This window comes from Ensifer sp. SSB1 (genome assembly GCF_016652895.1).
GTDB lineage: Bacteria > Pseudomonadota > Alphaproteobacteria > Rhizobiales > Rhizobiaceae > Ensifer.
The window spans coordinates 57,672-99,926 of sequence record NZ_JAEPRP010000002.1 but is presented as its reverse complement, the minus strand read 5'-3'; the positions used below and the strand labels follow the sequence as shown (position 1 = coordinate 99,926).

Genomic DNA, 42,255 nt, shown 5'->3' with positions numbered 1-42,255 from the left:
AATTGCGTTTTACTCCGCTTGCCGGCGGGTTCCTGACGAGCCTGCTCGTCGCCGTCGCTCTCTATCTCTTCGCCGAGCCGGTCTTCGAAACGCAGCGCGAGTTGTTCTTCGACAATCTGACACAATGGATCCCCGCGCCGCAGTCGCCTGATATCATTGTCGTCGACATCGACCGCCATGCCCACCAATCGCGCCCGTCCGGCGAATGGGACAGGACGGCAACCGCCGAGCTCCTGTCCCGGCTTGCGACGGCCGGTGCCAGGGCTGTGGCCGTCGACTTCGTCTTCAGCGCCGATTGCAATGCGACCAACGACGGCAATGCTGCCCTCGCCTCGGCACTCGGAAGCGTCCCCGTCATCCTCGGCTTTCTGATTGCCGATACGGTGCAGGAGCGGCCACGTCCGGTACCGCCACTGGCCCTGAGCCGCCCCTTCTCTCCGCCCGAACTCTGGTTCCTCGACGGCGCTGAAACGTCCTGCGCCGCTTTCATGGAGCAGGCAAAGGCGGCTGCCGCTTCGTTTCTCGTGGGCGACGAGGACGCGCGGATCCGGCGGGTGCAAGCCTATGCCATCCTCGGCAACGACGCCTATCCGTCGCTGGCGATCGAGGCGGCGCGGTGGATGCGCGGGGCTGGTACGCCCATTCTCGGCGGCGCGCCCGCGTGGGTGCGCATCGACGGACAGGTGATCGCGCTCGACGAAACCGGCAGCCTGCGCTTCGTCGCGAGCGCTGCGGACCGGCTCGCAGCCCGCACGGTTTCGGCCGCTGACGTGCTCTCCGGCAAGGCGACGGCAGACCGGTTTGCAGGCAAACTCGTGCTGATCGGCAGCAGCCTGCCGAGCCTTGGGGGCCTGCGGCCCAGCGCCTCGATGCCGCTCGAACCCTCGGTGCAGATTCACGCCGATGTCGCCAACGCGATCCTGACCGGCTTCATACCGCAGCGCGACAGCCGGCTTCCGCTGGCCGAAGCCACCATGGCCCTCGTCGCCGGTCTTGGCATCGCCTTTGCGGCGGCGCGCCTTCGGCCGCTGATATCGGCAGCCCTTGGCCTTATCGCCGTCGCCGCCGTCGTCGCGGCGGCGGCGGTCATCTATGACGTCAGCGGCTGGCTTATCGATGCGGTGAGCATTTCCGCCGCTCTTGTTACGGTTCTCGCGGTCACCAGCGTCCTGCAATTCGCCCGGGTGCGACGGGCCGAAGCGGCGGCACGGCAGAAGTTCTCGCAATACCTGCCGCAATCGGTCGTCGCCCGCTACATCGACAATCCCGGGCTTGCGCGCGTGGCCGGCGAGGAACGGCAGGTAACAGCGCTTTTCACCGATATCGAGAGCTTTTCCGCTCTGTCGCAAAGGCTGAAGCCGCGGGATCTCATTGCCCTGCTCGATGTCTACTTCGCCGAGGTCAACGCCCTTGTGGCGGCGCATGGCGGCATGGTCGACAAGGTGGTGGGCGATGCTGTGCATGCGTTTTTCAATGCTCCCGAGGATCTGCCGCAGCATGTCGACCGGGCCATCGATTGCGCGAAGGCGATCCACGCGTTGACGGAAGAGATGCGGCGGCGTCCGCAGTTTGCGGCCAATACCTTCGGCAGGACGAGGATCGGCGTCGAGACCGGACCAGCGGTCGTCGGTGAAGTCGGCGCCGGCGGCAAGCTCGACTACACCGCCCATGGAGACGCGATCAACCTGGCGGCCCGTCTGCAGGAGGCGAACAAGTTTCTCGGCACGGCGATCTGCGTCGGGCCTGCAGCCGCGGCGGAAAGCAAGCAGCCGCTTCGCCCGCTCGGCAGCCACGAAATCCGCGGCTTCTCAACGATGGAGTTGTTCACGGTTGCGGACTGAGGCAACGGCCACCGCCCGCGCTCACTGAAAGGCATGCCGGCTTTCGGGCTCCGTCAATTCAACGCGTCAGGCCAACGCTGGCATAGGCTTCCTTGATCCGCGCCTCGCCCCAGTTGACCGGCTCGCTCGGGGCATCACCCCGGTGATGGAATTCCACCCCCTGCCCCGCAGCGACGATCTTCGTCACGCCGCCGCGCGCGACCGTAACGCTTCCATGTTCGACGAAGACCGCAAAGGCGGCACGGCTCGGTCCGCAGAAGAATTTGGTGCCGCGCACACCAATCATACCGAAGGCGGTGCGCACGGCCACATCGACTTTCGGCAACCCCTCGGGCCGATCGAAGACCATGCGTCCTGTTCCAAGCTCGAGCGTTCCGCCCTGGCCAGCGATGAAGCTATCGACGAGGAGCTCGGTTTCGGCACCGAGGAGCACCCGGGTGTCCGTGCCAAGGTTCAAGGTCGCATAGCTGTCGACATTGGTGTGCACGCGATCGTTTTCGAAGAGCTCGCTACCGACGGCAAGCAGTTCGTCCTTTGTCGCCCGCTTTCGCCTTACGTCGCCACGCACCTCGGTTGCCTCGCCAAGGGCCGAACTTGCCCAGGACGGAGCGAGATGGCCGCCAACAGCCGTCAGCAACAGCCCCGCGACGACGACGCGGCGGCTCACCAGCATGAGGCGCAGTGGCGCTGCCAGATCTTCCATTGCCTCTCTCCCGTTTGAGCGGTGCCGCCATTCGAGGATAGCCCCGGCGCTCCTGGATGCAAGCGGCACAAAGGCCTGCCCTCAACAGTCCCTCACCACTTCGCCAGAGCTTTCGCCACCGGGCTGTTCCCGCCGGAACAGCTTTCCTCGACGGGCATGGATAAGTTCAGGTCCAAGAGAAGGGGAAAGCATCATGGAAAAGCGCAGCACATCCGGCACCCGCATCATCAACGCCCTCCTGCTGGCGATCGTCAGCCTGCTCGCGGTCGCCGCGATCGCCCTCCCCCCGGCGCGTGCTGCCGATCTCTCCGCTGCCGAAGTCTGCGACCGCGAGGCGGGCAGCATTTTCGACCTGCAGCGCAATCAGGCTTTCCCGGCCGTTTCCACCGAAGACATCCGGATTGGCGTCGCGCTGTCGGCCTGCCGCGAGGCCTATAATCAGAAGAGCGGCGCTCGCGCCGAATTCCAGCTGGCCCGCGTGCTCGACAAGGCGGGGCAGAAGACCCAGTCGTTGCGCATTCTCGGTGAAGCCGCCGAACATGGTCACGCATTGGCAATGACCAACTACGCCGTTCTGATGGGCGAACAGGGCGACACGGCGACCGAATTCTCGCTGAACCAGAAGGCTGCGGCCGCCGGCAACATTCTCGCCGCTTACAATCTCGGCGTTTCATATCGCGACGGCATGGGCACGCCGATCAACGGCAAGCTGGCAATCGAATGGTTCGAGCGGGCATCGCTCGCCGGCGACGACGTCGCCGCCTTCAACCTCGCGGTCATTCTGGACGAAGGCAAGCTGGTGGCGGAAGACAACCGAAGGGCTGCCAAATTCTACCGGTTGGCCGCAGACCGCGGCAATGTCGACGCCATGGTCAACCTCGGCCTGATGCTGGAAAACGGTGAAGGTAGCGCCAAGGATCTTCCCGCTGCCCATGCCATGTTCCGCAAGGCTGCGAACGAGGGCGACGCCTTCGCCGGACAGAAGCTCGCGGAACTCACCGCCGACGAAACCTTCCAGACCGCCATGCTCGGCAAGACCAGCCGGATCATCAAGTAACCCCACACGCCTCCCAAGGGCCACGCGGGCCGGAGATCATCAGGATCTTCGGCCCGCGTTTTCGTTTCGGATGACGCAATTGCGGACGGAAATCCGCTTCGCACTTTTCCTGGAATTGGTCTCTTAGTCCGCAATTCCGGACGGAAAACCGCTTCGCACTTTTCCTGGAATTGCTTTAGCGGATCTCGCCCGCCTGCGGCCCCCAGGTATCGGTCAGTGCAAAGCCGTCGGCGAGCGGATCAAAGGGATCGAGTGCGACCTGGTGCAGGCCGAAGGTCCAGCCGCGGCCGGCAATGGTCGGGATGATCGCCTCACGGCCGGCAACCGTCGTCACACCTTCGAGGCCGACTTCGAACTCGGAGCCGATGATCGAGCGGGACTTCAGGACATCGCCGACCTTGACCTTGCCGCGCGCATGCAGCGTCGCGAGATTGGCCGAGCTGCCGGTGCCGCAGGGCGAGCGGTCGACACGGCCCGGCCACATGGTAGTGCAGGTGCGGATCGTGCCGTCGGCCTCGACATCACGGAACATGACGTAGGCGACGCCTTTGATCTCCGGTATTTCCGGATGAACGACGGGAATGGTGCGGTTGACGATGTCCTTCAGGATCATCCCGGCTTCGACGATCTCGCGGGCGTTCGCCTTGTCGATCGTGGTACCGATCTGGCCGACATCGACCAGGGCGTAGAAGATGCCGCCATAGCAGAGGTCTAGCTTGATCTTGCCCCACTTCGGCGTGTCGACTTCGACGTCGAGCTCATGCACGAAGGACGGCACCATCGTCAGCTTCACCTTTTCGCACCGGCCGTCGCGGCAGGTCGCGGTCGCCTTGACGAGGCCGGAGGCGGTGTCGAGCATGACGACGGTCTCGGGTTCCTTCATCTCGATGATGCCGGATTCCAAAAGCGCGGTCGTGACGCAGATCGAGTTCGAGCCGGACATGGCGTGCGCCTGATCTGCCTGCAGGATGATGAAGCCGGCATCGGCTTCCGGCCGCTTCGGCGGCACCAAGAGGTTGACCGAACCGATCGAACCGGACCGGGGCTCCAGGCACAGGAACCGGCGCAGGCTGTCATCGACCGTGTTGATGTGGTTGAGCTGCTCGGCGATCGAGTTGCCGGGGATCTTCGGCACGCCGCCGATCGCAACCTTGCCGATCTCACCCTCGCAATGAACGTCCAGCAACTGGATCGTGCGCTTCCACCGCATGCCGTTTCTCCAACTCGCTTGCCATCGCCCTGGTGGCGATCATGGCTGATATATCAGATGCGCTTGCATTACCGCTTTCCTCGATCCGCCGCAAGGAAAACCGCCGGACGCCGCCAGAGTCGCCCCAAAGTTGCCGCTTGACGCGCCACACGCCGCGCGACAGCTTGGGGCCACTCGCGACGCAACCTTCTGGATCTCCATGACAAAGCTGATCATCTTCACCGACCTACACATGGTGCCCGAAGGCACGACGATCATCGGGCTTGATCCCTACCAGCGCTTCGCCAACGGCATCGAGCACGTCAACCGCTACCATGCGGACGCCGAACGGGTGATTGTCACCGGCGACCTTACCCACTACGGCGATCGCATTTCCTACGAGCGACTGAAGCGGCTCGTCGATCAGCTCACGCCGCCGGTCGCCATCACCATCGGCAACCACGACCGGCGCGAGGTGTTCCTTGACGTCTTTACAGACGCAACGACTGACGATCACGGTTTCGTGCAGCAGGCGATCGATTTCCCGGATTGCCGCGCCATCCTGCTCGATACGCTCTTTGCTCCGCCATATGTCTACCCGACCAGCCATACTGGTCTTCTCTGCGCCAGGCGCCTTGCCTGGCTCGACCGGCAGCTTACTGAGGCCAGCGACAAGCCGGCGCTCATCTTCATGCACCACCCGCCGCATCGGACGGGCTTTACCGGAATGGACATGATCCGGCTCGCCAACGAGACGGAGTTCTACGAGCTCGTCAAACGTCACGGCAACGTCCGTCACATCTTCGCCGGACATGTGCACCGCACGATCAACGGCTCCAGCCGTGGCATTCCTTTCTCGATCTTCAAGAGCCCGGTGCACCAGCAGCCGATGCCCTTCGACACGCCCGACACCTCTTTGTCCGTCGACGAACCGGCCGCCTACGGCATTGCCGTCGTGACGGATGATGGCGTGCTGGTGCATACGGAAGACTACGAGATTGCCCGCCGGGACGCCGCCATCGCGTAAGGGCCATTTCGGACCGCCGACCTTCATGCTAGTTTGCGGATATGACCGAACCCGTATCCCTCGACGAAACCTTCGACTGCCAGAGCTGCGGCGCCTGCTGCGCGTATTCGGCCGACTGGCCGCGCTTTTCGCTGGAGACGGACGAGGAGCTCGACCTGATCCCGGCTGAGTACGTGTCGGCCGATCTCGGCGGCATGCGCTGCGAGAACGATCGCTGCTCAGCACTCGGTGGCAAGCTCGGCGAACATGTCGGCTGCAAGATCTATGCGATCCGGCCGATTGTCTGCCGCACCTGCATGCCCGGCGACGATGAGTGCCTGATGGCCCGCGAGAAGCATTTCGGCAAGGCTGCCTGACATCGGATCATCCGGAGGATTCGCTGACATTCCGCATCCTCTGCAGCATTACATCCGCAGAACAGTGAAACATTCCGCCAAAGACAAAAAATGCCGGATGGATGTACGGCCGAAGGAAGCGTATTTTCCGCCCATGATCAGGGGCGCGCTGCGCCCTTAGAAACCGCTTCCCGGAGGATAGCGCTCGATGAGCCAGACACCGCTTCACAAGACCACTGCAGAGACCGGCGCGCCGCAGGCTCCTTTCGCCGAGTTCGCTCCGCCGGTGCGCCCGCAGAGCACGCTTCGCCAGGCCATCACCGCCGCCTACCGCAGGCCGGAAACGGAGGCGCTGCCGGCACTCGTCGAAGCCGCGACGCTGGACGCCAAGACCCGGGAGGCGGCCGCCAAGACCGCCCGCAAGCTGATCGAGGCGCTGCGCGCCAAGCACAAGGGCTCCGGCGTCGAAGGCCTCGTACAGGAATATTCGCTTTCGAGCCAGGAAGGCGTGGCGCTGATGTGCCTTGCCGAAGCGCTGCTGCGCATTCCGGACACCGCGACCCGTGACGCGCTGATCCGCGACAAGATCGCCGACGGCGACTGGAAGTCGCATATCGGCGGCGGCCGCTCGCTGTTCGTCAACGCCGCCACCTGGGGCCTCGTCGTTACCGGCAAGCTGACTTCCACCGTCAACGACCGCAGCCTTTCCGCCGCGCTCACCCGCCTGATCGCCCGTTGCGGCGAACCGGTCATCCGCCGCGGCGTCGACATGGCGATGCGCATGATGGGCGAACAGTTCGTCACCGGCGAAACCATCGACGAGGCGCTGCGCCGGTCGCGCGCGCTCGAGCAGAAGGGCTTCCGCTATTCCTACGACATGCTCGGCGAAGCGGCGACCACAGCCGCCGACGCGGAGCGCTACTACCGCGACTACGAGCAGGCGATCCATGCGATCGGCAAGGCATCGGCCGGCCGCGGCATCTATGAAGGCCCCGGCATCTCGATCAAGCTTTCGGCCCTGCACCCGCGCTACGCCCGTTCGCAGGCCTCGCGCGTCATGGAAGAGCTGCTGCCGAAGGTGAAGGCACTCGCCGTCATCGCCAAGAAGTACGACATCGGCCTCAACATCGACGCCGAGGAAGCCGACCGTCTCGAACTTTCGCTCGACCTGCTCGAAGAACTCTGCCTCGACAAGGATCTGGCCGGTTGGGCCGGCATGGGCTTCGTTGTCCAGGCCTATGGCAAGCGCTGCCCCTACGTGCTCGACTTCATCATCGACCTTGCCCGTCGCGCCGAACGCCGCGTCATGGTGCGCCTCGTCAAGGGCGCCTATTGGGATGCCGAGATCAAGCGCGCCCAGCTCGACGGACTCGAAGACTTCCCGGTCTAGACCCGCAAGATCTACACCGACGTTTCCTACATCGCCTGCGCCAAGAAGCTGCTGGCCGCGACCGACGTGATCTTCCCGCAGTTTGCGACCCACAACGCGCAGTCGCTGGCAACCATCTACGAAATGGCCGGCAAGGACTTCAAGGTCGGAAAGTACGAGTTCCAGTGCCTGCACGGCATGGGCGAGCCGCTCTATGACGAAGTGGTCGGCAAGGGCAACCTCGACCGTCCCTGCCGCATCTATGCGCCTGTCGGTACGCACGAAACCCTGCTTGCCTATCTGGTTCGCCGCCTGCTCGAAAACGGCGCGAATTCCTCCTTCGTCAACCGCATCGCCGACCCGAAGGTATCGGTCGACGAACTGATTGCAGATCCGGTCGAGATCGTGCGCGCCATGCCCGTTGTCGGCGCGCCGCACGACCAGATCGCGCTGCCCGACAACCTGTTCGGTGACACGCGACGCAATTCGGCCGGTCTCGACCTTTCGAACGAAGCGGGCCTGACCTCGCTGACAGCAGCGCTGCAGGCGAGCGCTACGGTCGACTGGAAGGCCGTTCCGCAGCTGGCAACGGGCCCCGCCTCCGGCGAAACCCGCGCCGTCGTCAACCCCGGCGATCATCGTGACGTGGTCGGCTCGGTCACCGAGGCTTCGGAAGCCGACGCCCGCCAGGCAGCGAACCTTGCCGCCAAGGCCGCCGCAAGCTGGGCCGCCGTGTCGCCGGCCGAGCGCGCCGCCTGCCTGGCGCGTGCGGCCGACCTGATGCAGGCGCGCATGCCGACCCTGCTCGGCCTCATCGCCCGCGAAGCCGGCAAGTCGCTGCCGAACGCCATTGCCGAAGTGCGCGAAGCGATCGACTTCCTGCGCTACTACGCCGAACAGACGCGCCGCACGCTCGGCCCGGCCCACAAGGCGCTTGGGCCCATCGTCTGCATCAGCCCGTGGAACTTCCCGCTGGCGATCTTCACCGGGCAGATTGCCGCGGCGCTGGTTGCCGGCAACCCGGTGCTGGCAAAGCCCGCGGAAGAAACTCCGTTGATCGCCGCCGAAGGTGTGCGCATCCTGCACGAGGCCGGCGTTCCCGCCGACGCGCTGCAGTTGCTTCCCGGTGACGGCCGCATCGGCGCAGCGTTGGTGGCGGCACCTGAGATCGCCGGCGTGATGTTCACCGGCTCGACCGAAGTCGCCCGCCTGATCCAGGCCCAGCTTGCCGACCGGCTTTCGCCCGCCGGCCGGCCAATCCCGCTGATCGCCGAGACCGGCGGCCAGAACGCCATGATCGTCGACAGCTCGGCGCTTGCCGAACAGGTCGTCGGCGACGTCATCGCCTCGGCCTTCGACAGCGCCGGCCAGCGCTGCTCGGCGCTGCGTGTGCTCTGCCTGCAGGAAGACGTTGCCGACCGCACGCTTTCGATGCTGAAGGGTGCGCTGCATGAGCTCAAGATCGGCCGCACCGACCGGCTCTCGGTCGATGTCGGCCCGGTCATCACCGCTGAGGCCAAGGGCATCATCGAGAAGCATATCGACGCCATGCGCGGTCTCGGCCGCAAGGTCGAGCAGATCGGTCTTGCCTCCGGCACCGAACAGGGCACCTTCGTGCCGCCGACGATCATCGAGCTCGACAAGCTCTCCGACTTGAAGCGCGAAGTCTTCGGTCCGGTGCTGCACGTCATCCGCTACCGCCGCGACGATCTCGACCGGTTGATCGACGACATCAATGCCACCGGCTACGGCCTCACCTTCGGTCTGCACACGCGTCTTGACGAGACGATCGCCCACGTCACCTCGCGGGTGAAGGCAGGCAACCTCTACGTCAACCGCAACGTCATCGGCGCTGTCGTCGGCGTCCAGCCCTTCGGTGGACGTGGCCTCTCCGGCACCGGCCCGAAGGCCGGCGGTCCGCTCTATCTCGGTCGCCTCGTCGCCACCGCCCCGGTGCCGCCGCAGCACAGCTCGGTTCACACCGATCCGGCGCTGCTCGACTTCGCCAAGTGGCTCGACGGCAAGGGCGCCAAGGCTGAGGCCGAAGCCGCCCGCACCGCCGGCAGCAATTCGGCCCTCGGCCTGCACTCGGAACTTCCCGGCCCGGTCGGTGAACGCAACCTCTATGCGCTGCATCCGCGTGGCCGCGTGCTCCTGGTTCCGGCGACGGAAGCCGGCCTCTACCGCCAGCTGGGTGCTGCCCTCGCCACCGGCAACACCGTCGTCGTCGACGCCGCTTCCGGCCTGCAGGCGTCGCTGAAGGATATGCCGGCCAGCGTCTCCGCGCGGCTTTCCTGGTCGAAGGACTGGGCGGCAGACGGTCCGTTCGCAGGCGCGCTCGTCGAAGGTGATGGCGCCCGCGTGCGCGAGGTCAGCAAGGCGATCGCCGGCCTGCCGGGTCCGCTCGTCCTCGTCCAGGCAGCTTCGACCGAAGAGATCGGCAAGAACCCCGACGCCTATTGCCTGAACTGGCTGCTCGAGGAGGTCTCGACCTCGATCAACACGGCCGCTGCCGGCGGCAATGCCAGCCTGATGGCGATCGGCTAGAGCCGCAGCTCGACGAGCGCCCTCCCGGTTCAGGAGAGCGCACTGGATGTTCTCCTCTCCCCCACTCTTGGTGGGGGCGAGGCACTCACCCACGCCACCTCATCTCTGTGCCCCGTCACCGGGACCAGCCGCGCCGCGTCGGCGGCGCAAAAGAATATCTCAACAAGAAATAGGCTTCTCACGGCACAGACGCGCCGCCACCGTCATTCCTGTGACAGGCACAGGAATGACGGTGGAAGCACGCGGCCTTTTACAGCGCCGCACCAAAACCGGCACCCGCACCGATCCAAACCATTGTGGCGCCGCCCCCGACAATCCGTTATCAGCGTCTGAAAAACGGAAGCAGCCATGTTCACCCTCAAGCGCATCGAAACGGCAAGCCAGGACGTCAAGAAGAGCCGCTTTCTGGCCTTCGCCGCGCCTATTGCCGATGAACAAGCGGCAAAGGATTTCCTCGCCTCCCATTCCGATGCCACCGCCAACCACAATTGCTGGGCATGGCGCATAGGCCAGGCCTATCGCTTCAGCGACGATGGCGAACCGAGCGGTACCGCCGGCAAGCCGATCCTCGCTGCCATAGACGGCCAGGAACTCGACCGCGTCGCGGTCGTGGTCACTCGCTGGTTCGGCGGTATCCTGCTCGGCAGCGGCGGCCTTGTGCGCGCCTATGGCGGTACGGCAGCGCTATGCCTGCGGGCGGCGGAAAAGATCGAGATGATCGAAACCGTGCGCGCCACCGTCGCCCTCGACTTTTCCGACATGGCGCTGATCAAGGCGCGGCTTCTTGCCCGGGACGTGACCATTGTCGGCGAGAGCTTCACGGACAAAGGCCCGGTTCTGACCGTGGACCTGCGGAAAGATGACGCGGAGGCGATCCTCGCCATGGTCGTCGATCTCAGCCGCGGCAAGGCCGTGGTTTCGCTGGACGACTAACTCCTCCGTCAACCAAACCCCGCAGGTCTTCGCCCGGCACGAAGGAGCGCCAGCGAAAAGTGTGCGCGGTTTACTGCGCCCTGCCCTGCTCTAATTTACTCGACCAAGCTCGTCATACTAGAACCGCTCCACCCAGCGTATGCTCGATGACGCACAACAGGAGACAGCACCATGAAGACGAGAGTTCTTGGCAAGACCGGCGCAACCATTTCCGAGATCGGCTTCGGCGCCTGGCAGATCGGCGGCTCCTGGGGCGATGTCAGCGAGGCGGACGGCAAGCGTGCGCTCAATGCCGCACTCGATGCCGGCGTGACTTTCGTCGACACCGCCGACGTTTACGGCGACGGCCGCTCCGAGAAGATCATCGCGGCGGTGCTGAAGGAGCGCGGTGGCGACAAGCCTTTCGTCGCGACCAAGGCGGGCCGCCGGCTCAGCCCGCATGTGACCGAAGGCTATACGGGCCAAAACATCGATGCGTTCATCGACCGCAGCCTTGCCAATCTCGGTGTCGAGGCGCTCGACCTGGTGCAGCTGCATTGCCCGCCGACCGAGGTCTATTACCGGCCGGAGCTGTTCGGCGCGCTCGACCGGCTCGTCGCCAAGGGCAAGATCCGCCACTACGGCGTCTCGGTCGAAAAGGTCGAGGAAGCGCTGAAGGCGATCGAATATCCTGGCGTTGCGACCGTGCAGATCATCTACAACATCTTCCGCCAGCGCCCGCACGAACTGTTCTTCGCGGAAGCGCAAAAGAAGAATGTCGGCGTCATCGTGCGGGTACCGCTCGCCTCCGGCCTGCTCTCCGGCAAGATCAACCGGGAAACCGCGTTTGCTGCCGACGATCACCGCAACTTCAACCGGCACGGCGAAGCCTTCGATGTCGGCGAGACCTTTGCCGGCGTACCCTTCGACGCGGCGCTGGAAGCCGTCGAGCAGCTTCGTCCGCTGGTGCCCACGGGCGTGCCGATGGCGCAGTTCGCACTGCGCTGGATCCTCGAGCAGCACGCGGTTTCGGTGGTGATCCCCGGCGCTCGCAATGAGGCGCAGGCCCAATCGAACGCGGCCGCCAGCGCCCTTGGCGCTATCGAACGCGAAACCAAGGCCGCAATCGCCAAGGTTTACGAGCGGCTGGTGAAGGTTCATGTTCATCACCGCTGGTAACTGACGCCAGCGCCCGCGGGCGCTGGACCAAGGGAGGCGCAGCCATGACGGATCCCTTCGAGCTGCAACGTTTCGTCGAAGCCCAGGACCGCGTCTATGTCGCGGTTCTGGACGAGCTCGGCCGCGGCAGCAAACGGACGCACTGGATGTGGTTCGTCTTCCCGCAGATTGCCGGCCTCGGCCACTCGCCGATGGCACAACGCTACGCAATCTCCGGCCTTGACGAAGCGCGGGCCTATCTCGCCCATCCGCTTCTGGGGCCACGGCTTCGGCAATGCACAGAGCTCGTCAATTCGGTTTCAGGGAAGTCGGCGCACGACATCTTCGCAAGCCCCGACGACATGAAGTTCCGGTCGTCGATGACCTTGTTTGCCGAGGTCGACGAAGCGGGGCGCCTGTTCGAGCAGGCGCTAGGGAATTACTTCGAGGGAGAGAGAGATCGGCGCACTCTGGACATACTGGCGCATCGGCAGTGATGTCGAGCGCATTGGCGCTGGCGGAACGCCGTCTGGCGACCGTCAGAGATTGGGCGTCGAATTGACCAGGAAGAACAAGATCGTGAAGGCACAAATCGAAAGGCCAGCAACGATCACCAGCAGTTCTTTCATCATGTAGCGATACATCCGGCACCTCCTTTCCTTCAATGGCCGCGATATCACCCTGAATATAGGAATTCATTGGGCCAATTTTCAGATACAGGCGTCAAAAGTTCGTGAAGGCGCTCCCGCCTTTTTGTGATCCGGAACTCCCTCCTCCAACGGCTCCGAGACGGGTTCGACGCCTCCACGACCTCTGTAAATTATGCTATACTAATATATATTCCTTGTCACCTAACCACTTCGGGGCATTGAACAATTGCCTTTCGGCCTGCCGGCGCGGAGGCTCTGCCCCGCCGCAAAGATCGGCGCGTCATCCGATCAAGCCTTCTAGCGTTCGAAGTAGACGATCATCCGCAAATGACGGTGCTCGTCGACGAGCAGCGTCTCATGCGCGAAGTCCTGGCGCGCACCTTGTGCGTCCAGGACGGAGCCGAGGCCGCGGCCGTAGCGATCCATGCCGGGCTGTTCCATCCACTTGCGAAACTCATGGGAAAGCGTCTTCAGTTCGTCGATCAGGGTAAGCATGGCGGGATCATCCGGGGCGGTGGCCAGGTCGGCACGGAACTGGGCAAGCAATCTCGGCGCATCCTCCTGCCATGCGGGCAGCCGATGGCGCATGTCGGGATCGGCGAAAACCAGCCGCATGACGTTGCGATCGTCTTTGTCGCGGCCTGAAAAGCCGAACAGGCCGTCGGCCGCTCGGTTCCACGCGATCACATCCCAGCGCAGGTTGAGTACATAGGCGGGGCGCGCGACCAGATCGTCCAGCAGCTGCTGGATCCGCGGCCCGACGGAAGGCCATTGGTAGGCCTCGGGTCGCGGCGGACGGCCATGGGCAAGCAGGAAAAGGCGGCTGCACTCCGCGTCATCTAGCCTCAGCGCTTTCGAGACCTTGAGGAGGAAGCTCTCCGAGACCTGAATGTCGCGGCCCTGCTCAAACCAGACGTACCAGGTGAGCCCGACACCGGCGAGCTGCGCCACCTCCTCGCGCCGCAATCCCGGTGTGCGGCGGCCGCCTGTTATCGGAAGCCCGACGTCGCTCGGCGTGAGCTTTGCCCTGTGCCGGACCAGGAAGTCGGAGAGATCGCTTCGCGTGCGTGCAAGGGTTCGACCAGACAAGATAGTGCCCTCAGTAACAGGATAATAAGCAATATTGTAACAGTCTAGATCGTGCATCAATTGTCTCCCTCCCACAAGGAGGTGATGATGTCCGACAGCAATATCGATCTACACGAACGCCAGACTGCCACGAGCGGCACACGGCCTGACGTGAACAGGGCGAGCCTACGTGAATGGATGGGGCTGGCACTTCTTTCCCTGCCCACTGCGCTGCTCGGGCTTGACCTGACGCTTCTGCACCTCGCGCTTCCGGCGCTGGCGGCAGATTTGCGCCCCTCCAGTACAGAGGCGCTCTGGATCATGGATGCCTATGGCTTCATGATCGCCGGCTTCCTCATCACCATGGGTACGCTCGGCGACCGCATCGGTCGGCGCAGGCTGTTGATGGTCGGCGCATCGGCCTTTGCTGTCACCTCGATCTTTGCTGCCTTTTCGAGCAGCCCCGTCATGCTGATCGCTGCCCGCGCAGCGCTCGGCGTGTCGGCGGCAACACTCATGCCCTCGACGCTCGCGCTCATCAGCAACATCTTCAGGGATCCCCGGCAGCGCGCGCTTGGTTTCGGCATTTGGGCCACCATGTTCGGCGTGGGCTACGCGTTGGGGCCGGTTGTCGGCGGCGTTCTGCTGGAGCTTTTTTGGTGGGGTGCGGCGTTTCTCATTGCCGTTCCGATCGTCCTGCTCTTGCTGATCCTCGGCCCGTTCCTGCTCCCGGAGTATCGCGCTGCCAATAGCGAGAAGCTCGACCTCGCGAGCGTCGCCCTGTCGCTCGCCGCCATGCTGCCGGTGATCTACGGCATCAAACAGATCGCCAAATACGGCTTCGCGGCCGACGCGCTGACCGCAATTGCGGTCGGGCTCGCCGTCGCGATCCTCTTCATCCACCGGCAACGGCGGTTGAGCGATCCGCTGCTCGATATCACGCTGTTTTCCAGCAGAGCCCTTTGCGTGGCCCTGATCATCCTCCTGATCGGACTTGTCGCCGTCGGCGGCGCCATGCTGCTCGTTGCACAATATCTCCAGCTTGTGGCGGGATACGCGCCATTCGGCGCGGGGCTGTGGATGGGGCTCGCAGCCTTGGGCATGATCGCGGGCGGGGTTGCGGCACCGCTGGTCGCTCGCCATTTCCGGCCGGGTCATGTGGTCGCCGCCTCGCTCGCCCTCTCCGCGGTCGGCTACCTGCTGATGGCAACCATCGGCGGTGACACGTCGTTTGGTGTCGCCTTGGCCGTTGCCGGGCTCACACTTGCCTATTTCGGCAACGGCACCATTGCCGCGCTCGGCACCGACCTCGTCGTCGGCTCCGCACCGCCGGAGAAGGCGGGCTCCGCCTCGGCGATGACCGAAACCGTGCAGGATCTCGGCATTTCACTCGGCATCGCCATCCTCGGCAGCATCTCGACTGCCATCTATCGCCATTCGATTGCGCGCAGCGCCCCGGACAACATCGGCCCGGCAGCCCATGAGGCCGTCAGCGACAGCCTGTGGGGCGCCCTGGCAGTGCGAGCGGAGGTGCCGGCAATCCTCATCGAGGATGCCCGGGCCGCCTTCGTGACGGGCTTCAACACCGCAGCCATCCTCAGCACTATCGCCGTGACCATGCTTGCGGTCCTTTCGGCCCTAGCGCTACGTCATATCAAGAAACTCGAGCCGTCATCCGAGTGAGGCGAGATCGCGGGCCGCGCCGTGGCGATTCGGCTTCGCACCCGTGCAGCCGAACGACTGTGGATTCCTAGCCACCACAAGCCGCAAGGCGATATAGCAGCAGCCTGCGGCCGGACGTACGGCCCACCCCGGGGGGAACAGCTGGAGCTTTCGAGATGACAGCAACGGGACTTCAGTCCAAGGTCCACGCCTGGAACGAATTTGGTGATGCAATGCCTTTTGCGATCAGCATCAAATGTATCAACGCGACCGCAGTCCCGATCATGGCCCTGTGGGATGAGGCAAGCGGGTTCGAAGAAGCCGCCTCGATGTCGGGATTGCGGTACCCTCCACACCTCACGCCCGCCGTTCTTGACAAGGAGCCAGAGAACGCGAGCGAGATATTCAAAGAGGTTTTCGCGGGTCAGTCACCGCTGTCCATTTCTTTCGAAAGCGTGAGCTACTTCGAAAACGAATACCTAGTTCTCTGGGCACGGCCAAGCCACGTCGATGCGCTCTTCAACTTGCATGCAAGCTTGCATCGGCACTTGGATCCCGGCGCTTGTCATGAACATTACCGCGTAGGGCAATGGGTGCCGCACTGTAGCCTAGCGACAAAAATTCCACCACCTCGGCGTCAGCAGGCGATGGAATGGGCGCAACAGAAACGTCTTGCTGTATCGGTGGACTTCGAGGTCGCAGACCTCGTTCGGTTTCCACCCGTTGTTGTCAGGCGGGAATGTAAATTGCGGGCTTAGCAGGAAGGTCAGCCAATATTCGCCGCCAAGGGCGCTTTGCGACGCGCAAAGAAGACAACCGATACGACCCAAACAGGAGTCAGCATTGGCGGCTATCGTTCATTGAACTTAATCGAAGAAGCAGCCGCAATTCGCGGCTTTTATTTCAGTTCTTCTAGGAAATAATCAGCCTCGACTTGAGGCTTGAAGAAGAATGGCGCACCCGAAGAGATTCGAACTCCTGACCCCCAGATTCGTAGTCTGGTGCTCTATCCAGCTGAGCTACGGGTGCTTTCGCCTGCAGCGGTCAAACCGCTTGCGTGAGCGGTTCTCTAAAGGGTCCTTTCGGGGATTGCAAGCGCCGTTCTGGAAAAAATTTCATTTTTACGACGATGGCACGGCTGACTGTGGACAGTCGCGACGACGGCGGTGCAGCAACGCCCTGAAAAGCAGGGCGTTGCGCAGTGGAAGCGTCTTCAGAAAAAATTTGGCGGCTGCGGCGGCCCTAGCGGCTGCCCGCTTCACAGGTCGGATTTCCCGTCCGCTACTGGCGAAACTTCGAGCGGAACGCGTCGAGAGGCACGGGCCGGTCAGGGAGTTCGATGCGGAAAAGCGTGCCGGGGGTCGGCTTTTCGACAAGGGCGATCGTGCCGCCATGGGCAAGCACCAGTTCGCGGGCGATCGCAAGGCCAAGGCCCGTGCCCCCGGAACGGGCCGAACCGCGGAAGGCGGCGAACAGGTTTTCCCGCGCCTTGGGCGGCATGCCGGGGCCGGTATCGTCGACGGAGATGGTGACGACGCTGCCGATGCGCATGGCCGACACCGTGAGCAGCCGGGGGCGGCCGTCCTCCGGCTCGTGATTGGTCAGGGCCTGGACGGCATTGCGGCAGATATTGTGCACAACCCGGAACAGTTGCTCGCTGTCCGCATCGACCTCGATGTCGTCCTGCATCTGGATCTGGAAATCGATGCCCGCCTGGGGGTCGATCGCCAGCAGTTCGGCGACATCGGAAACGAGCGGCTTCAATGCCACGAAGCGGCGGTGCGGCTCGGCCTCGGTGGTACGGCCATAGGAGAGGACCTCGCGCGTATACCCGACCGCCCGGTCGATGGTACGCAGCAGGGTCGGAGCGAAGCGCTTGACTACCGGGTCGTCCACGTCGGCCAGACGGTCGGAGATCAGCTGTGCCGACGACAGGATGTTGCGCATGTCGTGGTTGATCTTCGACACCGCAAGGCCAAGTTCGGCAAGGCTCTTCTGCTGCTTCAGCGTCTTCTGCAGTTCGCGCTGCATGCTGGCGAGATGCTGGCCGGCGACGGCAAGTTCGTCGCGCCCCTCCGGCGGCACCAGCACCCGAGCCGGATCGGCCGGGTCGTCGGAAAACTCCTGCATGCTTGCCGTCATGCGCCGAATGGGCGTGATCAGCATGCGGTTGATGGCGAGAAAGATCAGCGCCGCGGTAATCAGCGAAATGACAAGCGACAGGGCAAATACGTTGCGCGAATAGACGAGCATCGCCTTGCGCAGGCTCGCATCCTTCATCAGGAGCTCGATCGTCGCATCGCTTTCCCCGAGCGGTCCATAGACGCGGATCACGCGATCGCCGCCAAAGAGCAGGGTATCGAAGGCATCGCGGATGGCGCCAATGGCGGTGGCATTGGCGACGTCGTACTCGCCCTTGATCTCGAGCGGCATGTCGGTGAGCGCGATCATGCGCGACGCGTCCTTGCGGCGGATAACGATCGCCTTGGTGCCGGTCGCCATCAGCGTGTCCTTCTGGACGCTGCGCGGCAACTCGACATTCTGCAGGCCGTCGACGACGACGGCAGCGGCAGCGGCCGTGTTCAGCCGATCCTCAAGCCAGCGAATGCGCATGGTCGCCACGGACGGCGCAAAGATCAGCACTTCCGCGAGCATGACGAAGACGATGGTCAACAGGAGCAGCTTGCCGGAAAGGCCCCGGAAGAACCCCGCGCTCGTCTTCAGTGGCTCGCTTGCCGTTGCCGGACGCGTCTCTTCCGCCATGCCTTACAAACTTCCCTGCCCGTCGATCAAAACGCCCGAGTCCCTACACAAGCGCCCGAGCCAACGGGCTTCGTGTGAAGGGCGCATAATAGGAGATGCCGAATTGTTTTCCAATCTCGGAGGGAGCCGCCCGGGTGCGACATAGGCGCGGACGTCTTTCGGGGTCGCGCCATTGGCAATCGCTGAGAACCACATCCCGATCAACTCTCTCCCCTCGCATCACCAAGGCAAAATCCTCGACGCAATGCCGCCTCGCTCGGGATCTACCTGCACAGAATCCGGATCGGTGTAAGTCACCCAGGGAACAATTTGGCAATCCTGCGGGGATCGGCGCGCGCCGGCGGTGACGACAGCCGCAGCCGACATTCGAGGCCGCCAAAAACAACACCCGCGGCACCATGACGACGCCGCGGGCTCAGGGAAACATGCTTTCAAGTGCTGCATGCTTTTACTCTTGGTCGGCAACAACCCAAGGAAACATGCCGTCGCGGAACGAGCCGCCGATCAGAACTCCTGCCAGTCGTCCTTCGCGACCGCCGCAGCGGAACCGCCGCCTCCAAAGGCGCGGGCGACGTTGCCCATCATCCGACGGGCCGGCGATTCGACCGGGCGGGTGGTTTCACGCGCCACGACCACCGGTCTTGCCGCGATATTGTCCACCTTGAAGTAGGCAATCAGGTTGGCAAGGTTGTTGGCTTCTGCGGAGAGCTTGTGGGTGGCGGCATTCGCCTCTTCAACCATCGCCGCGTTCTGCTGGGTCACCTGGTCCATCTGGTTGACCGCGGTGCTCACTTCGCTAAGACCCGTCGACTGCTCGCGCGCCGCCGTGGCGATCGAGTGGATATGATCGTTGATCTTCAAGACGCGGTCCTCGATCTCACCGAGGGCCGAACCGGTTTCCTGCACCAGCCGGACGCCGGTCGCCACTTCGCTGCCCGACTTCGAGATCAGCGACTTGATGTCCTTGGCAGCACTTGCCGCACGCTGCGCCAGCTCGCGCACTTCCTGGGCGACGACGGCAAAACCCTTGCCCGCATCACCGGCACGTGCCGCCTCGACGCCGGCATTCAGCGCCAGCAGGTTGGTCTGGAAGGCGATTTCGTCGATCACGTTGGTGATCTGGCCGATCTCGCTCGAGGCCTGCTCAATGCGGCCCATGGCATCGACGGCATTGCGCACGACGGCCGCAGATTGCGCCGCACTGTGTTTGGCCTCGTTGACCATGACGGTCGCTTCCTGCGCCCGCTCGGTCGAGCTCTTGACCGCGACTGTGATCTGGTCGAGTGCGGCAGATGTCTCCTCAAGGGCGGCCGCCTGCTGCTCGGTGCGCTTCGACAGATCGTCGGCAGCGGCCCGCAGCTCGGACGAGTTGCCGTTGATCGTGTCGGTCGTCACGCGGACTTCGCGCAGCGTCTTCTGCAGGGTCGACAGCGTCTCGTTGACGTTCTTCTGCAACTCGGCGAAGGCGCCCTGGAAATGACCGCTCATGCTCTGGGTGAGGTCACCACCGGCCAGGCTCGCGACAACCCGACGGGTCTCGGCGATACCGGCATCGACGCTGCCGACCAGTTCGTTGACGCTGGCGGCGAACCGGTTGAGGTCTTCGTTCTCATAGTCCTTGCCGATACGCTTGGTGAAATCGCCGGCGGCCGCAGCCGCCACGACGACACCGATGCTCGACTGGAGGTCGGCGCTCTTTTCACGCAGCACCGCTTCCTGGGCGTTGAGGTCGCGAACGGCAAGGCCGTTCTGCTTGAACACCTGAACGGCCTCGGCCATTTCGCCGATCTCGTCCTTGCGGCCGACAAAAGGCACGTCCGCGGTGAGATCGCCGCCGGCCAGCTGCTTCATCTTGCCGGTCAATTCAAGGATCGGACGGCTCAAATGGTTGGTAGCGATGTAGAATGCCGCTCCAATGCCGGCGATGAGGCCAAGGCCGGCGATGGCGAGAATGGTGATGATCACGCTACGCTCGAAGGTGGCAGTGTCAGCCGTAACGACTTCAAGCGTCTTCAGGTTGATGTCGACGACGCCGTCGATTTGCTCCTGGAAAGCCTTGCGGTTGGCGCGATTGGCGTCGGTATTGCCCTGCTCGTTGGCGGCCTGCGGCGAAACTTCTTCGCCAAGCCGCGCCGTCTCGACGCGGAAGGTCTTGAACTCCGCGGCGCGAGCGACGAGCGTATCGAAAGACGCCTTCGATTCGGCGGGGATCAGCGGCCGCCACTCGGCAAGCAGCGTGTCGATCTTGTCGAGGTTCTTGCGAATGCCCTCGGCGAACGGCTTGGCTTTCTCGATGGTCGGGGCGGCGTAGACACCACGCGATTCCATGACGACCGCGGTCACCAGACGGTTGAGGCGTTCCGCGTTGAAGGCGCGCGCCGCGACATTCTCGTACTGGTGGAATTTCTCGTTGTATTTGCTGACGGCGACCAGCGACATGCCGGTCACCGCAACCGCCAGCACACTCATGATGCCGACGATTAGATTGATCTTACCGCGTATTTTCATCCCGACCTCCACAAGGCCGCGAGACCTGTCCGATTATCGGACATGCCGCCACCCCATTGCACCGGGGCGACCCTAAAATAGGCGTGGTTAATAAAGCTCGTCGCCGCCAGCCGGCATTCTGGGGAGCGCCGATTAGAGTTCTCTTTACCAATCTCGGCTAGATGCCCGCCTTTTTGCGCGTCTGTCCGGGCCTCTTTCGGGGAGGGTTGGTCACTTTTGTGGGCCTGGCATCACTGAATCGCCGGCCGCAATTGACTTTGCGGGAAATTTCCTCTTATAAGCCGCGCACGTCCGGTCAAGCCCTCCTGCCCGCAAGGCGGAGCCGTGTCCGGTAACGTAAACGCTCCTTGCTACACGCAAACCCAAGAAGGGCCGCACACCGCGGTATTAAATAAATGAAGCGTACCTACCAACCGTCCAAGCTTGTTCGCAAGCGTCGTCACGGCTTCCGTTCGCGTATGGCTACCAAGGGTGGCCAGAAGGTCCTCGCAGCCCGCCGGGCTCGTGGCCGCAAGCGTCTTTCGGCTTAAGCCGAAGTTGCCCGAAACCAGTGTCCGGGCACATGACGTCAGATAAAGACAAAACGACTGTCGGGCGGCTGAAAAGCCGTCCGCAGTTTTTGGCCGTTCGGGCAGGAGAAAGCCGTAGAGGCCCGCTGTTTCTCCTCGAAGTGCTCGACCGCAACGATCCGGAAGGCGAAGCCCGCGTCGGCTTCACCGTTACCAAGAAACACGGCAATGCCGTCGAGCGAAACCGGATGCGCCGACGCCTGAAAGAGGCGGTGCGGCTTTCCGCCGGGTTTGCAATGAAACCCGGACACGACTATGTGATTGTCGCGCGACGCGATCTCCTGAATGCCCCCTTCGACGCCTTGACCCGGGGGCTTGGCGAGCGCATCGAAAACAAGCCGAAACAGAAGCGGCCGCCGGCCGGTTCCAGGAAACCATGATGGAAAAAAACCGCAACTATTTCGTGGCGATTGGCCTGTCCGTGCTGATCCTCATTGCCTGGCAGTTCCTTTACGTCAATCCGAAGATGGAAAAGGAACGCATCGCCGCGGAAGCCCTGCAGGCGCAACAGGCGCAGTCGCAGTCGGCAACTCCGACTCCGGCGACGCCGGGCCAGACCCTGCCGGGCGGCGGCGCTATCCCGGGCGCTGGTGAAAACCGCGACCAGGCGATTGCGAAGTCGGCCCGCGTTGCGATCGACACGCCGGCCCTGTCCGGCTCCATCAACCTGACCGGCGCACGCTTCGACGACCTGAAGCTCAAGGAATACCGCGAAACGGTCAATCCGCAGAGCCCGGTCATCACGCTCTTCAGCCCTGCCGAGACGACCGACGGCTACTTCGCCGAACTCGGTTATGTCGGCAGCGATGCGACCGGCAGCGTGCCGGGCCCGCAGACCGTCTGGACGCTTTCGGGTGGCGACAAGCTGACCGCTGCGACCCCGGTGACGCTGACCTTCACCAACGAGAAGGGCGTCACCTTTACCCGCACGGTCTCGGTCGACGACCACTACATGTTCCAGGTGGTCGACAGCATCAAGAACGACACGGCCGAGCCGCTCGCGCTTTCGTCCTATGGTCGTGTGACCCGCTTCAACAAGCCGACGACGCCGAGCGTCTACGTGCTGCATGAAGGCTTCATCGGCGTGCTCGGCGAACACGGCCTGCAGGAACTGAAGTACGGCAAGATCGAGGACGAGAAGTCCGTCGAACCCGGCAAGGCGACCGGCGGCTGGCTCGGCATCACCGACAAGTACTGGGCAGCGGCAATCGTTCCGCCGCAGGCAACGCCGTACGACACGCGCTTCACGCACTTCACCGACGGACGCCCCCGCTACCAGAGCGACTACAAGAGCGACGCCGTGACCGTGGCCCCCGGCCAGACGTCCGAGGTCAAGAACCTCGTCTTCGCCGGCGCCAAGGAAGTTCCCGTCGTCGACAATTATGAAGTGGCCTATTCGATCCCCAACTTCGACAAGCTGATCGACTGGGGCTGGTTCTACTTCATCACCAAGCCGATGTTCAAAATGATGGATTTCTTCTTCCGTCTGTTCGGCAACTTCGGCATCGCGATCCTGATCACCACGATCGTGGTCAAGGGCCTCTTCTTCCCGCTCGCCAACAAGCAGTACGCATCGATGGCGAACATGAAGAAGGTTCAGCCGAAGATGGAGGAACTGAAGAAGAAGTTCGGCGACGACCGCATGGGTCTGCAACAGGCAATGATGCAGCTCTATAAGGAAGAGAAGATCAACCCGCTGGCGGGCTGCTGGCCGATCCTCATCCAGATCCCGGTGTTCTTCGCGCTCTACAAGGTGATCTACATCACCATCGAGATGCGCCATGCGCCGTTCTTCGGCTGGATCCACGACCTTTCGGCGCCGGATCCGACCACGATCGTCAACCTCTTCGGCCTGCTGCCGTTCGATGGCCCGACTTTCCTGCATCTCGGCGTCTGGCCGCTGATCATGGGTGTCACCATGTTCGTGCAGATGCGCATGAACCCGACGCCGCCGGACCCGACCCAGGCGATGCTGTTCACCTGGATGCCCGTCGTCTTCACCTTCATGCTGGCATCGTTCCCGGCCGGCCTCGTGATCTACTGGGCCTGGAACAATACCCTTTCGGTGCTCCAGCAGTCGATCATCATGAAGCGCCAGGGCGTGAAGATCGAACTCTTCGACAACCTGAAGAGCCTGTTTTCGAAGAAACCCAAACCGGCGGAGTGACGCCGGACGATATGACAATCCCAAAGCCCCGGACCATGGTCCGGGGCTTTTTCGTTTCGGTGCCATCGCGCGACACGCAATGACGTTGACGCGGGCGCGCAGCACGGGCATCAGGCGATATTGAAATCACTGCGCTTCCGCTCCAGGACAATTTGCCATGACCGACCCGTCGGCCACCTCCGCTCCGTTCGCTGCCAACGAGAAGCTTGGCGCCCTGCTCGTCTTCGGCTCTGCCTTCTTCTGGAGTTTCGGCGGGGCCATCGCTCGCTTCCTGGAGATCCCCGACAGCTGGACGATCGTCTTCTGGCGCTGCCTGTTTGCCGGCCTGTTTCTTCTGGCCTTCATGCTGGTGCGCGACGGACCACGCGGCACGCTGGCCCTGTTCAAGGACATGGGCTGGCCTGGCATTGCCGTCGGGCTCTGCTTCACCATCGCCTCGACCTCCTTCATCATCGCCATTTCCTATACGACCATCGCCAATGTCGTGCTGCTTGGCGCCGGCGTGCCGCTGTTTGCTGCTCTGATGAGCTGGGTCCTGTTTCGCGAACGGGTCTCGCGCTTTACCTGGGGCGCGATCACGGCCGTCATCGTCGGCGTCGCGATCATGGTTTCGGAGAGCCTCACGGGCAGTGTTTCGCCGGCCGGTGATGCGCTGGCGCTGCTCATCCCCATCGTCTTCGCGCTGGCGACCGTCATCACCCGCCGCTATCCGCATGTGCGGATGACGCCGGCTACGTGTTTCGGCTGCTTCGCCGCCAGCGCCATTGCGGCAAGCCAATCGTCCGGACTTGCGGTGACCTCAGGCGAGCTCGCCCTGCTCTTCGTCTTCGGCGCCTTCAACCTCGGGCTTGGTATGGCGCTCTTCGTCACCGGAGCCCGGCTTGTACCCTCGGCGCTCGCCGCCCTGCTCGGCACGGCGGAGACCGTGCTCGGTCCGCTCTGGGTCGCGATCATCCACGGTGAAGTGCCGAGCGGCCGGACGATCATCGGCGGCGCCTTCATCTTTCTGGCGCTGCTTGCTTACCTGCTCAACGAGTTCCGGCGGGTGCAAACCATTCCCACACGACCGGTCCGCACGCCGACGCCTTGACATCCACGGCCAAAACCGGGAAGCCATGAGCTTTCTCGATGAAGGACCGACCGCCGATGGCCGAAACCAGAACCAAAGACGACAAGCCGCTGTTCGGCCGGCCGTGGATTTTCATTCGCGGCGTGCCTGCGATGAAGTTCCTTCCGCCCGAGGGCCCGCTGGAGATCGCATTTGCCGGTCGCTCGAATGTCGGCAAGTCGTCGCTGATCAACGCTCTGGTCGGACACAAGGGACTGGCGAGAACGTCGAATACGCCGGGCCGCACGCAGGAACTCAACTATTTCGTGCCGGACGGCTATTCCGGCGAGGCCGACGACCTGCCACCGATGGCGCTCGTCGACATGCCCGGTTACGGCTATGCCCAGGCGCCGAAGGAACAGGTCGACGCCTGGACCAAGCTGGTGTTCGATTATCTGCGCGGCCGCTCGACGCTGAAGCGCGTCTATGTGCTGATCGACTCCCGCCACGGTATCAAGAAGAACGATGAAGACGTGCTCGCACTGCTCGACAAGGCGGCTGTCTCCTACCAGATCGTCCTGACCAAGACCGACAAGATCAAGGCAGCCGGCGTGCCGAGGCTGATCGCCGAGACGCTCGAGAAGATCAAGAAGCACCCGGCAGCCTTCCCGGAGGTTCTCTCGACGTCTTCGGAAAAAGGCGACGGCATCGAGGACTTGCGCGCCGCGATCAATACCGCGATCACGCGCTAGGGTAATTCCGGCTTTCGTTCGGAGCGCGCCCCGAGTTGCGCGCTCCCGACAAGACCGATCACCTCAAAGTCTTTGATCTCTGTCACTACCCCGACATGCAATCCGCTCTATCTCTGCGTAGCGTCCAGTTCGGTGGCGCGGCCAGAGATAGGAGAGAGACATGTCCGATTTGATCGTTGTCGGGTTCGATGCCCCCGAGGAAGCTGATAAGGTTCTGGTCCGGCTTGCCGGGCTGAAGAAGGAATACCTGATCGACCTCGAGGACGCGGTCGTCGTCGTGCGCGACACGGAAGGCAAGGTTCATCTGAAGCAGAGCCTGAACCTGACCGCCGTCGGCGCGACGTCCGGGCTGCTCTCCGGTTCGATCTGGGGCGGGCTCGTCGGCCTCCTCTTCCTCAACCCGCTGGCAGGCTTTGCGATCGGCGGTGCACTCGGCGCCGGTGCCGGCGCTCTCTCCGGCTCGCTGACCGACTACGGCATCGACGACGAGTTCATCAAATCGCTGGGCAACACCATCCCGAACAATTCCTCGGCGCTGTTCATTCTCGTGCGCAAGGTACAGCCCGAGAAGGTGCTCGCCGAATTCCCGGACCTGCGCGGCCGCGTCCTGAAGACGTCGCTTTCGCCAGAGCAGGAGCAGAAGCTGCAGGCGGCACTCTCCGGTGCCGCGGCAGCCTCGCCGCCGGCCGGGTCGTTCTAAGACCCGGGGAACACCGGACTCAAGGCGCTCCAGCCGGCAGTGTCTAGCTTGATTTGACCGCCGGTACGAAGGCAAGCGCCAGGCCATTGATGCAATGGCGCTTGCCGGTCGGTGGCGGGCCGTCGTCGAAAATATGGCCCAGGTGTCCGCCGCAGCGGCGGCAATGGCATTCCGTGCGGGTCGTGAGCAGGGACGTGTCATCTCGCGTCGCCACCGCACCGGGCAGCGACTGCCAGAAACTTGGCCAGCCTGTGCCGCTGTCATACTTCGCCTCGGAGGAGTAGAGCGGAAGCGCACAGCCGGCGCATCGAAAGACACCCTTGCGCTTTTCGTGATTGAGGGCACTGGTGAAGGGGCGCTCCGTATCCTCGTGCCGCAGGATCCGATACTGGTCGTCCGTCAGGATCGCCCGCCACTCCGCATCTGTCTTGACGATCTCGAAGGTCTGTGTCGCGCTCGCCCGGGCAAAAGGCGCAAGGCCGCGGATTGCCACGGCCGCGGCGAAGGCGGTACCTGCCATCAAGAACACACGCCTGCTGATCATGGAACCTCCTTCGGCCCCTGTGATCGAGATCAGAACTTTCGCGCCTTGCCGAGCGCAATAAACGGCCCGGTCGGCTGCCCGGTCGGCGATCCTCCAGAGGCCTCGACGCTGACGGCGAAGACCGAACCGGCAGACATTCGCTGCTGGTACAGGGAGGGCACGGCGATTTCGCCCTCACCCGTCTGCGGCAGCACGCCAAGCGAGATCGCAGGATTGCTGCCGTTGACGAGCCAGAGTTCAAGGGACTTCTGCTCGGGCTGGACGGTAGCGATCGGCGTCACTTTCAGATGACCCGTAACCCGATCGAAACGGGCGACGAGATCGATCGCGCCGTTGCCCTTGCCTGATAATTCGGCCACCAGCGACGCCTTAGTCGTCGGCGCGTCGAATAGGCCGGCCATGGATGCGCCGATCACCGTCAGCGTTGCGAGCGAAGCCAGCGCGAGACCGCGCCACAGCGGCAGCGAACGCCAAAGTCCTCCGCGTGGCGGCCCCATTGGTGCGGGTCGCGACTGTTCAAGAAACCGCCGCTCGCTGGCGGAAAGCATTCGGGGCGACGGTGCAAGCACCTCGTAGGCTTCATTGAAGGAAGACAGGTTGCTCTGCCAACGGTCGACCATGGCGGCAAAGTTGCGATCCGAGACAAGGCGAGCCTCGACCTTGCGGCGATCATCGGCGGACAGAACGCCAAGAACATATTCCCCGGCGATCACTTCGTCGCGGCGGAAATCCCGGCCCTCTGGGGTTGGTGCTGTCATCGCTCCCTACGCTCTCGTACCGTCATGAGGCTACGCCTCAACCAAGACCGCATCGTGTTCAGCGGTGACGAAGACTCCTCCGGTTCCCGGTGAAAAAGACCTTCGCCACACAGTGTTGCGGTCCTTCAAGCTCCTCCATGCAGACATCGATCCACCTGCCCCTTGCGCTTGAAAACCGCCAATTTTTCCGGATCCGCAGCAGGATCAGACAAATCGCGGGCTTCGTCAATCACGTTCCCTGCTGGTTTACACCTGTCGGCAAGGTAGGGCACGATGCGCCGAGCACCAGCCCTGTCATTCCGGCTTTATCTTGCTCGCCGATCATTCCATCGGTCCGGAACTTGCGCTAAACAGCAGCCGGTATTTTTCGAGGGTCCGCCATGTCCGCCAATGAAAGTGAAATCCAGGCACGCCTGCTCACCCAGGCCCTGCCTTACATGCAGCGCTACGAGAACAAGACGATCGTCGTCAAATATGGCGGCCACGCCATGGGCAACAGCGAGCTTGGGCGCGCCTTTGCCAGCGACATCGCGCTTCTGAAACAGTCCGGCGTCAACCCGATCGTCGTGCACGGCGGCGGCCCGCAGATCGGCGCGATGCTGACGAAGATGGGTATCGAATCGAAGTTCGAAGGCGGCCTGCGCGTCACCGACGAAAAGACGGTCGAGATCGTCGAGATGGTTCTCGCGGGCTCGATCAACAAGGAGATCGTGGCGCTCATCAACCAGACGGGCGAATGGGCGATCGGCCTTTGCGGCAAGGACGGCAACATGGTCTTCGCCGAAAAGGCGCGCAAGACCATCAAGGATCCGGATAGCAACATCGAGCGCGTGCTCGATCTCGGCTTCGTCGGCGAAGTGGTCGAAGTCGACCGCACGCTGATCGACCTGCTCGCCCGCTCGGAGATGATCCCGGTCATCGCGCCGGTGGCGCCCGGTCGTGACGGCCACACCTACAACATCAACGCCGACACCTTCGCCGGTGCCATCGCCGGTGCGCTCAACGCCACGCGCCTCCTGTTCCTGACCGACGTTCCGGGCGTTCTCGACAAGCAGGGCAACCTGATCAAGGAACTTTCGGTTTCCCAGGCCCACGCGCTGATCGCCGACGGCACCATTTCCGGCGGCATGATCCCGAAGGTCGAGACCTGCATCGACGCGATCAAGGCCGGCGTGCAGGGCGTCGTCATCCTCAACGGCAAGACGGCGCACTCGGTGCTGCTCGAAATCTTCACCGAACGCGGCGCCGGCACGCTGATCGTGCCCTGATGACGCGATCACTCCATCGCTTCAGCGAGCGATGGAGTGATCCAGCACCATGCAGTTCATGCCTAGCAATTCCGGGGCGCGGAAGCTTCCGTTCCCGGAACTCCTCTAGGCGGTGGCCATTTTCTTCGGGCGCGGTCTGTGCGGCGGCAGCATGCTTTCTTCTTCCGCCTCCTGTGGCGCTCCCCAGAATGCCTGAAGTGAAGGCCCGGCATAGAGATGGCGGCGTCGGAACATGAACTCGTAGAGTTCATGGAGCCAGACCCTCCGCCCCATGCGGGTATACCAGCGCATGGAGTGGCGCTGCTGACGGTCACGATGAAGGAAGATACGCGCCAACACTTTCGGCCGCGCCTGGATCGCAACCTCGATCAGCTTGACGCAGCAGAATAGCACCGCCGGATGCAGGTGCTTCATTTTCAGCACCTGATGCTTGTAATCCCACTTCCGAATGTCGGGTTCAATAACCGTCCGGTCCTTCGCCAGGCCGAAAAACGGCGTCCACCGGTGCGGCGTCACATACAGGGCCTGGATCTGGTCCGGATCATAGGAAAGCAGCTGTCGGAGGCCTCGCCACAGATCCCTCAGGCGCTCCTCCTCGAGGCCGACGACCCATGTCGCCATCGACAGGATATCGTGCTTGCGCAGAAGGGCGATCGCCTGCCGATCGCTGGTGACGGTTCCGCCTTTCTTGATCAGCTTCAGGGTCGCGCCATCGGTGTTCTCGATTCCGAGTAACCAACTGACGACTCCGGCTTTGCGGTAGAGATGCAAGATATCGGCGTCGCGCACGATATCGTCGGCGCGTGTCGAGCCCACGATTTGCACCGGTACGTTTTCGGCGATCATCGCGTTCAGAAATGCAAGCCAAGCCTTGGGTGACGAGGTCGGGTTTTCGTCGGCAAGATTGATCAGTTCAACGCCCTGTTCGCGATGAAGGCGCGCGATTTCCTTCGCGAAGGCAACCGGGTCGCGGTGACGCCAGCGTGTCCAGAAGCCACGCTGGCCACAGTAATTGCAAAGATGGGGGCACCCGCGCGAGAACTGCAAGACAACGGCTCGCTTTCCGCCCCAATAGCTGTAGTCCTGGTGATCGATCAATTCCCAACCGATGCGGTAAGCGTCGAGGTCCGCGATCGCCTCTGCAGGCCGGTTGGCAACAGGCATGCCATCGTCTTCACGATAGGCAATGCCGGGAACCTCGCTGAACGATCCTGAGGAGGACAAGGCACGAACGAGCCGCCGTACGGTCTCTTCGCCCTCGCCCCGCACGACGTAATCGAAGACATCCGCTTCACTCAGAACGTCACGCCAATGGTACGTCGGGAAGACCCCGCCATAAACAATCCGAACCGACGGCATGGCTGCCTTGATCTCTCTGGCGATGCGGCTGGCAGTCGGATGCGCGGATGTCGAGCCGGAATGACCGATCAGAACGAGTTCCGGCCGATCTGCGAGCACCCGTTCGAGAATTTGGGCAAAGCTCAACGGCCCGAATTCGCAATCGATCAGCCGCACCTCGTGGCCATCGTCGATCAGCGGCCCACCAACCGCGAGGAGGCCAAGCGGTGGAAGATGGTCGTCGGGAATGCGACTCCCGATCGCCGTATGCGGTGGATTGAGAAGGACAATCTTCATAGGGTGTCTCTATGTCCGGAGGGCCCCAACCAGAGACACGATAAAACTGAAGATTGCGGAAATTTCGCTTCCAGGCTGTGGCCGAAACCGTACGATTTCGCGGTAAGATGGCGCGCCATGCTCCGCACGGCACGCCCAGCCCTGGGCTCTAGCGAGGCGAATAGATCTCCGTCGCCGCGGCTTTCAGCTTTTCCATCATCGCCCGGTAGGGGCCAGGACCATAACTGATGCGCGCGACGCCGGCGCGGGCGAGTGACTTCAGGTCGGGTGCGGCCGGGCGCATCATGATGTTGACCGGCAGGTTCGAGGCGGCGCAGACCTTGGCGATCAGACCCTCATCAACCAGCCACGGCACGAAGAAACCGTTGGCACCGGCTTCGGCAAAGGCCCTGCCGCGTCCGATCGCCTCGTCGACAAGGCCAGCGTGCCGCGTCTCATCACCTTCCTGTAGGAACAGGTCGGTACGGGCGTTGATGAACAGCGGGATGCCGCGACGGTCGGCCATTTCGCGTATCGCACGGATGCGCGCCGCCTGTTTTTCGACGGCATGCACCCCGCCCTTGCCGACCACCTGGTCCTCGAAGTTGATGCCGATGGCGCCGACGTCGAGGATGCGGGAGACGTTGGCAGCGCCCGTTGCCGGGTCTTCGGAGTAGGCGCCTTCGAAATCGACGGAAACGGGCAGCTCCGTCGAGGCAACGATCAGCCGCGAGACATAGGCGAGCCAAGCCATTGGTACCTTCTCGCCATCGCCGAACCCATGGGCAGCGGCAACCGACCAGCTTCCGGTGGCAAGCGCCTTGGCACCGGCTTCAGCCACCGCCTTGGCGCTGCCGGCGTCCCAGATGTTGTAGAGCACCACCGGATCGCCCTTCCGATGCAGAGCAGCAAAGGCGAGCGCCTTTTCCTTCTGGTTCATTGCATTTCCTCCACGAACAGGCTGACAGGTTTCGCTTTCGCCTCGTGCCGGAGTAGCCACTGTTTCCGCCAGAGCCCACCACCGTAACCCGTCAGGGAACCGTCCGAGCCCAGGCAACGGTGGCAGGGAATGACAATGGCAATCCGGTTGGAGCCGTTGGCCTTGGCCACGGCACGTGCGGACTGGATCGTAGCGACCTCGCGGGCAATGTCACCATAGGAACGTGTTCCGCCGACGGGAATTTTCACAAGCTTCGCCCAGACGTTGCGCTCAAAAGGCGTGCCGCCGGGCGCGAGCGGCGTCTGGAACCCGCCCGTCCCGCCTGCGAAATAGGCCGTTAGCTCGCTTTCGATCTGGTCGATCGGCGCCGTCCTGCCGGGGATGATGGCCGAGCGCGTCGCGCGCTTCAGCGCCTCCAGTTCCGCCGGCAGCGCCTTGCGTTCATGGAACTCCAGCAAATAGAGATGTGTCGCGTCGGCAACCGCGACCATCGGCCCGAGCGGCGTTTCGATCCAATCGGAGAAAAGCAGGGCCCTTCCCTGAGCCGCCGCCGGCGCGTCACCGAGCAGGCGCTGGAAGGCGGCCCGAAAGCCGCTCGGCGATTGGTATCCCGCTTCGAGCTGGGCATCGATCACCCGGCCGCCATCGGCAAGTTGGCGGGCAGCGAGCCCCAGGCGACGATGGCGCGCAAGGTCGAGGAAGGTGATGCCCAGGCTGCGCTTGAAAGCGCGCCGGACCGTCGAAGGATCAAGCCCGCGGCGCACGAGATCGCCTTCGCTCCAGCGGCGTTCCGGTGCTGCCTCCAGCGCCCGCAGGAGATCCTCGACGAGCGGGTCCTTGGTGCGGATGGAAGCCAACGGCCGGCAGCGCTGGCACGGGCGGAATCCCGTCTCCAGGCAGGTGCCGATCGAGCCGACGAAGATCGTGTTCTCCCGCTTCGGCTTACGGGCTGGGCAGGACAGGCGGCAGAAGACGCCTGTCGTCTTGACGCAGACGAAGGCGGCGCCCTCGTACTCTGTGCTTCGCGCAATCAAGGCGTCGTAGAGCGTTTCGTCGGAAGGAAGATCGAACAACATGCTGGCGGTTCTACCATGCCCGCATTCGCAAGGGCGCCGGTTTTCGGGCGTCTATTTTCAGATCAGGACGAGCATCACCACGCCAAGAACGATCAACAGGCAGCCGAAGAGCTCCAACCGGTTGATCCATTCGCGGAAGATGAAGAAGGACGAGGCGAAGGTGAAGAGCATTTCCACCTGGGCCACGACCTTGACCACGGCCGCCTGCTGCAGCGTCATCGCCATGAACCAGCCGAAGGAAGCAGAGGCCCCGACGAAGCCGACGATGAAGGCCGGTTTCCAGGCAGCCGCGATACGCGGCAGCTCGTCACGCTCGCGAAGCACGATCCAGATAAGCATAACGATAGTCTGCAGAAGGATGACGAAACCGAGCGTATAGCTCGCCTGCATCACGTAGTCCGGCGCCGGTAGGCTCGGCGCCAGCGCCAGCGAGGCCGAACGGTAGGAGACGGCCGAAAGACCGAAGAAGGTGCCGGATAACAGACCGATACCAGCCGTGCGCGAGAATACGGAGGTCACCAGCGTGCGCGGGCTCAGGGTGGTGCGCGCCACCGAGATCAGCATGACGCCGACGACCGAGATGGCGATTGCCACCAACGTGCCCTCGCTTGCCTTCTCCCCGAGGAAGATCAGCCCGAAAAGGGCCGCCTGAGCCGGCTCGGTACGCGAATACGCCGTGCCCACGGCGAAGTTGCGGAAGGAGAAGAGATGGACGAGCAGGAAGGTCGCGGCGATCTGCGCCAGCCCGCCGATGACGGCCCAGAGGAAGAAGGTGCCGTTTGGCACCGGTAGCGGACGGCCCGCCACCTGCCAGAGCAGGAACAGATAAAGGAAGGCGAAAGGCAGGCCGAAGCCGAAGCGCACGAAGGTCGCGCCCGTCGTGCCCATGACGCCTTTCAGGTGTTTCTGCATGGCGGAGCGGACATTCTGAAGGAATGCCGCGGCGACGGTGATGAGGACCCAGGTTTCCATGGCTGCGAGCGAGAGCAATTCAGGAAGAGTGTGAAACGGTCAGTCACCTGAAATTACATAATTTCAGGGAGTTGGATCGCTTCACTGTTTCAAGGAAGATCAAGCCATCTAGCACACAGGTCCGGCTATTGCCAAGAACTCCGGATCTTGGCGTTTCAGTCCGCCTTCTCTGCAGCCTCCACCGGAGTATTGACCGGCTTGAGAGTGAGCGACGGCCCTTCTTCTTCGAAGGTCTTCACCCGCTGATCATAGTGCGGTGAGATCGTGCCGAGCACGCGGTCCCAGAAGGAGAAATAGTTGCCGTAGTTGTAACGGAACGCGGAATGATGCTGGTCGTGGAAAGTCGTGCACAGCAGGGGCGACGGATAACGCGCCGTCGACGCGGCGAAATACTCGAAGCCGCAATGCCCGAACATGCCGTTGAAATGCTCGAACAGCCGGTGCCCGATGAGGATCGCGGGCGGGAACGGAACAAGGAAGACGATGACCGCCGAATAGCTCTGCAGCAGGAAGTTGTCGAAGACATCCTCCGAATAGGTGCTCCAGATCGTCGGCGCGACGCTTTTGTGGTGCAGGGCGTGCAACGGATAGAGCCACCTGGTGTGCAGCAACCGGTGCATGAAATAGAACCAGGTGTCGTAGAGGAACATGCAGAGCACGAAGAGCGGCACCGCGGCCCACCAGCTGAGGGCCCAGGGGGCCGGTGCCCAGGCCTTGTGCTGGGCGTAGAGGCCTATCGTCAGCGGCAGGCAGGCGCTGAACATCGATGCGAGGCTCTGGCGGATTTCAGCGTTGCGGCGCTTGTCGGAACTGCGCCCCTTCTGGATCTTTCGCTCTGGATTGCGTTGGTTGAACCAGGTCAGGCCGTAGCCGAGGGCAAAGTAGGTGACGACGGTGAACGCATAGAATCCAAACAGGAACAGCAGATAGAAACGTTCGTCCGACATTGGCGCCTGCATCCTTGATGCCAAAACCGCGGGCCGAAGATGCCACGCCGGTTTAGCAATTCAAAGTGGAATTCTTTGCACCAGCATTGCGGCTCGAGCAGCGATTTGCATTTTCTCGTTTGCCGCCACCGTTCCCCATGTCATAAGGCGGCATGAAAAAGCTCGACCGCCTGCCGACCCATTCCGACTTCGCCCACGTCACCGACTGGGTGTTCGACCTCGACAACACGCTCTATCCGCATCACGTCAACCTGTTTGCGCAGATCGACCGCAACATGACGGCCTATGTGGCGAAACTGCTGTCGCTGGACCCGGCGGACGCAAAGAAGCTGCAGAAGGACTACTACCGCGACCACGGAACGACGCTGAAGGGACTGATGGTCCACCATGGCATCGATCCGAATGAATTCCTCGAGCAGGCGCATGCGATCGACTACAGCATCGTGCCGCCGGATCCGGCGCTCGGCGAAGCCATCAAGTCGCTGCCCGGCCGCAAGTTCATCTTCACCAATGGCAGCGTCGCCCATGCGGAGATGACTGCGCGGGCGCTCGGCATCCTCGACCACTTCAACGACATCTTCGACATCGTCGCTGCCGATTTCGTACCGAAGCCGGCCGGCGAAACCTATGACAAGTTCATGAGCCTGCACCGGGTCGACACCCGCAACGCCGTGATGTTCGAGGACCTGCCCCGCAATCTCCTGGTGCCGAAGGCGCTGGGCATGAAGACAGTGCTGCTCGTGCCGCGCAATCTCGAATACACCTTTGCCGAATCCTGGGAGAAGTCGAACGACACCGACGAGCAGATCGACTACGTGACGGAAGATCTCACCAGCTTCCTGCGCCGTCTGGTCACCGGCCTCTAGGTCACGATCATTTGGGTCGGATCGACCCAAAATCGCTTCTCACAAGTTCGAGCGGGATACCGGCGGGCGGACGACCGCAAGCACATTTCCGACCCGCCCCGACACAATTTGGCCGCTGAAAAACCCCTTTTCGGCCAATGACTTAAATTACAAAAGTTTAACTGGTGCGGCGCGCGGCTCCGTCTATCCTTTCGATCAGGGACAACCCGATCGAAAGGAAGCATGATGCCGAAAAAGACCCTGATCCTCGGTGTGACCGCACTGGCCGTAGCCGTCACCGGAATGGCCGCCCCGTCCTTTGCAGCGCGCGAGAAGCTGACGCCCGAGCAGCGCGGCGAACGCATGATCCAGCGGCTCGACACCAACAAGGACCAGAAGGTCAGCCTGGACGAGTTCCAGGCGCGTGTCGCCGCCAATTTCAAGACCTTCGACACCAATGGTGACGGCCAGATCAGCGCCGACGAGATGAAGGCGAAACGCGAAGCCTTCCGCGAGGCGCGCAAAGCCTGGCGCGAAGCCAAGGACAAGAGCGGCACCGACCGCGAGGCAGCACTTGCCAAGCTGAAGGAAGTTCACCCCGGCATGCTGCCGGGTCTCCGGCCGAAAGCCTTCAAGCGTGTCGACACCGACGGTAACGGGTCCTTGAGCGCGAACGAAGTTTCGAGCGCCGCGGAGACGATGTTCAAGCGGCGTGACAAGAACGGCGACGGCGTCATCGATGCCGCCGATTTCACCAAGAAGATCTAAACCCGGATGACGACGCGCTCTCCCGCCCGGTGGAGCGTGTCGTCTGCGTGGCGCCTCCCCCTCGCATCGGACGCGATCGCCAGGGGGAGGCGTGAATTCCCAGAAACCAATCCTCCCAAAAAGACAATGCCGCGCGCCAGCTAGGCGCGCGGCATTGTCTTTTCATCTGACGAAGAGGGCCTGATCGGGCCGCGAACGCTAACGTCGTCCGTTCGCCATCGGCACCGACTTTGGGTCGACAGTTTCGTAGAAGCGGGAAATGATCTCCCAGGCCTCATCCGCCGTATCGACGAACTGTACCAGGTCAACGTCGTTGGGCGCGATCGTGCCGAACTCGGCAAGTGCGTCGAAGTTGACGATCGAGCGCCAGAATTTCTCGCCGAACAGAATGAGCGGTACCAGCGCCAGGCGGCCGGTCTGCATCAGCGTCATCGTTTCGAAGAGTTCATCAAGCGTACCGAAGCCACCGGGGAAAACGGTGACGGCCTTGGCGCGCAAGAGGAAGTGCATCTTGCGGATGGCGAAGTAGTGGAAGTTGAACGACAGTTCCGGCGTCACGAAACGGTTCGGCGCCTGCTCATGCGGCAGCACGATATTGAGACCGATCGACGGGGCGCCGACGTCGTCGGCACCGCGGTTGCCCGCCTCCATCACACCCGGTCCACCGCCGGTGACGACGACATATTCCTTGTGACCCAGCTTGGCCGAGTGTTCCGAGCAGATTCGTGCGAACTTGCGCGCTTCCTCGTAATAGACCGAGGCCGCCTCCAGGTTCTTGCGCTGCGTCTCATTCTTTGCCGCCCAGGCATCGCCGCCGGGCTCCGGAATGCGGGCGCCGCCGAACATGACCACGGTCGAGTTGATGCCGCGTTCTTCGAGCATCATTTCGGTCTTCAGCAGCTCAAGCTGCAGGCGGATCGGGCGCAGCTCCTCGCGGCACAGGAAATCGTCGTCGATATAGGCGAGGCGATAGGAGGGCGAGGCCGATTGCGGCGTAACCGGAACCGTCTGCGCGCGCTGGCGGCTCTGCGTGCTGTCGGCCAGCGGATCCCAGACCCCATCCTTGCGGCGCAGCGCGCGTTTCTTCATACGTGCCATAGTGTCGTCTTTCCCGTCGCGTTCCGGACAATCTGCATCTCGTCCGGACGCGTCCTATCCTGTTTCCTCGGTCATGAAGGTCGCAAACGCATCAACGCGTCGCAGCGGCCCTTGCGCATCCTGCACCGGTGCGCGGCGCTGTAGTGCCGGACTCGCCGAGACTTGCCAAGCCCCGGCGGGGCGCATGAACCCGAAAAGCCCTTCAACTTTTCAGGATCACGCTCTACAGCGCCGCGTTCCCTTCAAGGCCGCGAGGTCGCTGTAGCACTCTGAACTGCTGCATGTTTTTGTCCTTAAATCGATTCCGATTTAAGGAATTATGCAGTAGAGCTTTCGCAGGATAACCGCCGAACTTTAAGGAATTCCGATGAACAACCACGACCTCGCCTCCCTGTCGCAGACGATCGAGACCGCCTTTGAAGACCGCGATTCCATCAACACCGGAACGCGTGGCGCGGTGCGCGACGCCGTGGAAACATCTCTGAACCTGCTCGATAGCGGCAAGGTCCGCGTCGCCGAACGCGGCGCGGATGGTGTGTGGACGGTCAATCAGTGGCTGAAGAAGGCGGTACTCCTGTCCTTCCGGCTCAACCCGATGGAAATCGTCAAGGGGGGCCCCGGCCAGTCCGTCTGGTGGGACAAGGTGCCGTCGAAGTTCGATGGCTGGAGCGTCAACGAATTCGAAAAAGCCGGCTTCCGCGCCGTTCCGAACTGCGTCGTGCGCCGTTCGGCCTATATCGCCCCCAACGCGATCCTGATGCCCTCCTTCGTCAACCTCGGCGCCTATGTCGGTGAAGGCACGATGGTCGACACCTGGGCAACCGTCGGCTCCTGCGCCCAGATCGGCAAGAACGTGCATCTCTCGGGCGGCGTCGGCATCGGCGGCGTTCTGGAGCCGATGCAGGCCGGCCCGACGATCATCGAGGACAATTGCTTCATCGGCGCCCGCTCGGAAGTTGTCGAAGGCTGCATCGTGCGTGAGGGCTCGGTCCTCGGCATGGGCGTGTTCATCGGCAAGTCAACCAAGATCGTCGACCGCGCCACCGGCGAAGTGACCTATGGCGAAGTTCCGCCCTATTCCGTCGTCGTCGCAGGCTCGATGCCTTCGGGCTCGACCATGGGCAACGGCCAGCCCGCACCGAACCTCTACTGCGCCGTCATCGTCAAGCGCGTCGACGAAAAGACCCGCTCGAAGACCGGTATCAACGAACTGCTCCGAGACTGATGCGATGACACCGGAGGGGCCGCAGCCGAGTATGACCTGGCTGTTCTTCAGCCCCTCCGGCCGCATCGGCCGTCTGCCCTTCTTTCTCTCCTGGCTGTTCTGGTTTCTGATCGGCGGTTTCATCGTCGCCAGGATGGTTGCCAACGAGGAATACGAGACGGCGCTCGCCCTCTGGACACTGGCGTTCGCCATCTCGGCGATCGTCTCCCTGCCCTCGATCGCCATGCTGGCAATCAAGCGCCTGCACGACATCGGCTATCCCGGCCCGCTCTCGCTCTGTCTGTTCATCCCCGTTCTCAGCCCGGTCGTCTTCCTCGCCCTTTGCCTTTGGCCGGGGGAGCCGGGACCCAACGAATTCGGCGCGCGCAGCGACGAGCCCGGCCCCTGACCCTTCGCCCCTGTACAAGAACCGTGCGAGCGCGTATGTAGCGCGCCATGACAGGCCCGCGACGTGTTGGCCACGGCAATTCGCGCCGATGACGATCCGATCGTCCTGGGCATGACGACCGAAATCCGAAAGACAAGATATGACTGAATTCGAAGGGATCGCGCCTGCGATCGCCGAGGCGTTGGCAAAACGCGGTTACAACGAATTGACGCCGGTTCAACAGGCGATGCGCGACCCGGAACTCGCCGAGCGCGACGCGCTGGTTTCCGCACAGACCGGCTCCGGCAAGACGGTGGCCTTCGGCCTGGCGCTGGCACCGACGCTGCTTGGCGGCGAGCGCCGCTTCGGACCGGCCGGCGCACCGCTGGCGCTCGCCATCGCGCCGACGCGTGAACTGGCGCTGCAGGTCAAGCGCGAACTCGAATGGCTCTACGGCGAGACCGGCGCGACCATCGCTTCGTGTGTCGGCGGCATGGACATGCGCACCGAGAAGCGCACGCTGGAGCGCGGCGCCCACATCGTCGTCGGCACGCCCGGCCGTCTCTGCGACCACATCCGCCGCAACTCGCTCGACATTTCGTCGCTGCGGGCCATCGTGCTTGACGAGGCCGACGAGATGCTCGACCTCGGCTTCCGCGAGGATCTCGAGTTCATTCTGGAAGAATCCCCGGAAGACCGCCGTACCCTGATGTTCTCGGCCACCGTGCCGAAGTCGATCGCGACGCTTGCGAAAAACTACCAGCGCGATGCCGTGCGCATCAGCACCGCTTCCGAACAGAAGCAGCATGTCGACATCGAGTATCGCGCGCTGACCGTTGCGCCGAACGATCGCGAGAACGCGATCATCAACGTGCTTCGCTACTACGAAGCGAAGAACGCCATCGTCTTCTGTTCGACGCGTGCCGCCGTCAACCATCTGACCGCCCGCTTCAACAATCGCGGCTTCTCGGTGGTGGCGCTTTCGGGCGAGCTCAGCCAGAACGAGCGCACCCATGCGCTGCAGGCCATGCGCGACGGCCGCGCCCGCGTCTGCATAGCCACCGACGTCGCTGCCCGCGGCATCGACCTGCCGGGCCTGGAACTGGTCATTCACGCGGATCTGCCGACCAATTCCGAGACGCTGCTTCACCGCAGCGGCCGCACAGGACGGGCCGGCCAGAAGGGCGTCAGCGCACTGATCGTTCCGGTCAACCAGCGCCGCAAGGCCGAGCGCCTGCTCGACGGCGGCCGGATCACCGCGACCTGGGCACGCCCGCCGTCGGCTGACGAAGTCAGCCAGCGTGACGACGAGCGTCTGCTTGCCGATACGAGCTTTGCCGAGCCGATCCGCGAGGACGAGCAGGCGATCGTGGCAGCGCTTCTCGAGCGCCACGGCGCCGAACAGATGGCCGCCGCCTTCGTGCGCCAGTTCCGTTCGGGACGGTCCGCTCCGGAAGACCTGATCGAAGTCGCTGTCGGCGCCAAGCCGCGCCGAGACGAACGCGCACCGCGCGATGATCGTGCACCGCGCGAGGACTTCGGCGCCGACCGGGCCGATTTCAGCGACGGCAGCTGGTTCTCGCTCTCGGTCGGCCGCAAGCAGAGCGCCGAACCGCGCTGGCTGATCCCGATGCTCTGCCGCCACGGCAAGCTGACCAAGCGCGACATCGGTGCGATCCGCATGCAGCAGGAAGAGACCTTCGTCGAGATGACGGCCGAAGGCGCCGAACGCTTCCTGTCGGCGATCGGCAAGGACAAGATGCTGGAAAAGGGCATCCGCGTGAAGCCGCTCGCCGGTGCGCCTGACCTTTCGCAGCAGCGCCAGGAAAAGCCTGCCTATTCCAAGGACAAGCCGAGCTTCTCCAAGGATAAGCCGGGCTTTGCCAAGAAGCGCCCCTATTCCGACGACGCTCCTCGTAATGACGACCGCGGCGACTTCAAGCCGAAGCGCAAGTTCGAGAAGAAAGCCGGATACTCCGAAGGACCGGCCTACACCGAGGACCGGCCGCCAGCCAAGGGCGCAGACAAGCCCTGGAGCAAGAAGAAGGACAAGCCGCAAGGCGGCAAGGACGGCGGCTTCAAAGCCAAGACCAAGCCCAAGGGCAACGCCAAGAACCGCCAAAGCTAACGCCGGCGCAGACATGATGGCCAACGAAACAGCGCCGCGATCCGATCGCGGCGCTGTTTCGTTTCGAGGATCGTGACTTGCCGGCTCAGGCTTCCAGGAAGCGAAGGCCGGCGACGGCGACGATGATCATCGCAATGCAGGTGATGCGCATCCATGACACCGGATCGCCGAAGAGCACGATGCCGAGCACGGTGATGCCGACCGAGCCGATACCGGTCCAGGCGGCGTAGGCGGTGCCGGCCGGCAGGTCCCGCATCGCGATCGTCAGGAGGTAAACGCTGCCGAGTGCTGCGGCGATGCCGATCACGCTCGGCACCAGTTTCGTCCAGCCCTCCGCATATTTCAGCGCCAGCCCCATGACGATCTCGATGAGGCTCGCCACTATCAGAATGATCCATGCCATGTTTCGTCTCCACTGGAATTCTCACATGGCCCACAAGCTGATAGCATAGGCACCAGAAGACAATTACGCACCTTTTGGTAACTATGGAAAATCCCGACACGTCAGCGCCCGCGACATCCATTCCCGACGTCTTCGATCCGACCTGTTCGTCACGCCACGCGCTGGAACTCGTCGCCGGCAAGTGGCCAATGCTGATCATCTCGGCGCTTGAAAGCGGACCGATGCGCAACGCCGCGCTGATGCGCCGGCTCGGCGACATCTCGCAAAAGATGCTGACGCAGACCTTGAAGGAACTGGAGCGCAATGGCCTCGTGATCCGCGAGGACAAGAAGACCGTGCCGCCGCACGTGGAATACAGCCTGAGCCCGGTCGGCCGTTCTCTCAGCGAAACCCTGCTGGTGCTTGACCGCTGGGCGGAGACGCATTTCGGTGCGCTGGATGCGGCACGCGAACGTTACGACGCCGACCGCGGCAAATGAAGCTCAGGCCGCATCGAGCTGCGACTGGGCGACGACTTTGACCACCCAATCGGCAAAGACGCGCAGGCGGCTACTCAAATGCCGGTTCGGTGGATAGACCAGATAGATCGGCATGGACTCGACCTCCCAGTCCTCCAGAACAGGCCGCATGGCGCCGGACACGAGGTCGTCGCGCACCATGAAGCGCGGCGCCTGAATGACGCCAAGGCCGGCCCTTGCCGCCGCGAGATAGGTGGTCGCTTCGTTGGCCGCCACGGTGTAGCGCCCGTTTACCTCGATTTCTTCGTTGCCGCGCTTGAAATAGAACGGCATCTGCTGGCCGGTCTGTGGCCGGAAATAGCCGACGACATAGCAGTTCTTCGAAAGATCCGACGGGTGCTGCGGCACCGCGTGGCGTTGGAGATAGTCAGGGGCGGCGCAGGCGACGAAGCTCATCTCGGTGATGCGCCGCGCGATTAGCGACTGGTCCGTGAGTGCGCCGATGCGGATGGCGCAATCGACGTTCTCCGCCACATAGTCGACCGTCCTGTCCGAAACACCGAGATCGATCTGGATGTCGGGATAGCGCTTGTGAAATTCCGGCAGCGCGGGGATGACGATCAGGTTGGCAATCGCGCTCGCCATTTCCACCCTGATCCGACCCTTCGGCAGGGTCTGGGCGCTCGAAAGACTGCCGTCGAGTTCGTCGAGATCGGTCAGCAGGCGTGCCGCGCGTTCGTAGTAGAGTGCGCCGTCCGGCGTCACCAGCACCCGGCGGGTGGTGCGGTTGAGGAGCTTCGTGCGCAGATGTGCCTCCAA

General features: G+C 63.1%; 37 protein-coding genes, 1 tRNA gene and 2 pseudogenes (1 of these 40 cut by a window edge). 24 read left to right on the top strand and 16 right to left on the bottom strand.

All coding sequences use genetic code 11. The features are described 5' to 3' along the window. Positions 1-2: 2 nt before the first annotated feature. A complete protein-coding gene (locus tag I8N66_RS00950) occupies positions 3-1,841 on the top strand; it encodes a CHASE2 domain-containing protein (protein ID WP_291148588.1) in 1,839 nt (612 codons plus the stop codon). A gap of 58 nt (positions 1,842-1,899) precedes the next feature. Here I8N66_RS00950 and I8N66_RS00945 read toward each other — a convergent pair whose 3' ends face one another. After that, positions 1,900-2,523 (bottom strand): FecR family protein, encoded by a 624-nt coding sequence (locus I8N66_RS00945; RefSeq protein ID WP_365886599.1) that lies wholly within the window; start codon positions 2,521-2,523, stop codon positions 1,900-1,902. Positions 2,524-2,737: 214 nt separating this feature from the next. Between I8N66_RS00945 and I8N66_RS37495 the strand changes: the two are divergent. Together I8N66_RS37495 and I8N66_RS37490 are read left to right on the top strand one after the other, a co-directional pair. Continuing rightward, a pseudogene (locus I8N66_RS37495) lies at positions 2,738-3,283 on the top strand (SEL1-like repeat protein); the annotation flags it as partial. Further along, positions 3,260-3,601 (top strand): tetratricopeptide repeat protein, encoded by a 342-nt coding sequence (locus I8N66_RS37490; RefSeq protein ID WP_365886598.1) that lies wholly within the window; start codon positions 3,260-3,262, stop codon positions 3,599-3,601. The pseudogene I8N66_RS37495 and the gene I8N66_RS37490, both read left to right, overlap by 24 nt. A gap of 175 nt (positions 3,602-3,776) precedes the next feature. Here the strand turns inward: I8N66_RS37490 and I8N66_RS00935 are convergent, their stop codons facing one another. Continuing rightward, complete coding sequence (locus I8N66_RS00935) at positions 3,777-4,811, bottom strand: proline racemase family protein (protein ID WP_034797259.1); 1,035 nt, start codon at positions 4,809-4,811, stop codon at positions 3,777-3,779. A gap of 199 nt (positions 4,812-5,010) precedes the next feature. On the opposite strand from I8N66_RS00935, the gene I8N66_RS00930 reads away from it, so the two are divergent. The 6 genes and pseudogenes from I8N66_RS00930 to I8N66_RS00905 all read left to right on the top strand — a co-directional run bounded on the left by I8N66_RS00930 (position 5,011) and on the right by I8N66_RS00905 (position 12,635). Then, a complete protein-coding gene (locus tag I8N66_RS00930) occupies positions 5,011-5,817 on the top strand; it encodes a phosphodiesterase (protein ID WP_291148574.1) in 807 nt (268 codons plus the stop codon). A 41-nt stretch (positions 5,818-5,858) separates the two neighbouring features. Beyond that, positions 5,859-6,173, top strand: coding sequence for a YkgJ family cysteine cluster protein (locus I8N66_RS00925; RefSeq protein WP_113536568.1), 315 nt, complete (start codon positions 5,859-5,861; stop codon positions 6,171-6,173). 187 nt (positions 6,174-6,360) lie between these two features. Beyond that, positions 6,361-10,068, top strand: a pseudogene (gene putA / locus I8N66_RS00920) (trifunctional transcriptional regulator/proline dehydrogenase/L-glutamate gamma-semialdehyde dehydrogenase). Between the two features lie 348 nt (positions 10,069-10,416). After that, the gene (locus I8N66_RS00915) at positions 10,417-11,001 is read left to right on the top strand and encodes a YigZ family protein (protein ID WP_113536570.1); all 585 of its coding nucleotides are present in this window, start codon (positions 10,417-10,419) and stop codon (positions 10,999-11,001) included. A 171-nt stretch (positions 11,002-11,172) separates the two neighbouring features. Continuing rightward, complete coding sequence (locus I8N66_RS00910; protein WP_291148568.1) at positions 11,173-12,159, top strand: aldo/keto reductase; 987 nt, start codon at positions 11,173-11,175, stop codon at positions 12,157-12,159. A 44-nt stretch (positions 12,160-12,203) separates the two neighbouring features. Continuing rightward, the gene (locus I8N66_RS00905; RefSeq protein ID WP_113536572.1) at positions 12,204-12,635 is read left to right on the top strand and encodes a DUF1810 domain-containing protein; all 432 of its coding nucleotides are present in this window, start codon (positions 12,204-12,206) and stop codon (positions 12,633-12,635) included. A gap of 450 nt (positions 12,636-13,085) precedes the next feature. On the opposite strand, the gene I8N66_RS00900 is transcribed toward I8N66_RS00905, so the two are convergent. After that, the gene (locus I8N66_RS00900; RefSeq protein WP_291148563.1) at positions 13,086-13,934 is read right to left on the bottom strand and encodes a helix-turn-helix transcriptional regulator; all 849 of its coding nucleotides are present in this window, start codon (positions 13,932-13,934) and stop codon (positions 13,086-13,088) included. Positions 13,935-13,964: 30 nt separating this feature from the next. Here I8N66_RS00900 and I8N66_RS00895 point away from each other — a divergent pair, with 30 nt between their 5' ends. Both I8N66_RS00895 and I8N66_RS00890 read left to right on the top strand, forming a co-directional pair. Further along, on the top strand, positions 13,965-15,539 hold the full coding sequence (locus tag I8N66_RS00895) for an MFS transporter (protein ID WP_291148560.1): 1,575 nt from the start codon (positions 13,965-13,967) through the stop codon (positions 15,537-15,539). Positions 15,540-15,694: 155 nt separating this feature from the next. Further along, positions 15,695-16,276 (top strand): 2'-5' RNA ligase family protein, encoded by a 582-nt coding sequence (locus I8N66_RS00890; RefSeq protein WP_291148557.1) that lies wholly within the window; start codon positions 15,695-15,697, stop codon positions 16,274-16,276. A gap of 194 nt (positions 16,277-16,470) precedes the next feature. Here the strand turns inward: I8N66_RS00890 and I8N66_RS00885 are convergent. The 3 genes from I8N66_RS00885 to I8N66_RS00875 all read right to left on the bottom strand — a co-directional run bounded on the left by I8N66_RS00885 (position 16,471) and on the right by I8N66_RS00875 (position 20,789). Continuing rightward, a tRNA-Arg gene (locus I8N66_RS00885) sits at positions 16,471-16,547 on the bottom strand. 252 nt (positions 16,548-16,799) lie between these two features. Continuing rightward, positions 16,800-18,281, bottom strand: coding sequence for a HAMP domain-containing sensor histidine kinase (locus I8N66_RS00880; protein ID WP_113536576.1), 1,482 nt, complete (start codon positions 18,279-18,281; stop codon positions 16,800-16,802). A gap of 504 nt (positions 18,282-18,785) precedes the next feature. Beyond that, the gene (locus tag I8N66_RS00875; protein ID WP_291148553.1) at positions 18,786-20,789 is read right to left on the bottom strand and encodes a methyl-accepting chemotaxis protein; all 2,004 of its coding nucleotides are present in this window, start codon (positions 20,787-20,789) and stop codon (positions 18,786-18,788) included. A 395-nt stretch (positions 20,790-21,184) separates the two neighbouring features. On the opposite strand from I8N66_RS00875, the gene rpmH reads away from it, so the two are divergent. From rpmH to I8N66_RS00845, 6 genes are all read left to right on the top strand, one after another. Then, on the top strand, positions 21,185-21,319 hold the full coding sequence (rpmH, locus tag I8N66_RS00870) for a 50S ribosomal protein L34 (protein ID WP_077962533.1): 135 nt from the start codon (positions 21,185-21,187) through the stop codon (positions 21,317-21,319). 20 nt (positions 21,320-21,339) lie between these two features. Then, a complete protein-coding gene (gene rnpA / locus I8N66_RS00865; RefSeq protein WP_057248057.1) occupies positions 21,340-21,738 on the top strand; it encodes a ribonuclease P protein component in 399 nt (132 codons plus the stop codon). Beyond that, entirely contained in the window at positions 21,738-23,525 is a 1,788-nt protein-coding gene (yidC, locus tag I8N66_RS00860) for a membrane protein insertase YidC (protein WP_291148543.1), read from the top strand. Before rnpA ends, yidC begins: the two co-directional genes overlap by 1 nt. A gap of 157 nt (positions 23,526-23,682) precedes the next feature. Further along, the gene (locus I8N66_RS00855) at positions 23,683-24,615 is read left to right on the top strand and encodes a DMT family transporter (RefSeq protein ID WP_223726298.1); all 933 of its coding nucleotides are present in this window, start codon (positions 23,683-23,685) and stop codon (positions 24,613-24,615) included. A 56-nt stretch (positions 24,616-24,671) separates the two neighbouring features. Then, complete coding sequence (yihA, locus tag I8N66_RS00850) at positions 24,672-25,325, top strand: ribosome biogenesis GTP-binding protein YihA/YsxC (protein WP_113536770.1); 654 nt, start codon at positions 24,672-24,674, stop codon at positions 25,323-25,325. A 160-nt stretch (positions 25,326-25,485) separates the two neighbouring features. Continuing rightward, positions 25,486-26,025, top strand: coding sequence for a DUF1269 domain-containing protein (locus I8N66_RS00845; RefSeq protein WP_113536580.1), 540 nt, complete (start codon positions 25,486-25,488; stop codon positions 26,023-26,025). 43 nt (positions 26,026-26,068) lie between these two features. On the opposite strand, the gene msrB is transcribed toward I8N66_RS00845, so the two are convergent. Both msrB and I8N66_RS00835 read right to left on the bottom strand, forming a co-directional pair. Continuing rightward, positions 26,069-26,569 (bottom strand): peptide-methionine (R)-S-oxide reductase MsrB, encoded by a 501-nt coding sequence (gene msrB / locus I8N66_RS00840; RefSeq protein WP_113536581.1) that lies wholly within the window; start codon positions 26,567-26,569, stop codon positions 26,069-26,071. Positions 26,570-26,598: 29 nt separating this feature from the next. Continuing rightward, positions 26,599-27,327, bottom strand: a complete 729-nt coding sequence (locus tag I8N66_RS00835; protein WP_113536582.1) for an anti-sigma factor — start codon at positions 27,325-27,327, stop codon at positions 26,599-26,601. A 380-nt stretch (positions 27,328-27,707) separates the two neighbouring features. On the opposite strand from I8N66_RS00835, the gene argB reads away from it, so the two are divergent. Continuing rightward, positions 27,708-28,595, top strand: coding sequence for an acetylglutamate kinase (gene argB / locus I8N66_RS00830; RefSeq protein ID WP_043616836.1), 888 nt, complete (start codon positions 27,708-27,710; stop codon positions 28,593-28,595). Positions 28,596-28,700: 105 nt separating this feature from the next. Here the strand turns inward: argB and bchE are convergent, their stop codons facing one another. The 5 genes from bchE to I8N66_RS00805 all read right to left on the bottom strand — a co-directional run bounded on the left by bchE (position 28,701) and on the right by I8N66_RS00805 (position 34,144). After that, positions 28,701-30,230, bottom strand: a complete 1,530-nt coding sequence (gene bchE / locus I8N66_RS00825; protein ID WP_291148528.1) for a magnesium-protoporphyrin IX monomethyl ester anaerobic oxidative cyclase — start codon at positions 30,228-30,230, stop codon at positions 28,701-28,703. Positions 30,231-30,378: 148 nt separating this feature from the next. Next, the gene (locus tag I8N66_RS00820; protein WP_291148525.1) at positions 30,379-31,149 is read right to left on the bottom strand and encodes an isocitrate lyase/phosphoenolpyruvate mutase family protein; all 771 of its coding nucleotides are present in this window, start codon (positions 31,147-31,149) and stop codon (positions 30,379-30,381) included. Next, positions 31,146-32,225: a trifunctional transcriptional activator/DNA repair protein Ada/methylated-DNA--[protein]-cysteine S-methyltransferase gene (locus I8N66_RS00815; RefSeq protein ID WP_113536585.1), complete on the bottom strand. Its 1,080-nt coding sequence runs from the start codon at positions 32,223-32,225 to the stop codon at positions 31,146-31,148. The genes I8N66_RS00820 and I8N66_RS00815 overlap by 4 nt, the downstream gene beginning before the upstream one ends. Positions 32,226-32,282: 57 nt before the next feature. After that, complete coding sequence (locus tag I8N66_RS00810; RefSeq protein ID WP_113536586.1) at positions 32,283-33,197, bottom strand: DMT family transporter; 915 nt, start codon at positions 33,195-33,197, stop codon at positions 32,283-32,285. Positions 33,198-33,352: 155 nt separating this feature from the next. Continuing rightward, positions 33,353-34,144, bottom strand: a complete 792-nt coding sequence (locus tag I8N66_RS00805; RefSeq protein ID WP_113536587.1) for a sterol desaturase family protein — start codon at positions 34,142-34,144, stop codon at positions 33,353-33,355. 152 nt (positions 34,145-34,296) lie between these two features. Here I8N66_RS00805 and I8N66_RS00800 point away from each other — a divergent pair, with 152 nt between their 5' ends. Beyond that, positions 34,297-35,010 carry a pyrimidine 5'-nucleotidase gene (locus tag I8N66_RS00800; protein WP_113536588.1) on the top strand — a complete coding sequence of 238 codons (714 nt, stop codon included), beginning with the start codon at positions 34,297-34,299 and terminating at the stop codon, positions 35,008-35,010. A gap of 225 nt (positions 35,011-35,235) precedes the next feature. Then, positions 35,236-35,757 (top strand): EF-hand domain-containing protein, encoded by a 522-nt coding sequence (locus I8N66_RS00795; protein WP_291148516.1) that lies wholly within the window; start codon positions 35,236-35,238, stop codon positions 35,755-35,757. A gap of 198 nt (positions 35,758-35,955) precedes the next feature. Here I8N66_RS00795 and I8N66_RS00790 read toward each other — a convergent pair whose 3' ends face one another. Continuing rightward, on the bottom strand, positions 35,956-36,855 hold the full coding sequence (locus I8N66_RS00790) for an LOG family protein (RefSeq protein WP_113536590.1): 900 nt from the start codon (positions 36,853-36,855) through the stop codon (positions 35,956-35,958). 367 nt (positions 36,856-37,222) lie between these two features. Here I8N66_RS00790 and dapD point away from each other — a divergent pair, with 367 nt between their 5' ends. The 3 genes from dapD (at position 37,223) to I8N66_RS00775 (ending at position 40,575) form a co-directional block, all read left to right on the top strand. Then, on the top strand, positions 37,223-38,080 hold the full coding sequence (gene dapD, locus I8N66_RS00785; protein WP_113536591.1) for a 2,3,4,5-tetrahydropyridine-2,6-dicarboxylate N-succinyltransferase: 858 nt from the start codon (positions 37,223-37,225) through the stop codon (positions 38,078-38,080). 4 nt (positions 38,081-38,084) lie between these two features. Continuing rightward, positions 38,085-38,468, top strand: coding sequence for a DUF805 domain-containing protein (locus I8N66_RS00780; RefSeq protein WP_291148511.1), 384 nt, complete (start codon positions 38,085-38,087; stop codon positions 38,466-38,468). Between the two features lie 139 nt (positions 38,469-38,607). Then, positions 38,608-40,575 carry a DEAD/DEAH box helicase gene (locus I8N66_RS00775; RefSeq protein WP_291148508.1) on the top strand — a complete coding sequence of 656 codons (1,968 nt, stop codon included), beginning with the start codon at positions 38,608-38,610 and terminating at the stop codon, positions 40,573-40,575. 85 nt (positions 40,576-40,660) lie between these two features. On the opposite strand, the gene I8N66_RS00770 is transcribed toward I8N66_RS00775, so the two are convergent. Further along, entirely contained in the window at positions 40,661-40,978 is a 318-nt protein-coding gene (locus I8N66_RS00770) for a multidrug efflux SMR transporter (RefSeq protein WP_113536594.1), read from the bottom strand. An 83-nt stretch (positions 40,979-41,061) separates the two neighbouring features. Between I8N66_RS00770 and I8N66_RS00765 the strand changes: the two genes are divergently transcribed. Next, positions 41,062-41,457, top strand: coding sequence for a helix-turn-helix domain-containing protein (locus tag I8N66_RS00765; protein ID WP_113536595.1), 396 nt, complete (start codon positions 41,062-41,064; stop codon positions 41,455-41,457). A 3-nt stretch (positions 41,458-41,460) separates the two neighbouring features. On the opposite strand, the gene I8N66_RS00760 is transcribed toward I8N66_RS00765, so the two are convergent. After that, a protein-coding gene (locus I8N66_RS00760) for a LysR family transcriptional regulator (RefSeq protein ID WP_113536596.1) crosses the window boundary here: on the bottom strand, positions 41,461-42,255 show its 3' portion. 117 nt of this gene lie beyond the right edge of the window; 795 of the gene's 912 nt are visible here — the last part of the coding sequence; its start codon lies beyond the right edge, outside the window; it ends in the stop codon at positions 41,461-41,463.

Excerpts from the sequence above, each read along its gene's own strand:
- I8N66_RS00935 (WP_034797259.1), bottom strand. The coding sequence starts at position 4,811 with ATGCGGTGGAAGCGCACGATCCAGTTGCTGGACGTTCATTGCGAGGGT.
- I8N66_RS00930 (WP_291148574.1), top strand. The coding sequence starts at position 5,011 with ATGACAAAGCTGATCATCTTCACCGACCTACACATGGTGCCCGAAGGC.
- I8N66_RS00925 (WP_113536568.1), top strand. The coding sequence starts at position 5,859 with ATGACCGAACCCGTATCCCTCGACGAAACCTTCGACTGCCAGAGCTGC.
- I8N66_RS00915 (WP_113536570.1), top strand. The coding sequence starts at position 10,417 with ATGTTCACCCTCAAGCGCATCGAAACGGCAAGCCAGGACGTCAAGAAG.
- I8N66_RS00910 (WP_291148568.1), top strand. The coding sequence starts at position 11,173 with ATGAAGACGAGAGTTCTTGGCAAGACCGGCGCAACCATTTCCGAGATC.
- I8N66_RS00905 (WP_113536572.1), top strand. The coding sequence starts at position 12,204 with ATGACGGATCCCTTCGAGCTGCAACGTTTCGTCGAAGCCCAGGACCGC.
- I8N66_RS00900 (WP_291148563.1), bottom strand. The coding sequence starts at position 13,934 with ATGCACGATCTAGACTGTTACAATATTGCTTATTATCCTGTTACTGAG.
- I8N66_RS00895 (WP_291148560.1), top strand. The coding sequence starts at position 13,965 with ATGTCCGACAGCAATATCGATCTACACGAACGCCAGACTGCCACGAGC.
- I8N66_RS00890 (WP_291148557.1), top strand. The coding sequence starts at position 15,695 with ATGACAGCAACGGGACTTCAGTCCAAGGTCCACGCCTGGAACGAATTT.
- I8N66_RS00880 (WP_113536576.1), bottom strand. The coding sequence starts at position 18,281 with ATGGCGGAAGAGACGCGTCCGGCAACGGCAAGCGAGCCACTGAAGACG.
- I8N66_RS00875 (WP_291148553.1), bottom strand. The coding sequence starts at position 20,789 with ATGAAAATACGCGGTAAGATCAATCTAATCGTCGGCATCATGAGTGTG.
- rpmH (WP_077962533.1), top strand. The coding sequence starts at position 21,185 with ATGAAGCGTACCTACCAACCGTCCAAGCTTGTTCGCAAGCGTCGTCAC.
- yidC (WP_291148543.1), top strand. The coding sequence starts at position 21,738 with ATGGAAAAAAACCGCAACTATTTCGTGGCGATTGGCCTGTCCGTGCTG.
- I8N66_RS00855 (WP_223726298.1), top strand. The coding sequence starts at position 23,683 with ATGACCGACCCGTCGGCCACCTCCGCTCCGTTCGCTGCCAACGAGAAG.
- yihA (WP_113536770.1), top strand. The coding sequence starts at position 24,672 with ATGGCCGAAACCAGAACCAAAGACGACAAGCCGCTGTTCGGCCGGCCG.
- I8N66_RS00845 (WP_113536580.1), top strand. The coding sequence starts at position 25,486 with ATGTCCGATTTGATCGTTGTCGGGTTCGATGCCCCCGAGGAAGCTGAT.
- msrB (WP_113536581.1), bottom strand. The coding sequence starts at position 26,569 with ATGATCAGCAGGCGTGTGTTCTTGATGGCAGGTACCGCCTTCGCCGCG.
- I8N66_RS00835 (WP_113536582.1), bottom strand. The coding sequence starts at position 27,327 with ATGACAGCACCAACCCCAGAGGGCCGGGATTTCCGCCGCGACGAAGTG.
- argB (WP_043616836.1), top strand. The coding sequence starts at position 27,708 with ATGTCCGCCAATGAAAGTGAAATCCAGGCACGCCTGCTCACCCAGGCC.
- bchE (WP_291148528.1), bottom strand. The coding sequence starts at position 30,230 with ATGAAGATTGTCCTTCTCAATCCACCGCATACGGCGATCGGGAGTCGC.
- I8N66_RS00820 (WP_291148525.1), bottom strand. The coding sequence starts at position 31,149 with ATGAACCAGAAGGAAAAGGCGCTCGCCTTTGCTGCTCTGCATCGGAAG.
- I8N66_RS00815 (WP_113536585.1), bottom strand. The coding sequence starts at position 32,225 with ATGTTGTTCGATCTTCCTTCCGACGAAACGCTCTACGACGCCTTGATT.
- I8N66_RS00810 (WP_113536586.1), bottom strand. The coding sequence starts at position 33,197 with ATGGAAACCTGGGTCCTCATCACCGTCGCCGCGGCATTCCTTCAGAAT.
- I8N66_RS00805 (WP_113536587.1), bottom strand. The coding sequence starts at position 34,144 with ATGTCGGACGAACGTTTCTATCTGCTGTTCCTGTTTGGATTCTATGCG.
- I8N66_RS00800 (WP_113536588.1), top strand. The coding sequence starts at position 34,297 with ATGAAAAAGCTCGACCGCCTGCCGACCCATTCCGACTTCGCCCACGTC.
- I8N66_RS00795 (WP_291148516.1), top strand. The coding sequence starts at position 35,236 with ATGCCGAAAAAGACCCTGATCCTCGGTGTGACCGCACTGGCCGTAGCC.
- I8N66_RS00790 (WP_113536590.1), bottom strand. The coding sequence starts at position 36,855 with ATGGCACGTATGAAGAAACGCGCGCTGCGCCGCAAGGATGGGGTCTGG.
- dapD (WP_113536591.1), top strand. The coding sequence starts at position 37,223 with ATGAACAACCACGACCTCGCCTCCCTGTCGCAGACGATCGAGACCGCC.
- I8N66_RS00780 (WP_291148511.1), top strand. The coding sequence starts at position 38,085 with ATGACACCGGAGGGGCCGCAGCCGAGTATGACCTGGCTGTTCTTCAGC.
- I8N66_RS00775 (WP_291148508.1), top strand. The coding sequence starts at position 38,608 with ATGACTGAATTCGAAGGGATCGCGCCTGCGATCGCCGAGGCGTTGGCA.
- I8N66_RS00770 (WP_113536594.1), bottom strand. The coding sequence starts at position 40,978 with ATGGCATGGATCATTCTGATAGTGGCGAGCCTCATCGAGATCGTCATG.
- I8N66_RS00765 (WP_113536595.1), top strand. The coding sequence starts at position 41,062 with ATGGAAAATCCCGACACGTCAGCGCCCGCGACATCCATTCCCGACGTC.